Raw genomic sequence first — 55,833 nt, forward strand, 5'->3', positions numbered from 1 at the left:
CTGCTGTTTCGCAACGACACTTCGGCGTTCGACGGCAAGCGCATCGAGCAGCTCGACCGCAAAGGCATGGTGAACAACAAGTTCAACGCCTTCATCATGCAGAAACTCGAAGCAGCCGGCGTGCCGACCCAATTCGACAAACTGCTGGGCGACAATGAATGCCTGGTGAAGAAGCTCGACATGATCCCGGTCGAGTGCGTCGTGCGTAACTACGCCGCCGGCAGCCTGGTCAAGCGCCTGGGCGTTGAAGAGGGCATGAAGCTCAACCCTTACACCTTCGAACTGTTCCTGAAGGACGACGCCAAGGGTGACCCGTTCATCAACGAATCCCACGTCGTGGCTTTCGGTTGGGGCACCGCCGAGCAACTGGTTCGCATGAAAGAACTGTCGCTCAAGGTCAACGAAGTCCTGAGCAAACTGTTCGACGACGCCGGCCTGCTGCTGGTCGACTTCAAACTGGAGTTCGGCGTGTTCTCCGACGGCTCCATCGTCCTGGGCGACGAATTCAGTCCGGACGGCTGCCGTCTGTGGGACAAGGCCACCGGCAAGAAAATGGACAAAGACCGCTTCCGTCAGGGCCTCGGTGACGTCATCGAAGCCTACGAAGAAGTCGCCAATCGTCTGGGCGTACCGCTTTAATCGACGCAAGCATCTGATAGCACGGAAAAATTTCGCTTAGGGGGTTCGCTTCCGGCAAAAGTGTTGTTATGATGCGCGCCGTTGGAGAGATGCCAGAGTGGCCGAATGGGACGGATTCGAAATCCGTTGTACCTTCACCGGTACCTAGGGTTCGAATCCCTATCTCTCCGCCATTATTGAATAAGACTAAGCCCCTGAAATTGTTAAAGATTTCAGGGGCTTTTTCGTTTCTGGCGTTTCGTTTCAGGGCAAATTGGCCGCCTGTTTTCCCGGCGAACGGTACGACTTTCTCGCGAAACACAGGCGGTAGCGCTCTTTGCTATCGAACCTGAGCTCTCGCCCGGATCACCCGCAATCCCAGCAAAGTCAGAACAGCAAAACCCCCACCCATCAAGAAAGTGCCTTGGAAGCCTACCGTGTCCCACAACGCCCCAGCGATGACGCTGGCCAGCAGCAAGGTCAACCCAGTCAACAGATTGAACATGCCAAATGCCGTCCCGCGCAGTTCAGCCGGCGCGTAATCGGCGATCAGGGCGGCGAATATCCCTTGGGTAAACCCCATGTGCAGCCCCCATAGAACGACGCCGACGACCAGGCCATCGATACCCGGCGCGAACGCCAGAGTCAGGTCGGCAGCAATCAGCAATATCAGACCTGCGCCGAGTACCGCCACGCGGCTGACACGATCAGACAAGGCCCCGGCGGGATAGGCTGACAGTGAGTACGCCACCCCCATCAGGACAAGCACCGCTGGCGCCCACATCGGCGCCAACCCGACGGCCTGACCGCGCAGAATCAGAAAGGCTTCGCTGAAACGCGCCAGGGAGAACACCGCAGCGACACCCACCACCCACCAGTAGCCAGCGCCCAGTCGAGCCAATTCCCGTCGGCTCAAAGGCGCACGCACCCGGCGCGTCCCTTCCACTTGTTTGGGCTCATGAACGAACACCAGCAGCACCGCGACGGCAAGGAAGGCCGGGATGACGGCCACCCAGAACACCGTCTGGAAGTGGTTCGCGGTCAGCCACATCAATCCGATCGCCAGCAACGGTCCCAGGAATGCACCAACGGTATCCAGAGTTTGCCGCAGGCCGAAAGCTGCCCCCCGTATCGCGGGCGGCGTGATGTCGGCCACCAACGCATCGCGCGGGGCGCCGCGAATCCCTTTGCCAATGCGGTCGATAAAGCGAGCCCCGGTCAGCCAGTCCAGCGAGCCCGCCAAAGGAAAGATCGGTTTGGACAGCGCCCCCAGCCCGTAGCCCAGCGCTGCGAGCAGTTTGCGTTTGCCCAATCGATCACTGAGTGCCCCGGAGAATACCTTGGTGATCGAGGCCGTAGCCTCGGCTATGCCTTCGATGAGACCCACGGCCAGAACGGAGGTACCCAGTACGGTGACCATATAGAGCGGCAACAATGCATGGATCATCTCTGAGGAGATGTCCATCAGCATGGAGACGAAGCCCAGCGCCCAGATGCCGCCAGGCATGCTGCGCCAGGCGTTGCCGGTTGACGTCTTCTTGATTGGCGCAGTAATCGAAGTGTCACCTGACTTGTCAGTGGTTTTCATCATGAGCCTCGAAAGCCTGTTTGGCATAGGCAGCTAATAGCGCCTCGCACCCCTGCAGCCGCGTTGCCGCTACCGCCGCCAAGATACGCTGTATCGATGAGTGATTTCGATCAAACAGATTGCGCAATCTGCTGAAAAGAGTCGCCTTCTGCCAGCGATCCCACATCAGCTTTTTCTGGCTTCCGGTGTAACCCTGGTCATTAGCTATCATGCAATACAGAGCAAATCACCGGATGACGGGGGAATGCATGAACAGATGGCGACGAATTTGGGTGTTTGTGAAGCTGATGGCAGCATTTGCGGCATGCCTGACCGTTGCTGTTCAGGCGTTTAGCTACATGTTGGAAAGCCCCGATGCAGTGCAAATTCACCCTTTGAGCATTTTGGTTGCTGGACTGATCTTCGGCTTCATCACCTATGGAATCCTTTCACTGATTGAAAGGGTTGTGCGGGGTTTACTGCCCCATCCTGACCCGGCTCAACCTCAAACAGAACTTGAGGAAGATGCCGTGTTGATGGAAGAACAGCCTTTGGCCCTGTTAGCTGACGATTCAACTCAGCAGAAAAAACAGTGAACAGTCTGTAAGGCGGCTCGAATCAGAGTTTTTGCGTCGGACCAGACAGCATCGCAGCGTAAGAAAAATATGCCTCTTCTAGGGAAAAGTTACTCAGCGCAGTCACCCAATTTACCGCCCCCCGAATCTGTTGGTCGTCCCGCCAATCAAGGCTGTATCTACGAAACATCCCCTGACACTGAAAGACCCTGCTGCAAAAAATCCTCATCTACTCTCGTTTCGCAGGTCACTGATCTGCCGTCATCAGCAATCGCAAGGAGCGAGCAATGTATTTTGAGATTTACAGGCAAACCCGTGGCATCGCACAGACCGGCAAAGGTCAATGGCGGTGGCGTTTGAGGGCGGGTAACCATGAAACGATTGCCAGCGGGGAGGCTTACGTCAACAAGTCTGATTGTGTGCATGCCATCAGTTTGATCAAAGGGACCCACGATCAGACGCCGGTCAAGGAAATCTAGTCTTCAGACGGTGAAGCTGCTCAGTCAGAGCAGCTTCGTTTTAATCGGGTGGCTTTCCTTATGGTTGTGAATGGCCCAGTTTCCGTTTGATCAGGTCGTAGACATCCTTGTGGGTGGAGTTGTGCAGGGATTTATCCTTGCAGGCCGACCTGAGGAACGTTTTAACCTCTTCTTTGGCGTGAGGGTAAAGGCCGGCGACGTAGTCGGCTTCATGGTCCTGGGTGCAGTTGAAGTGTTTGTCGTCTTTCGCTTTATCTCTAGCCATTGGTCGGCTCCTTTGAGTTCAAATGATTTTCGATGGCCAGGGCCGTTTTGCCCCAAACGTTGCTGAGCTTAGAGGCGCAAGCGTGTCCCGCCATACGAGCAACGAAATCAGGAACGGGATGTAGGATTGGTCAGGTGTCTGCATTTGCGTTAAACGTAATGTGCTTGAGTCGCCTAGACGCCGATTGCGACACCTACCTAGACGGTCATCAGTTTTGGGAGCGGGGTCAGTGGATGAATCGTAACGAACTACGCAAGGCCGACATCAACCTGATGGTGGTGTTTGAAACGTTGATGCTCGAACGCAACGTCACCCGGGTGGCGGAGAAATTGTTTCTCGGCCAGCCGACCATCAGTTCGGCGCTCAATCGCTTGCGCACGATGTTCAACGACCCGCTGTTCATACGTGTCGGGCATCGTATGGAGCCAACGGCGCGGGCCGAGGAGATCATTCTGCACCTGTCGCCGGCGCTGGATTCGTTGTCGGTGGCGTTGAGCCTGACCCATGATTTCGACCCCGCCAGCAGCACCATGACCTTTCGTATCGGGCTGTCGGACGATGTCGAGTTTGGCCTGCTGCCGCCGTTGCTGCGAGCCTTGCGCCAGGAAGCCCCGAAGGTGGTGTTCGTGGTGCAGCATGTCGATTACTGGCGGATTCCGGATTTGCTGGCGTCCGGCGATATCACCGTTGGTATCAGCCAGACTCGCGGGCTGCCGGCCAACGCCAAGCGCAAGTTATTGCGACACATCCTGGCCAACATTTTGCGCGCCGACGCATCGGACACACCGCTGACGCTCGATGAGTATTGCGCGCGACCGCACGTGCTGGTTTCCCACACCGCCAACGTCAGCGGTTACGCCGATGAGTGGCTGGCGGAGATTGGTCGTACGCGCCACGTCGTCCTTTCCGTGCCGCAATACAGCTCGTTGCCGGCCTTGCTCGCCGGGACTGATCTGATCGCCAGTCTGCCGGATTACGCCGCCGAAGCGATGGCCGCGTCCGGCCAGCTGTTCAAGGAGCCGTTCCCGTTCAAGACGCCGACCCTGGATCTGTCCATGGTCTGGCTTAGTCATGTCGATACCGACCCCGCCGAGCGCTGGTTGAGGTCAAGGCTGGAGGCGTTCATGAGTGAACGCGCGGAGTTACCGCTGCCCGAGTGAGTAGGGCAGGTGCTGTGTTATATGTACGACCTTTCTGCCCACCTTCAGGAGCTCAGTCATGCCTCACCTGCACATGGAATACACCGCCAACCTGCCCGAGCTCAATGCCGACGTGGCGTTGATCCGGCTCAACAATGCGTTGGTGGCTTCCGGTCAGTTTGCTGCCGAATACGACATCAAGAGCCGAGCGGTGAAGGTTGAGACGTTCAAGGTTGGCACGGCGTTAGGTGAACGGGCCTTCGTGCATGTGAAACTGGCACTGTTGAGCGGTCGCTCACCGCAGATCAAGAAGCAGCTATCCGAAAGTTTGCTGGCCGTGGTGCAGGAGCTTTGTGAATGGCCGACGGACATTGAAGTCCAGCTGGCCGTGGAAATCCTCGACATCGATCGAGAGTCCTACACCAAGGTCGCCATCAGCCACTGAGTTTCAGGCCATTTCCTGCTCGGTGCAGGCCTTGACCACTTGCTCACGCAACCAGGTGTTGGCGCTGTCCTGATCGACATTCTGGCTCCACTGCATGTCGAGGCTGAAACCCGGCAAGCCGTTGGGCGCTTCGCAATGATTGAAGATCGCCTCGTTGGCCAGCAATTGCTGGATACGCCGAGGCAGAGTCAGGATGAAGTCGGTGCCGGTGATCATCTTCAGTGCCGCGCTGTAGCTGTTGGAACGCGCGACGATCTGCCGTTTTTGCGCCTGCTGCGCCAGCCAGCCGTCGACCATGTTGGTGGTGGATGTCCAGGGTGTCGGGAACACGTGCCGGCGTTCAACAAAGGCTTGCAGGCTTAAACGCGGCTCCGGCGGTGTGGCACGTTTATCGAAGACACAGACCAGGTCGTCCTCCAGCAGCATCCGGGATTTGAAATCGACGTGACTGCGATGAAAGTTCGGGCCGAAGCAAATCACCAGGTCGAGGCTGCCGTCGCGCAGTTCTTCGGCCGGAATGTCGGTTTCGAACTTGTGCATGTTGACCATCACCGGCAGGTCAGCGAAATCGAAGCTTTTCAATAGACGTGGCAGGATCAACTGCTCGAAGTATTCCGGTGCACAGATATTGAAGGTGACTGGTTGCAGGGTGGGGTCGAATGCTGGCGCACCGGCGTGACACAGGTTGATGCTTTCCAGGATCTTCAGCACGTGGGCGTACATGGTGCTGGCTTTGTAGGTAGGGCGCATGCCCGCGCGGGTATTGATGAACAGTTCGTCTTCAAAACTGGTGCGCAGCTTTTTCAGGCAGTAACTCACGGTGGACTGGCTGACGCAGAGCGCCTCGGATACACCGCTGACGCTGCTTTGCTCATACACGGCGATAAATACCATGAGGTCCTGCATATCGAGCTTTCTAAGCAAGTTACTGTTCAACATCCGTTTCGTCTCGCTGTGCTCCTTGCGCTGACTGTGCGCAAACTTGTGCGAGCGATCCTAACGGAACGATGGTGCCAGGAGAATGCCTTGTAGGAGTTTTCATGGAAAGTTGTGGGGCAGTTCCAGAGGACTTCAGCCCTGAACGGCTGCAGGTACCCCGCGGCGGCTGGACATCAGCAGTGCCCACATACCGACTCCCACCAGCAGCGCGCCGATGATTTCCAGCGGCAGTGGCGACTGACGTAACCAGAACCAGTGAAACAATGTGAGGAACAGCGTGCTCAGGTAAATGTAGGAAATGACCGAGGAAGGGGCGATAACGCCGATGGCCCGATGCAGCAGCCAGAAGGTCGCCAGCGTGGCGAACACCGCCAGGTAAATCAGCCACCAGAAATCGCTCACGGTCAGCAATGACGCCGATCGCCAGCCGCCGCTGAACCCACAGAATGCCAGCAGAAACAGCGCGCCGAACAGCATGTTCCAGAAAGTCATGCCCACCGGGCCGCGCCCCTTTAGGCTGCTGGCCTTGAGCCGTTGACTCAGGGGCGAGTAGAGCGCCATCGCCAGGCAACCGATGCCATACACCGACACTGCATACAGCGAAGGCAGCTCACCAGGGCCTGCGCCTTTCAAAACCAGCAACACGGCCCCGGCAGCGGCAATCAGCATCGGCAGCACCCGCTGTTTCAGGTTGCTGTCGGGCATCAAAACGGCTTCGAACAGCAATGTCAGCAGTGGCACCAAGGTGAACATAGTTCCGGTATTGACGGCCGAGGTGTAGCGCAGTGCTTCGAACAGCGAGCCGAAATACACCGCCAGCAGCAAGCCGAGCACGGCATGGCCGAACAGTCCGCGGGCGGTCATGGCGGTATCGCCCTTGATCAGCAGCAGCGGCAAAAACACCAGGGCGCAGAACAGCAGGCGCAAACCGGTCAGCAGGATCGGGTCGATGGCCTGGCTGACCTGTGCTGCCGCAGAAAACGATGCAGCGATCAACAGTGCCCAGAGCAGCATGCCGACGTGAGCGGCGGCGAAACCGGTGTGTTTCATGATGTGGGTTCCTGGGTCAGTGAATGTGTTGGGCGTAATGCCGCGGATCGAAGCGCAAGACCATCAGGATCATCAGTGCCATAACGCCGGTCAGTGACCACCAGGCCCATTCGAAGCTGCCGAGCTGATCGCGGATCATCCCGGCAATCAGCGGCGAGAGACCGGCGATCAGGTAGCCGATGCCTTGCACGAACGCGGTCAGGCCGCCGGCACGCTGGGGAGTGTCCAGATGATCCAGGGACACGATGAGACTCATCGGGAACAGTCCGCCGATGCCGAGCCCCAATAGACAGGGCCACAACAGACTCAGGTACTCCGGGCTGAGAATAAGCCCGCAGAAACCGGCCATGGTCAGCGCCAGCAACACCACCAGCACCACGCGCCGGTCACGGCTGCGGTTGGCGATGGCCGGTGTCAGCAGGCCGGACAACACTTCCATGGCGGTCAGGAAACCCAGCAGCAACCCGGCGTTTTGTTCGCTCCAACCCTTTTCCACGTAGTACGGCGCCAGCCAGGCCAGCACACAGGTGTAGGACGCCGTGCCCAGGCCGAAGAAGATTGCGAGCAGCCAGGCGCGGGAATTGCCGAAGAAGGAGCCATTGCGCTGCGCCTGGGTAGGCTGCGCCGAGATCCTTTCACGTTGCACGCACCAAAACAGCAACGCTACCAGCGCCAGCGCCGCCCAGATCGCCAGGCCTACGCGCCAGCTGCCAGTGCGGATCATCACCAGCGGCGCAAACGACGCCGCAATCGCTGCGCCGCCCATGATTGAGGTGACGTAGAGCCCCATGCACACGGAAACGTTATCGCTGAAGCGGGATTTGATCAGCGCCGGCATCAACGCCTGGATCAGCGCGATACCGATACCCGCCAGCACGGCGCTGAGGATCAGTTCGGCCGCCGAATCGAGGAATAACCGCGACACCGTGGCCACGCCGATGATCAGCAGCGAGAGCACCACGGTGCGTTGTTCGCCGATTCGTTGGCTGACGCCCAGTCCAAAGAACATCGCCAGCCCCATTGCCATCACTGGCAGCATGGTCAACAGCGAGGCCAGGCTGAAACTCAGTGCAATGTCGCCGCGAATCGCCGACAGCAAAGGACCAACGGCGGCCATGGAAGGCCGCAGGTTCAGGGCGACAAGAATGATGCTGAACATTAGCCAGAGGGCGGGGCGGGAGGTTGCGCGAACGTTTTCCATCTATCGGACCTTGAATGACAAGGAGCCGATTAGGCGCGTGAGGCCTGCGGGCCGCAAATCAGAAAGTCTGGAGCAGTATTTAGAAATTAAATAGTTCTGCTGCGACGCGAGACCCAATGTGAATGTTTAGCCAACCCGCAACCAAGGTTCTTCAAATCCTGATTTAACGACTTATCTACCCGTGTGACGCTGCGGCTCATCTGTTTCCTGTGGTTTTTTCTATGGACGGTTGTCCCGTCGCACTTCCCTCCGAATTAGCCTTTTGGGCGCTGTGGCACTGCCGTCACGCGCGCCCACCGGATTCCCGCATTTCCCGTTGATTGTTCTTACAGGTCCCGCGCTATGCGTCGGGATCAAAACGGCGGCGCCTGTGCGTTTGCCTGACGCGGAAATAAGAGAATTCCCATGAGTGTTGCCACGACATCTTTCGCCTCCAAGCAAGAAGCCCTGACCTTTCTGGAACAGAACCCGGATATCGAGATGTTCGAGTTGTTCATCCTCGACAACAACGGTGTACCGCGGGGCAAGTTGCTACATCGCGATGAACTGCTGGCGGTGTACGAAAGCGGGCGGCCATTGCCGAGCACCATTCTTGGCCTGACCATCAACGGCGATGACGTGGAAAACTCCGGCCTGGTCTGGGACGTTGGCGATATCGACTGCCGGGCGTACCCGATCAGCGGCAGTTTGACGCGCATGCCATGGCGGCTGATGCCTACGGCGGCGGTGCAGGTCAGCATGCACCCGAAGGAGGGTATGCCCGCGACGATTGCCGATCCACGGCATCTGCTGGCGAAAGTCATCGAAGGCTTGCAGGCCGACGGTTATTACCCGGTGATGGCGGCGGAGCTGGAGTTCTACCTGCTGGATCAGCAGCGCGACAGCAACGGTCGACCGCAACCGGCGCGGGATGTCGATGGCGGGCGGCCGCGGGGCACTCAGGTCTACGGCTTGCGTGAACTGGAACAGATCGAACCGTTTCTGGCCGATCTCTATAGCGCCTGCAAACTCCAGGGCATTCCGGCGCGCACGGCGATTTCCGAATACGCGCCGGGGCAAGTGGAAATCACCCTCGAACACCGCACCGATGCCTTGCAGGCAATGGACGAAGCGGTGCGCTACAAACGACTGGTCAAGGGCGTGGCGCACAAGCACGGGATGACGGCGTGCTTCATGGCCAAACCGTTCGATGACCTGGCGGGCACTGGCATGCACATGCACGTCAGCCTGGCGGACAAGGAGGGCAACAACCTGTTCGCCAGCGAAGCCCCGGAAGGTATGCCGTTGCTCAAACAGGCGGTCGGCGGGATGCTCAGTACGTTGCTCGATTCATTGCTGCTGTTTTGTCCGAACGCCAACTCTTACCGTCGCTTTCAGACCAACAGCTATGCGCCGCTGGCACCCACGTGGGGCGTGGACAATCGCACCGTGAGTTTGCGCGTGCCCGGCGGGCCGGCGTTTTCCCGGCATATCGAACACCGCATCTGTGGTGCCGACGCCAACCCATATCTGGCGGCCGCGGCGATTCTGGCCGGGATCCATCGCGGTATACGTGAACAACTCGATCCTGGCGCGCCGGTGGAGGGCAATGGGTACGCCCAGGCCACGGAACTGTTGCCGACTGACTGGCTGACCACGTTGCGAGCGCTGGAAGGTTCGAGCTGGGCACGGGAAGCGTTCGGCGGTGAGTTCCTCGGCGTGTACCTGGCGGTTAAACGTGCCGAGTATCGACAGTTCATGGGCGAAGTGGGCGAGCAGGACTGGCGTTGGTATTTGAATCAAGCCTGAACAGAACCTGAACCATTCTCAAATAAGTTAAAAGTTTTGGCCTAGTGCCATGAGCCAACTAATCGTTGGCTTCTTTTTCACAAAAAATTGATGGTTGGCTGCCTAAAGTTAGTGCTGTCGCGGTAAATGAAATTTTCACATTTACCGAAGGCACTTCTTTTCAGGAACAGCCGATCATCATGTTGAAGATTAAAGCCGTGCGCCCCGAGTGGGTGACACTGATTGCCAGCGCCTTTCTCTTAACGGGCTTCAATCTTGTTCTCTGGCAACACCTGTTTGAAATCACGGCATCTGACGGTAAGGGCATCGTCATGCGCGTGGCATTCGGGATGATGATCCTGGCCGCCTTCAATATTGTGCTGACCCTGCTGGCGTTCCGGCCTGTGCTCAAACCGGTCTTGACCCTGATCTTCATGGTCAGTGCCGGCGTGGCGTACTTCATGAGTCAATATGGCGTGCTGATTGACACCGGCATGTTGCGTAACTTTGCGCAAACGAATGCGACGGAAGTGCGTGACTTGCTGTCGTTGAAGTTGCTTGTTTATATACTTCTGCTGGGTGTCTTGCCGTCGTTGTTGTTGTGGAGGATTCCGGTTATTTACCGTCGCTGGCACCGTGAGCTATTAAGTAAAGTTCTCGTGAGTGTCGCGTCGGTTGCCGTGATCGGAGGCGTTGCACTGGTTAACTATCAAGGCTTGTCTTCATTGTTTCGCAATCACCATGAATTGCGCCTGATGGTGGTGCCGAGCAACTACATTGGCGCCTCGGCCGGCTATCTGCGTGAGCAGGTCGCGTCTGCGCGGCAACCCTTTGTCACACTCGGTGAAGATGCCCAGCGAAATCCCGCATGGCAAACCCATGGCCGCAAATCCCTGACCGTGCTGGTGGTGGGCGAAAGTGCTCGCGCCGAGAACTTCGGCATCCTGGGGTATAACCGTGACACCACACCCAAACTGGATAAAGAGGCTGGCCTGATCGCGTTCACCGACGTGCATTCCTGCGGGACGGAAACAGCGGTGTCGGTGCCGTGCATGTTCTCCGACATGGGCCGCAAGAACTACAACGCCAGCAAGGCAAAAAACCAGGAAGGCCTGCTGGACGTGCTCAAACGCGCGGGGCTCGACGTGATCTGGCGCGATAACCAATCGGGCTGCAAAGGCACTTGCGATCGGGTCACCCTCGACGACGTCAGTAACCTGAAAGACCCGGTACTGTGCGCCAATAGCGAATGCCGCGATGAAATCCTGCTGCAGGGTTTGCAGCACTTCATCGATACCCTGGATAAAGACACGGTACTGGTGTTGCACCAGATGGGCAGTCACGGTCCGGAATACTTCAAGCGCTACCCGAAAGAATACGAGCGCTTCACCCCGGTTTGTGAAAGTAACGCCCTGAACAATTGCAGTCGCGAAAGTATCGTCAATGGCTACGACAACACCCTGGTGTATACCGACCACGTGCTGTCCACCCTGATTGACCTGCTGCGTAACAATCAGGACAAAGTCGACACCGCGATGCTCTATCTGTCGGACCACGGCGAATCCCTGGGCGAGTACAACTTGTTCCTGCATGGCACGCCTTACATGTTGGCACCGGAACAACAAAAACACGTCGCGATGCTGGCCTGGTTTTCCGACAGCTATCAAAAGTCGTTCTCGGTGGACACCCATTGCCTGCAACTGAGTCGCGAAAAGCCTTTGAGCCAGGACAACCTGTTCCATTCGATGCTCGGTTTGCTGGAGGTCAAGAGCAAGGTCTACAACCAGGACCTGGATATGTTTGCCGGGTGTCGCGCAGCGGTGATCGACGGCGTGTTGGCCAAAGAGTGAGCGCTTCAACCTTTTTTTCACGCACCGGCCGCTAACCTGCGGCCGGTTAGAGTTTCCCCCCGAGAACCATTGCACATGTCCGCTCAACCCCCATCCGCCATCGAGCTTGAGATCGCCCGGCGCTACGATCAGGAGCACGCCCGCGTCTGTCTTCAGCCGCGATCGCGTGGCCTGGCCGGGCGGTTGACGTTCTGGCGTGACGAGCAACTGGTGCGCAACGCGCTCAAGGCCGCTGGCGAGCCGGGCCTGGTTCTCGATTTGGCCTGCGGTGTCGGGCGCTTCTGGCCGGTACTGGCCGAGCATGCAAACCGGGTGATTCTCGCAGCCGACCCGTCGCAGGACATACTCGATCATGCCCGCACCCACCATCCGCAGAACCTGCTGAAACGGGTCAAGACCTTTCAGAGTTCAGCGTTCACCATCGGCTTGTCGGCGAATGCGGTTGACTGCATTTTTTGCATGTGGCTGTTTCAACACATCGCCTGCCCCGAGCATCGTTTGGCCATGCTTAAGGAGTTCCATCGGGTCAGTCGCGATACGGTGATTGTGGCGGTACGGGTCGATGCTCATTTCAAAGGCCGGCGCACGGATGCACAGGGCGCACCGGCCCGACCGTTGGCCAGCAAGGCCGACGTGGAAGCCGAGTTCAAGCGCGCAGGTTTGCGCTTGCTCAGTCATCAGGACTTCCTGCCCGGCTGTGCGCGGATGCGCGTCTACGTACTGCGTAAGGCCGGCTAGTCTCCGCTTGTCAGACATTTCTTGCTGTTTGGCAGGCATTTTCGCTAAAGCTCTTGTTCAGTGGATGCGCGGAAATCGCCGGGGGCGATATATACTGCGCGCCATTCTTCAAGGGAGAGCCGTGTGGCCATCGATATTCACTGGATTCGCGACAACGATAGCCTCGGTCAGTTTTGCGCCGAGTGGCAGCAGCTGCCATTCGTTGCCCTCGACACCGAATTCATGCGGGTCGACACCTTTTATCCGATCGCAGGCCTGCTGCAGATCGGCGATGGCGTACGCGCTTACCTGATTGACCCGCTGAGCATCGACAACTGGCAGCCTCTGGCCGCGTTGCTGGAAAACCCGGCCGTGGTCAAAGTCGTCCATGCGTGCAGCGAAGACCTCGAAGTCCTGCTGCGCCTGACCGGCAGCCTGCCGGCGCCGCTGTTCGACACCCAGTTGGCCGCCGCTTACCTGAACCTCGGTTTTTCTATGGGGTATTCGCGGCTGGTGCAGGAAGTGCTCGGCATTGACCTGCCCAAGGGCGAGACCCGTTCCGACTGGCTGCAACGTCCACTTTCCGACACCCAAATCAGCTACGCCGCCGAAGATGCCTTGCACTTGGCGGAAGTTTTCGTACAGCTTCGTCCGAAGCTTTCTGACGACAAATACGCCTGGGTCCTGGAAGACGGCGCCGAGCTGGTGGCCAACCTGCGCCGCGAAGTTGATCCGTATGAGGTCTATCGCGAAGCCAAGCTGGCCTGGAAGCTCTCCCGTGCCCAACTCGTCGTATTACGTGAACTGTGCGCCTGGCGCGAGCGCGAAGCCCGCGCCCGTGATCTGCCGCGTAACCGCATCGTGCGTGAGCATTCCCTGTGGCCGCTGGCGCGGACTCAGCCGGACAACCTCGGCGCGTTGGCGAAAATCGAAGACATGCACCCGCGTACCGTGCGTCAGGACGGCGAATTTCTGCTTGATCTGATCAAACGCTCTGGCAGTGTGTCGCCTGATCAATGGCCGCCAGCAGTGCCGGAGCCTTTGCCGGTGGACGCCGCCACGCTGGTCAAACAGCTGCGTGCGATCGGCCAGGCCGAAGCCGAGCGCCTGAACATCGCGCCGGAGCTGATGCTGCGCAAGAAAACTCTGGAAGCGCTGCTCAAGAGCGGCTATCCCAATGGTCCTTACCAATTGCCTGATTCGCTGCGTGGCTGGCGCCGCGAATTGATGGGCCAAGCGCTGCTCGACAGCCTGGCCACCGCCGGAGAACAGCCTTGAAACGTATTTGTTCCATCTATCGAAGCTTGAAGAAAAACGAGATGTACCTCTATGTGCTCAAAAGCGATGCACTGGAGCGCGTCCCGGAAAGTCTGATGGCCGCCTTCGGCAAACCGCATCACGCCTTCGACCTGGTGCTGACCCCCGAGCGCAAACTGTCGCGCGAGGACATCACCGTGGTACTGGAAAACCTTGAGAAGCAGGGTTACCACTTGCAAATGCCGCCGGCCGAAGACGAATACATCGAACACTTGCCGGAAGAATTGCTGCGCCGCAACGACCCGATGTGATCGGCAGACAGGCTCTGTTCAGAGCCTTTATGAAACACTGGAATGATTTTGGCGATGGCCGGGGCGATGGAGCGATACTCCGTCGGCGGCCGTCTGCTCTGTTTTTGAAAGGTTTGAACCATGCGCGTTCTGATTGCTGAACACGACCACCCGGTGTACGCCCAGCTGTTGCGTCAAGCAGCGCCCGACCTGGAAGTGCTGACCAGCGGCGACTCTGCCGAACTGGCCAGCCAGGCGGCTGATTGTCCGATCTGGCTCGGTCAGCCGGACTTGCTGGCGACCTTGCTGCGTCAGGGCCACGAGCCACAATGGCTGCAATCGACCTGGGCGGGCATTACGCCGCTGCTGGCCGACGGCTTGCCTCGGCACTATCGCCTGACTCGGGCGGTAGGGATTTTCGGGCAGGTCATGGCCGAATACGTGCTGACCTACATGCTCGGCCACGAGCGCGAAGTGCTGCCGCGGCTGGTCAGCCAGGTCGAGCGTAAATGGGACAGTCGCCAGGGCCAAAGTCTGGCTGGGCGCAAAGTATTGATCGTCGGCACCGGTGACATCGGCCAGACCGTGGCGCAGTTCCTGGTGCCGTTTGGCGTCGAGTTGTACGGCATCGCCAGCGAAGCCCGCGAGCAGGCGCCGTTTGTCGAAGTCGGGGCGCTGGCTGATTTGCCGCGTCTGGTGGGTGAAGTGGATTACGTGATCAATCTGCTGCCCAATACGCCAAACACCCATGACTTGTACGACGCGGCGCTGTTCAAGCAGTTCAAGCCGACCGGGTTGTTCATCAACGTCGGGCGCGGCGTGGCAGTGGTCGATGCGGACCTGGTGGAAGCCTTGAAAGAAGGGCATCTGGCCGGCGCGGTGATCGACGTCTGCCGTCAGGAGCCGCTGCCGCAACGTCATCCGTTCTGGACCGCCTGGGGCTTGCTGTTGACTGGCCACAGCTCGGCACCGACTTCGCCATCGATGATGGTGAATCTGTTTGTCGAGAACCTGCGGGCGTATCAGGCGGGTGAGGCATTGCGCGGGGAAGTGGATTTCAATCGCGGCTACTGAAACCACCGCTTAATTGAAATTTGTGCAAAACCTGTGGGAGCGAGCTTGCTCGCGATGGCGGCGTGACAGTCAACATTGATGTTGAATGTGACAGCCTAATCGCGAGCAAGCTCGCTCCCACGTTGGTATCTGCAGTGTGGCTTACAGGGTGAAATTGCCTTCGGCGGCCAACTCGCTCAGCGGACGACGTGGGCTTGGCTCTTCACGGGCTTGGAGGTATTCCGCCAGCGTCGCTTTATCGCCCAGCTTGCCAACAGCCACCGCCGCGTGGAGGGCGTAGCCTTCAGGAATGTTCAGCTCCTTGCGGGTCAGCTCCTGATCGAAACCGGCCATGCCGTGGGTGTGCCAGCCGCTGATGCTCGCTTGCAGCGCCAGATGACCCCAAGCCGAGCCCGTGTCGAAGGTGTGCCACAACGCCGGGGTTTCTTCGGTGGCGCCAGGCACCGCGAAGGTGGTTTTCGAGATCACGATCACCAATGCCGAGGCGTGTTGCGCCCAGCTGCGGTTGAATTCGTTCAGCAGCCCCAGATAGCGCTCCCAGTTTGGCGTGTCGCGACGCGCATACAGAAACCGCCAAGGCTGCGAGTTGTAGGCCGATGGCGCCCAGCGTGCAGCTTCGAAGAAGCTCAGCAGGGTTTCTTCGGAGATCGCTTCGCCGGTGAAGGCGCGGGGCGACCAGCGGTCGGTGAACTGAGGGTGGATGGCATAGTCGGCAACGCGTGGATTGGCACTCATCAGGAGATTCCTTGCTACGTTTGAAGGTGAGGGGCGACGCAAAACCCTACTGGGCGGCGCAATAACTGACAAGCTCGTTCTTACCGGCAGTCGCCAACGCTTGGCCCACAAGGGCCTTGGCACTAGACTGGCGGCCTTTTCACCACCTGATGTTGATGCTTGAGCCATGGCCGCCAAAGTCGAACCGTTCTGGATACGCAAAACCCTCGATCAACTCGATCAAGAGGAATGGGAATCGCTGTGCGACGGCTGCGGCCTGTGCTGCCTGCAAAAGCTCGAAGATGAAGACGACAACAGCGTCTATTACACGCGCATCGCCTGCAAATTGCTGGACCTGAAAACCTGTCAGTGCACCGATTACCCGAACCGCCGCGATTTCGTCCCCGACTGCATCCAGCTCACACCGGGCAAGGCTGACGAATTCAAATGGTTGCCACCGACCTGCGGCTATCGACTGGTCAGCGAAGGCAAGGACCTGCCGCTCTGGCACCATCTGGTGTGCGGTGATCGCGATGCGGTGCACCACGAGCGAATTTCCCAGTCCGGGCGCATGCTCGCCGAAGGCAGCGTGGCCGAAGACGATTGGGAAGACCATCTGATTTTCCGGGCGGGTTAAACGCCAAGCGTATTAACGTTTCACGAAGGAGTGTGTATGGCTGTGGGATTGCGGCTGGCGTTGACCCTTGGACTATTAGTCCTGGGGTCGCCCGCGTGGGCGGCGAAGAAGGTTGATCTGGATTACCACGTGCGCCTGTTGCCGCAAAGCGATCAGGCCGAAGTGCGGATGACTCTGGCTCAGGGTTCGGCGGTGCGCAGTCTGGATTTCGACCTGGGCGATGGCAGCCACTACAGCGATTTCAACGCCGATGGCCAATGGCAGCTCACGCCGGGCAAGCAGGCCCGTGGTGTCTGGCGTCCGGCCGCCGACAAGGCCAGCCTGACCTACCGCGTACGCATCAGCCACGGGCGCAAGAGCGGCAGCTTCGATACGCGCATGACGCCAACTTGGGCGCTGATGCGCGGCGACGATCTGGTACCGGCGGCCAAACTCGATCAGCAGGACGGCATTGAGCTGGTTTCACGCCTTGAATTCGAATTGCCCACCGGCTGGAAAAGCGTTGAAACCGCCTGGCCGCGAATCGGCAAGAACAAATTCCGGGTCGATAACGTTTCTCGCTTGTTCGACCGGCCCACGGGCTGGATGCTCGCCGGCCACCTCGGTAGCCGTCGCACGCGGCTTGGGGAAACCGAGGTCACCGTCGCCTCACCGCAGGGCCAGGGCATGCGCCGGATGGATGTGCTGACGCTGCTGACCTTTGTCTGGCCGCAAGTGCAGGCGGTGTATCCTCGTCATCCCGTCAAACTGCTGATTGTCGGCGCCAACGACCCGATGTGGCGTGGCAGTCTGGGCGCGCGCGAATCGATCTATCTGAACACGCGTCTACCGCTGGTCAGCGAAAGCGGCAGCAGTCCGCTGGTGCGGGAATTGGCGCAGGTGTTCGGGCGGATCAACGATCAGCAGCGCAGTGACTGGATCAGCGAAGGATTTGCCGAGTATTACGCCATCGAACTGGTGCGCCGCGCTGGCGGCATGAGTGATGAGCGGTATGAGAGTTTGCAGAAGAAGTTGGCTAAGAACAGTCAGAAAGTCACGACCTTGCGCGCTGAGCAGGTCAGCCCGGCGCAGGTCTCGAAAGCGGTCGTGTTATTGCAGGAACTGGATCGCGAGATTCGCCTGAAGACCCGCAACAAGCGTTCGCTGGATGATGTGTTGCGCGGGGCGATGCATTTGGAGAGCGTGGATACCAAGGAATTTGTTCAGCTCGCGGACAGCATTATTGGTGAATCTTCCAAGGTCCTCGATACCGAGCTACTTCAGTAACACCGCCATCGCGAGCAAGCTCGCTCCCACATTGGAATGCGGTCACCTGTGGGAGCGAGCTTGCTCGCGAAGGGGCCCTAAGCCTCAATGAAAATCTCGGGTTAAACCCCGGTTTTCGGCGACGTCAAAGAATCATTGCCCGTCACGGTAGCGGTACTGGTCGCTGCTTCGGCATTCGCCTTCAACCGGTTCAGCTCTTCACCCGCCCGCTGAATCTTCGCCCGCACGTTGTTCATGTCCTGACGGCTTTTCTCCAGCAGGCTTTTCGCCGAACTGTGCCCGGTAATACCACGCGCCAGGGCCACACCGCCGATCACCACTTGAATCAACCCGAACACACCACCGCGACGCAGGCCCTTGCTGACCATCACCACGCCGCCGGCCAGGGAACCGATACGTTCCCAACCCTGCACGTTCTGCTCAGTGTGAGTCTGGAACGGGGTGGATTCGATGCGTTCTACGCGACTGAGTTCGCTCATGATCTGTCTCCTGGCTGGAATGACTGCTTCAAGAATAGATAATTAAGCTGACTGCCGAAGCGGGCGGCTTGTTCCATCGGATGTGCGGTGAATCAGCGAAATTTCGCCCCGGAGCGGGTATTGAGTCCCTTGGACAGGCGGTCATAGAGCACGACGTTGACGGTGGCCGCCAGGTTCATGCAGCCGGTGGTCGGGATGTAGACCACGTCTTCGCACCAGTCGCGAATCTCTTTATCCAGCGAGCCGTCTTCCGGGCCGAAGATGTATAGCGCGCGGTCCGGGTGCGTGTATTCCGGCAGCGAACGGGCGCCGTCCACCAGTTCCACTGCGACCGGAACGCAGCCCAGCGGCAGGATTTTTTTCAGGTCGTCGATGCCGATCAGCGGAATGTCGTAGTGGACGCGCTTGGTGTCGGTGACGAAGTCGGCGGCGCGTTCATAGCGTTTGCCGGTGTAGAACACGGACGCCACGCCATAACAGCCAGCGGCGCGCATCACCGAACCGACGTTCTCCGGTGATTTGGGGTTATACAAACCTATGCAGCTGTACCGTTTGTCTGCCACGAGCGGGTGCCTTCGGGGAAAAAACGGCGATTATACGGGGATTGGGGGAGGGGTGTTTGGTTTGGAGATTGGTGGTGCATGGGTGACCGCTATCGCGAGCAAGCTCGCTCCCACAGGGATTGTCGGTGCATGCAATATTCGTGATCGCCGCAAATCAACTGTGGGAGCGAGCTTGCTCGCGATGAGGCCAGGTCAGGCGCTGAAGATATTACTCGTCTTTCTTCATCAGGCCGGCCAACGCCGCAAACGGGTTGTGGGTCGCCTTGGCGATTTTCGGCGAGCTCAGCGAGCCTTCACCGAAATACTGTTGATCGGTGTACCGCGAGTGTTCGTTGTCGTGGCAATACAGGCACAACAATTCCCAGTTCGAGCCGTCCTGAGGGTTGTTGTCGTGGTTGTGGTCGCGGTGGTGCACGGTCAGTTCGCTCAGGCGCTTGCCGGAAAACTCACGGGCGCAGCGACCGCACACGTGCGGGTACATTTTCAGGGCCTTGTCGCGGTAACCCATTTCCTTGTCGCGCTGGTTGTCGGCAAGGATGCGGTCCAGTTTCGACGTGTTGGTCGGAGGTGTTGACGAACTCATGGGTTCACCTTTGTAAAAAGACTAATGACGGTATTAATCGCAGTTTAGCTCAGCCCTTGAGCTTCTCGGCAATCCAGATGGTGTGGCGGGTGCCTTTGTTGCCGTGGGCGAAGACCTGGACTTCCTCGGCCTTGAAGCCGGCCTTCTTCAGTTTGTCGGAAAACTGTCGGTCAGCGCTCGCGGACCATACGGCCAGCACCCCTTTGGGCCGCAGCGCCTTGGCGCAGGCGCTCAGGCCGCCAGCGGAGTAGAGCCAGCTGTTGGCCTTCTGGGTCAGGCCTTCGGGGCCGTTATCGACGTCGAGCATGATCGCGTCGAAACCTTGCGGCTCGGCCTGCAGGACGTTGGCTACGTCTTCCATGCGAATGACCGTGCGCGGGTCAAGCAGCGGGTTCCCGGCTTTCTCGCCCAGCGGTCCACGGTTCCACTCCACCACACCCGGCACCAGTTCGGCGACCACCACTTCAGCGTTTTTGCCCAGGTTCTTCAGGGCCGAGGCGAGGGTGAAGCCCATGCCCAGGCCGCCGATCAGCACGCGAGAATTCGGCCGGCCAGCCACTTTACGGCACGGGATCTCCGCAAGAGCGTCTTCCGAGCCGTGCATGCGGGTGTTCATCAGTTGCCCGCCGTCGCCGCCCTGGATCTTGATGACAAAATCCTCGCCGTATTCGAACAGGCACAAGGCACCGCCATTTTCAGGAATTGGAGTGGTGTCGAGCAGAACGAAACGTTTCATGGGACTCACTTGAGGAGAAATTGGCATAAGAGGGGGAAGGCAAACACGCGCAGTTGGGAGTAGCCTGCAAAAAGACAACAAGGCCAACGGAGCCATTGATGAAGCGCACCATTCTAACGGTCATTGCCTTGGCCGCGCTCTCGATTACTGCAGTGCAGGCCCAGCAGTTGCAAACCATTCCGGCCAGCCCTGCGCCGCTGCCCGGTTCGCCCGGCACCGCGACCCCTACACCGTACCCGCAAATCACCCCGACCAGCGCACCCAAGGTCGGCCCCGGCAGTGGCGGTCCGCCGTTGGTGCCCATTGAAATGCCTAGCCCGCCCACCAAGGACCTGCCACTGCCGGGGCTGGAGCAAAACCCGTCGAAAGCCAAGTCACCCGGCGGTTAAACCTGCTGCGAGAGCAGTTGCCCATCGGCCATGCGCAATCGTTTGGAGAGGGAGACGGCGAGGGCGCGAATGATTTTGGCGGCGATTTTCGGCGCATCGTTGAGCATCTTTTCCAACGAGTCCTTGCCCAGATTGAGCAACTGGCAATTGCTTGCGGCCACACAACTGGCCGAGCGGCGTTCGCCGTCGAGTACGGCCATTTCGCCGAACGCCCGACCGCTGCGCAACGTTGCCATGGTCACCAAGTGCCCTTCGCTGTTGGTTTTCTGCACCGCCACCTGGCCGGTGTGGATGATGCACATGAAGCTGCCGGCATCACCCTCATGGAAAATCTCTTCGCCCTGAGCAATGGTGCTGATGCTGAAATAACCCGAGGCCGTGGCGAAGTCCGCCGGCAGCAGTTGATCGAACAGGCCACAGTCCATCAGCCAGTCGCGAATTTCGTTGTTCAGTAAGGTCGGTTCTGACATGTCGTCACGGTCTTTTTCTTGTGTCTGTTGCTGTTCCGGTCTGGCGAGAATGTCGCGATTCTCTGTAGCAGCTGCCGAAGGCTGCGTTCGGCTGCGAAGCAGTCGTTAATCCGGCGTTCTCGGTTTATCTGACGAACCGCGTTGGCCGATTTTGCGACTGCTTCGCAGCCGAACGCAGGCTTCGCCAGCTGCTACAGGGAGCCGCGTCAGCCCGGTGTTCGGTGTTAAGACCGACACGCCGGGCCAAGTTCCTCAGGCGATGCCCAAAACCTTGAAAACAAATGCGTATTCGAGTGCTACGTCACGCAATCCCTGATAACGACCGCTCATCCCGCCATGCCCGGCACCCAATTCGGTCTTGAGCAGCAGAGGATTGGTGTCAGTTTTGGTCGCGCGTAATTTCGCCACCCACTTGGCTGCTTCCCAGTACTGCACGCGACTGTCGTTGTAGCCGGCGATCACCAGGGTCGCCGGATAGGCTTGCGCGGTGACATTTTCGTACGGGGCGTAGGCCTTGATCCGATCATAGACGTCCGGTTCTTCGGGATTGCCCCACTCGTCGTATTCGGTGACGGTCAACGGCAGATCCGGGTCGAGCATGGTGTTCAGCACGTCGACGAACGGCACTTCGGCAATCGCCGCACCGAACAGCTCCGGCCGCTGATTGAGCACCGCGCCGATCAGCAGACCGCCGGCGCTGCCACCGCTGATCGCCAATTGCTGTGATGTGGTGAAGCCATTGGCGATCAGGTGTTCGGTGCAGGCGATAAAGTCGCTGAAGGTGTTGTGTTTGTGTTCCTGCTTGCCGGCGCGATACCAGGCTTCGCCCAGTTCACCGCCGCCACGCACGTGAGCGATGGCGAACGCCACGCCACGATCCAGCAGACTCAAGCGGGCGTGGGAGAACCACGGGTCGAGGCTTTCGCCGTAAGCGCCATAGCCGTACATATAAAGCGGCGTCGGCTTGCCGAGGGCTTCGCGTTTGACGACGAGGCTGATCGGCACTTTCGTACCGTCAGGTGCGGTCGCCCACAGACGCTGACTAACGTAGGCATCGGCGTCGAACGGGCCCAGCACCGGGGTTTCCTTGAGGACTTTCTGCTCGCCGCTGCCCAGCACAAGCTGGCGGATTTGCGCCGGACGGTTCAGCGCTTCATAACGCAGGCGGATCCTGTCGCTGACGAATTCCAGACTGTTCTGCACATGAAGGCTGTAGGCCGCATCCGGTAATTGCACGCGGTAGCTCGGCAGGTCCTGCGGATGAACTTCGATGATCGGCAAGCCACCCTCACGCAAGCTCAGGGTCATGGCCCCGGCATTCAGGCTCATGCCTTCGATCATCACCGTGTCGCTGTGGGGGATCAGGTTCTGCCAGTCGGCCTCGGTCGGCGCCACGCCGGTGTCTACGGCGTGGTACAGGGCAAAGTTGATGCCGTCGCGATTGGTGCGAATGAACCAGGTCCATTGACCGTCGAGCGCGCCGTGGTCGACGTCGTACTCATGGTCTTCAACCCTCGGTGCGATGCAGGTAAAAGCCTGCTGCGGCTGGAACGCGTCAAGCACCCAGACTTCGCTGGTGGTTTTGCTGCCCAGGGACAGCAGCAATTGCTGCTCGGAACTGGAGCGGTAGCAATGCATGAAGAATCGACCGTCCGGCTCATGGAACACTTCTTCGGCCGCCGTACCGTCCAGCCGATAGCGGAACAGTTTGTGTGGGCGATGGGTCTCGTCCAGCTCACCGAAGAACAGCGTCAGGCTGTCATTGGCCCAAGTCATGCTGCCGTCGCAGTCCTGGAATTCCAGTTCGCTGACACGGCCGTTGGACAATTCCTTCACGAACAGCGTGTAAATCTCATCGCCCGTGGCGTCGATGCTGTAGGCCAGACGCTGGTGGTCCGGGCTGATACTGAAGGCGCCCAGGGAAAAGAAGCCGCCTTTAGCCAGTGCATTCGGGTCCAGCAGCAGCTGTTCCTGGCTTTCATCGAGCTGCAGGCTGTCATCGGCCGGGCGTGGGCAGCGGTAGTGACGGGCGTATTCATCACCCGCCGTGGTGCGCGTGTAATACAGGTACGGACCCCAGGGGGAGGGCAAGGACAGGTCGGTTTCGAGAATCCGGGCCTTGATCTCTTCGAACAGGGTTTCACGCAACCCGGCCTGATCGGCGGTTTGCGCCTCTTGGTAGCGGTTTTCCGCTTTCAGGTAGTCGAGCACCGCGTCGGTGTCGCGCTCCTGCAGCCAGGCATACGGGTCGTCGCCTTCGGCCTTGTGGGCAATGGGAGCGTCGGAAACGTTGACGGATAGGGGCATGAAGGACTCTCGAGCATTTTACGAAATGGGGTTCGCAGACGGCGGGCAAGCCTGACGTGCGAAAAGTCGTTACTATAAGCGCCTCTTTGCCTGCCTTGCCATGGACACCATGACCGAGAACGACTATCTGATCGCTTGGGGCCTCTACGCCTTCGCCGCTTTGGGCTGCCTGTTGGTGTGGATGCGTATCACCCGCTGGATGTGGCGCTGGCTGCGTGAGCCGCTGCGGCTATTGGTTGCCGTGTTGCTGTTCAGCCCGACCATCATCGACCCGGTAAAGGAAAAGGTCGCTCCGGCCATCGCCATCACTGCCCTTGATCTATTGTTCAAGGTCGGCAACAACGCCTGGCGGGCGGTTTCCGACCTGTTCATGTACGGCATGATCGCCTTCGGCATTTACCTGGTATTCGTGGCGATCCGGTTCCCTATCGAACGTGCGTCCAACGCTCGCAAGGAACAGGCTGCCGCTGCCAAGGCTGCGGCCCGGGCCGATGACCCTGAAGAGGATCAGCCTTTCGGCGGTGCGGGCGATGATCGTTACGGTCGTCCACCGGTACCGAGCAACCCTCAGCGTTTGCGGGTCGAACCACGTCTGTAACCTTGCCCCTGCCTTTCAGCGAGAACCCGAGCATGTGTGAGTTATTGGGCATGAGCGCCAATGTGCCGACCGATATCGTGTTCAGCTTCACCGGGCTGATGCAGCGCGGCGGCCGCACGGGCCCGCACCGTGACGGCTGGGGCATCGCCTTTTACGAGGGCCGTGGCCTGCGCCTGTTTCAGGACCCGGCGGCGAGCAGTGAGTCCGAGGTCGCGAACCTGGTGCAACGCTATCCGATCAAGAGCGAAGTGGTGATCGGGCACATCCGTCAGGCCAACGTCGGCAAGGTCTGCCTGTCCAACACCCATCCGTTCGTGCGTGAGCTGTGGGGCCGCAACTGGTGTTTCGCCCACAACGGCCAGCTCGCGGAGTTTCAACCGATCAAGAGTTTTTACCGCCCTGTCGGCGATACCGACAGCGAAGCGGCGTTCTGCGATTTGCTCAACCGCGTGCGCGCAGCGTTCCCGGAACCGGTAGAGGTCGAAGAGCTGCTGCCAGACCTGGTGGCCGCCTGCGCCGAGTACCGTAGCAAAGGCGTGTTCAACTGCCTGCTCAGCGATGGCGACTGGTTGTTCTGCTATTGCTCGACCAAACTGGCGCAAATCACCCGTCGCGCACCATTCGGTCCGGCACGTTTGAAGGACGTCGATGTGATCGTCGATTTCCAGGCCGAAACCACGCCCAACGACGTGGTCACGGTGATCGCCACCGAACCCTTGACCGAAAACGAAACCTGGACCCGCTACGAACCGGGCCAATGGAGCCTCTGGCGACGCGGCGAATGCGTCAGCCAGGGCAAGACCGAATAAGGACTCCCTTCATGTTGCTCAGTTATCTACGGCTGGTGTTGTTCGCGGCGGGCCTATTGATCGGTGTCCAGGTGCCAGGGTTCATCAGCGATTATGCCAAACGGGTCGAAGCGCATCTGATTGAGGCGCAGACCGGTCTGAGCGGTTTTCAGGGCACGGCGAATCAGTTCTTCAAGGGTGACATGCAGGCGTTGGTGGCCCATTACCGCGCCAGCGAAGATCCGATTTTTCGCAGCGATGCCGACAGCCTGAGCACCTTGCTGACCCGTCAACTGGCCCTCGATAAACAGTTCCAGGCCATGCAGGGCCCGTGGTACATCCGCTTCCTGCAGGTTGCGCTGGCGGCTGATCCGGATATTCGCAAGGAAACCTGGAATGGCTACAGCTACCAGATCCTGCTGACGCCGGAAGCGATGATCTGGGGCATGAGCGGGGCGTTGCTGTTGTCGTTTGGCATTGAATGCCTGTTCCGTCTGGTCGACTGGGTGGTGCTGGGCGGCAAACGCCTGCGCCAGAGCCGGCCGATCGAAGATCGGGATGTGCGCGGTCTTTAATGAGCGCCACCGACCTGTAGCAGCTGGCGAAGCCTGCGTTCGGCTGCGAAGCAGTCGCGAAATCAGGCACCGCGGTGTTTCAGGTAAACCGAGCTGGCTGAATTGACGACTGCTTCGCAGCCGAACGCAGGCTTCGCCAGCTGCTACAAAGTTAGCGCGCGAGGACGATGTAGTGCTCGCCCACCTTCTTCGCATACCCGTCCAGCACCTGCTGACACAACGAAACAATCTCCTCGACCCACTCCACGCCAACCCGCCACGACACCACCACCTGCAAATTCGGTGGCCTTTGATCGATGGCCAGCAAGGTCAATTCCCCCCGCGCCAGTTCCTCGGCTACCAGCACCGGCGGCAGCGCGCCAATACCGAAACCGTCCCGCAGCAACCGGGTGATCGCCGATACCGAGTTCACGCAGTTCAACCGTGGCGTCATGATGCCGTTGGCCTGCATCAGGGCGAGAATCTCCTGATGCGGATGAGAGTTTTTCGAATAGGTAATGATCCGTTCCCGCGCCAGGTCGGCAATGCCTGAATACTCGCGGTTGTAGATCGAGTTAGTAGCCACAATCCAGCCCATCGGGTGACTGGCCAGCTCAAGGCTGCGCACACTTTCCTGACGCAACAGGTCGGTTTGCAGGATCAGATCGAGAAAGCCTTTTTGCAGCTGATCGCAGAGGTTGAGCGCGGTATCGGCCACTAACTCGATTTCCACCAGAGGATAGTGATCCATCATTTGCGCCACCAACGGGCTCAACCAGGTATGGATGACCGTGTCCATCACGCCGATGCGGACCCGTCCGACCTTGCTCGAACGGGTTTCGATCGACTGCTTGAGGGCTTGCATGGTGTCCATCATTTGCTCGGCGTACTCGAGCACTTTCAAGCCTTCGGGCGTCAGGCTCACGCCACGTGAATCGCGCAGGAACAGCTTCACCCCGAGCTCGCCTTCGAGCACGGCAATGCGGCTGGAAATTGACGCCTGGGTGGTGAAGAGCTTGTCTGCCGTCAGGCGAAAACTCTTGAGTCGGGCGACCCAGACAAAGGTCTCGAGAAACTTCAGGTTCATAAGGACAAGTTTTTCTTATGTCTAGGGCGGGTTTTTATTAGTTGGACGCAGCAGGGCCGGCAGCCCAAAAATCAGGCCATCCGGTTCCCACGATAGGCGTCGTCGGGGCTCAGAACAATACCAATAAAAATTAGCGCGGAGATTTGCCATGAGTGCGCCCGACACGCTCGACATCCCCAAAGCCACGGTTCGCCCAGGACCTTTCGACTGGTACCGCAACATCAATCAGCAGGAACGCCGCACCTTCTGGAGCTGCAAGATCGGCTATGGCCTGGACGGCATGGACACGCAGATGCTCAGCTTCGTGGTGCCGACCCTGATTGCGATGTGGGGCATCACCACCGGCGAGGCCGGGCTGATTCACACCAGCACCTTGATCGCCTCGGCTATCGGCGGTTGGGTGGCGGGGATTCTCTCCGACCGCATCGGTCGCGTACGTACCTTGCAACTGACGGTGCTGTGGTTCGCCTTTTTCACCTTCCTCTGCGGTTTCGCCCAGAACTACGAGCAACTGCTGATCAGTCGCACCCTGATGGGCTTCGGTTTCGGTGGCGAATGGACCGCCGGCGCGGTGCTGATGGGTGAAGTGATTCGTGCCAAGGACCGCGGCAAGGCCGTGGGCATGGTGCAATCCGGCTGGGCGCTGGGTTGGGGACTGACGGCGATCTTGTATGCGCTGCTGTTCTCGGTGCTGCCGCCGGAAGACGCCTGGCGCGCATTGTTCATCCTTGGTATCGTGCCGGCGATTTTTGTGATCTTCGTCCGTCGGCTGGTCAAGGACCCGGAAATCTATCGCGAAGCCAAGGCTAAGCAAGAACCCAGCAATCCGGCAAAGTTCTACGAGATCTTCGCCCCCGGCATCCTCTTCACTACAATTCGTGCTTCGGTGCTGACCACCGGTGCTCTGGGCGGTTACTACGCGATCACCTCCTGGTTGCCGACCTTTCTGAAGAACGAACGCGGTTTGAGCGTACTCGGTACGGGCGGTTATCTGGCGATGGTGATCGTCGGTTCCTACGTCGGCTACGTCATCAGCGCGTATTTGACTGACATTCTCGGGCGTAAAAAGAACTTCATTCTGTTCGCGGTCGGCTCGTTCACCATTGTTCTGCTCTACACCCAATTGCCGGTCAGCAATGGCGTGATGCTCTGGCTGGGCTTTCCTCTGGGCTTCTTCGCCTCGGGGATCTTCAGCGGCATGGGCGCGTTTTTGACCGAGCTGTTTCCAACGCGGATTCGCGGTTCGGGTCAGGGCTTTTGCTACAACATCGGCCGGGCGTTGGCGGCGTTGTTCCCGCTGTTGATCGGCTTGATGAGCCAGAAGGTGCCATTGAGCGTGGGAATCGGTGCTTTTGCGGCGGTGTCCTACGGGGTAGTGATCCTTGCGGCCCTGAGCTTGCCGGAAACCCGTGGCAAACAACTCGAAGCCCAATAACTTAATGCCCAGCAACTGATAATCTGCGGGCAAATGCCTACAGCTAAAAGAATAAAGCCTACAGGAGTGTTCACCGTGAACCGCCTGCTATTGAACTGCGACATCGGCGAGAGTTTCGGCAACTGGACCATGGGTCTGGACGCCGAGGTCATGCCCTTCATCGATTGCGCCAACATCGCCTGCGGCTTCCATGCCGGCGACCCGAGCATCATGCGCAAGACGGTCAGCCTGGCCCTGAGCAACGGCGTGAAGATCGGCGCACATCCGGCGTATCAGGATCTGGTCGGCTTCGGCCGCCGTTCCATGGCCTATACCGCCCAGGAACTTCAGGACATTGTGCATTACCAGATCGGCGCCCTCGACGGCATTTGCCGGGCTCAGGGCGGGCGGGTGAGTTACGTCAAACCCCACGGCGCGATGTACAACGACATGATGGCCAACCCGGCGCAATTGCGCGCAGTGCTTCAGGCTGTGGCGTCCTATGACCGCCAGTTGCCGCTGATGTTGATGGCCACTCGCGACAACAGCGCCGCCCAGCAGTTGGGCGATGAATACGGCGTGACCCTGTGGTTCGAAGCCTTCGCCGATCGCGCTTACGACAGTGCGGGAATGCTGGTCTCGCGGCAACTGCCGGGCGCAGTGCATCACGATCCCGAAACAATCATCGAGCAGGCGCTGACCATTGCCCGCGGCGGCAACCTCACGGCCAGCGATGGCAGTGCCTTGCACTTGCAGGCCAACACCCTTTGCGTACACGGCGACAATGCCAGTTCGGTAGCCGCCGTGCGGCGTATTCGCGAAGCACTTGATCAGCAGAGCGCGCCATGAACCTGCGGGTAGAAGTGGTGGCGCTGGATTGCTTGATGGTCCGTTTGTTTGATGAGATCAGCGAGGCCAACATGCCGTGGATGCTTGCAGCCAGTGGAAGTCTGCGTGCTGCATTCGCCGGGCATCTGATCGATCTGGTGCCGTCCTATACGACGTTGATGGTGCATTACGATCTGACCGCGTTGAGTCCGGCTCAAGCGCGGGAGCTGATCGCTGAGGCCTTGATCGATCTGTCGCCCAACGCCTGCACCCGCGGCAAATGTCATGTGTTGCCGGTCTGGTATGACTTGAGCGTTGGCCCGGAGTTGAGCCTGTTGTCCCAGCGCAGCGGATTGGCCGTGGATGAAGTGATCCGCCGCCACAGCGAGCGCGAGTATCAGGTGTTCGCCTTGGGTTTCGCGCCGGGTTTCGCCTTCATGGGGTTGGTGGACGAAGCGCTGGCGGCGCCGCGTCTGAACACTCCGCGTAAAAAAGTGGCTGCTGGAAGTGTCGGCATCGCTGAACGCCAAACGGCCGCTTACCCGGTGGTGTCCCCCGGTGGCTGGAATCTGATCGGCCGCACCCCGGCCAAATTGTTCGACCGCGAACGCGACGGCTACAGCCTGATGCAACCAGGCGACACGGTGCGTTTCGAAGCCGTCAGCCATGCCGAATTCATCAATCTGGGCGGTGATGACACGCCGTTGGAGGCGCAGGCATGAGCCGTCTATCAATAGAAGCGAGTACACCGCTGTGCCTGTTGCAGGACGCTGGTCGTTTCGGCGTGCGGCATCTGGGCGTGACCCAGGGCGGGGCGGCGGATTGGCAATCGATGTCGTGGGCTAATTGGTTGCTGGGCAATGGCCTGGATGCACCGGTGATTGAAATCACCCTGGGCGGGTTCACCGTCGTTGCCGAAGAGGATTGCGTGCTGGCGTTGGCCGGGGCGGATCTGGGGGCGCAGGTGGATGGCGAGGCGTTGGCACCGTGGCGCAGTTTCAGGCTGAACAAAGGTCAGCAATTGCAATTCACTCAACCGCTGCTTGGGGCCCGGGCTTATTTGGCGGCCCCGGGCGGATTTGATGCGCCAAAGGTGTTGGGCAGCAGCGCAACGGTGGTCCGTGAGGAACTCGGCGGGCTGGATGGCATGGGCCGGGCGTTGGCCAAAGATGCGCAGTTGAGCTACTCGGGCAGCTCGCTGCTCCTGCTGCGGGAATTGGCGCGCGAACAGGTGCCGGATTTCAAACTCAACGCGCCACTGGACCTGGTGCTCGGTGCCCAGATCGGCGAGTTCAGTGGACAGAGTTCGTTTGACGCGTTCAACAGCATCTGGACCCTCGACAGCCGTGCCGACCGGATGGGGATCCGCTTGCTGGGAACGGCGTTGCAGTATCAGGGTAAGCCGATGATTTCCGAAGGCATCCCGCTGGGTGCGGTTCAGGTACCGCCGGACGGGCAGCCGATTGTGTTGCTCAATGATCGGCAGACCATTGGTGGTTATCCGCGATTGGGGGCGTTGACGCCGTTGGCGCTGGCGCGACTGGCGCAGTGTCTGCCGGGGGCAACGGTGCGGTTGCGGCCGGTGGTGCAGGATGTGGCACATCGGGAGCAGGTCGAATATCTTCAACGATTCGTCAACCGCTAAAAGCATCGCGAGCAAGCTCGCTCCCACAGTTTGATCTCTGGCGAACACATTCCTTGTGTACGACCAAATCCATTGTGGGAGCGAGCTTGCTCGCGATAGCGTCAGACCAGACACCGAAGATTATTTGGAAAGAAACCGCATCCCTTCTTCCAAACCCCGCAACGTCAGCGGATACATCTGGTCGTTAATCAAGTCCCGCACGATGTTGGTCGAAGACGTATAGCCCCACGTATCTTTCGGATACGGGTTGATCCAGATGACCTTCTTGTACTTCTCCATGAACCGCTGCATCCACACATAACCCGCTTCTTCGTTCCAGTGCTCGACGCTGCCGCCGGCCTGGGTGATTTCGTACGGCGCCATGGCGGCGTCACCGATGAAGATCACTTTGTAGTCGGCGCCGTATTTGTGCAGCAGATCCTGGGTCGACGTGCGCTCGGACGTTCGGCGCATGTTGTTCTTCCACACCGATTCATAAACGAAGTTGTGGAAGTAGAAATACTCCAGGTGTTTGAACTCGGTCTTGCAGGCCGAGAACAGCTCTTCGCAGATCTTCACGTGGGCGTCCATCGAGCCGCCGATGTCGAACAGAAGCAACAGCTTGACGGTGTTGCGCCGCTCCGGACGCATCTGGATGTTCAGCAGCCCGGCATCGCGCGCGGTGTGGTCGATGGTGCCATCGATGTCCAGTTCTTCCGCCGCGCCCTGGCGCGCGAATTTGCGCAACCGGCGCAGGGCGACCTTGATGTTGCGCGTGCCCAGCTCCACCGAATCGTCGAGGTTCTTGTACTCGCGCTGATCCCAGACCTTGACCGCTTTGCCCTGGCGTTTGCCGGCATCGCCGACGCGAATGCCTTCCGGGTTGAAGCCGCCGGAGCCGAACGGGCTGGTGCCGCCGGTGCCGATCCACTTGTTACCGCCGGCATGGCGTTCTTTCTGTTCTTCGAGGCGTTTCTTGAACTCTTCGATCAGCTTGTCCAGGCCGCCGAGGGACTGGATCGCCGCCCGCTCTTCGTCGGTCAGCGAACGCTCGAATTCCTTGCGCAACCAGTCTTCCGGGATCAAGGCCTGAAGGTGATCGTCGAGTTTTTCCAGGCCATTGAAGTAAGCACCAAACGCCCGGTCGAACTTGTCGAAATGCTTTTCGTCCTTCACCAGAATCGCCCGGGACAGGTAATAAAACTCGTCCATGTCGGCGAAGGTCACGCGCTGTTTAAGCGCGTTGATCAGGTCCAGCAGTTCGCGCACCGAGACCGGTACTTTGGCTGCGCGCATTTCATTGAACAGGTTGAGCAGCATGGCGTTTGTCCTTATCGAGTGCCGCGACGGCTCATGAACGCCAGACGCTCAAGCAACTGCACGTCCTGTTCGTTCTTCACCAAAGCGCCTGCCAGCGGCGGAATCGCTTTGGTCGGATCGCGTTCGCGCAGTACTGCTTCACCGATGTTGTCGGCCATCAGCAGTTTCAGCCAGTCCACCAGTTCGGAGGTCGATGGCTTCTTCTTCAGACCCGGTACCTTGCGCACGTCGAAGAACACGTCCAGCGCTTCGCTGACCAGGTCTTTCTTGATGTTCGGGTAATGCACGTCGACGATTTTTTGCAGCGTGACGCGGTCGGGGAAGGCGATGTAGTGGAAGAAGCAGCGGCGCAGGAAGGCGTCCGGCAGTTCTTTCTCGTTGTTGGAGGTAATGATGATGATCGGGCGTTTCTTGGCCTTGATGGTCTCGTCGATCTCGTAAACGTAGAACTCCATCTTGTCGAGTTCTTGCAGCAAGTCGTTCGGGAATTCGATGTCGGCCTTGTCGATTTCGTCGATCAGCAGGATCACCCGCTCTTCGGATTCGAAGGCTTCCCAGAGCTTGCCCTTTTTCAGGTAGTTGCGAACGTCATGGACTTTCTCTGTGCCCAGTTGCGAGTCGCGCAGGCGGCTGACTGCGTCGTACTCGTACAGGCCCTGATGCGCCTTGGTCGTGGACTTGATGTGCCAGGTGATCAGTTTGGCGCCAAAGGACTCGGCCAGTTGCTCGGCGAGCATGGTTTTACCGGTGCCCGGCTCGCCCTTGACCAGCAGCGGGCGCTCCAGAGTGATGGCGGCGTTGACCGCCAGCTTCAGGTCATCGGTGGCGACGTAGGCCGGGGTGCCTTCGAACTTCATCTGCTAATCCTCGAACGGTAATGCCGACCTGAACGAGGCAGGGCGGGGCGCAATAATTGTAGTACCCGACTATAACGCGGTGCCCGGTCGACTGTGAACGCAGACGGCTTATTCAGTCTCTGAATGGGGCGTCACTTGGTGACTCAGTCCGCATCCGGCTTGGGCCGTTCGTATTGGGCATTGAACGCCTGGATGAAGCCGTTGCGTAAAATCTGCAAAAAAGCCTCGAATGCGCTGATATCTCGGCGATGCACATTGCCGCTCAGTTTCACGCGAGTCGCAAACTGGTTCTTGCCCTGGTTTTTCAGCACCGTTTCGGAGCCGCCGACGATGGCCTCCCAAATGGAGCGGAAAATCCCTTTGTCCTTGTTCTCTACGTCCTGCTGCCAATTGAACACGTCGACGTCTTTCAGCAGTGGTTTGATGTAACCCGTTAATTGCGCTTTTTTAGCCTGCGCTTCAATGACCACATCACCGTGACCTGAATTGAAGTCGAACTTGCCATAGGCCGACGCGAAGTCGTTCATGCGTTTGAGTTCGATGTCTTTGACCCGCAGGCGGAACTCGAAATCTTCAAAGTTGCTCAACGGGTCGAAGGTGGCGGTGGTTTCCAGTGGGGCGTGCCCGAGCAGCAGCGCCTTGCCTTCGAAACGAGCGTCACGTTTACCTTTCGTGTCGACGACGTTGGTCAGGTTGTAGATGTTGGCGTTGACCTGAGTGGCGTTCATGTTCACAGGGGGCTTGGAGTTGAAGTTGCGGAAACTGATCTTGCCATCGTAGATCCGCACTTCGTTCAAGGTGATCGGCGCCAGTTTGCTCAATTGGGCACGCCAGTCGGTGCCCTCACCTGTTTGGGAATTTTTCTTGTTGGCGCCACCGTCGATGAAGTTCACCTCAGGTTTGAAGAACTGCACCTCGGCCACGACCGCGTGGTCGTACCAGAGCGAGTGCCAACTGACCGAGAGGTCTATCAGCGGCGCGTTGACGAAAGGCACCGGGACCTTGCCGTCGACCTTGACGATTTGCAGCCCGTTGATTTTGTACGCACCGCGCCACAGGGCCAGGTCCACATCAGTGATCTGGCCACGGTAGTCCCCCATGTCCGCCAGCTTGTCATTCAGGTAGTCGCGCACCAAGTAGGGCAGGGCGATGTGCAGGGCAATCAGCAGCACAACGAGGCCGGCGAGGGTCCACAGGGGCCAACTGTATCTGCGTTTCATGATGGCAAATCTCTGGCGATGTAAAACCATTGACTGCGCCGGTTGCAGGACGTTCGACTGACTGGACGACCACGGGCAACAGGCATACCTTGAATGGCTTATCCAACGCTGTACAAGGACCCAGCCATGAGCCGTATTTTCGCTGACAACGCCCATTCCATCGGCAATACACCGCTGGTGCAGATCAACCGTATCGCCCCGCGCGGCGTGACCATCCTGGCCAAGATCGAAGGGCGTAACCCCGGTTACTCGGTCAAGTGCCGGATCGGTGCAAGCATGATCTGGGACGCCGAAAGCACCGGCAAACTCAAGTCTGGCATGACCATTGTCGAACCGACCTCAGGCAATACCGGTATCGGCCTGGCGTTCGTTGCTGCGGCTCGCGGTTACAAGCTGATGCTGACCATGCCAGCGTCCATGAGTATCGAACGACGCAAAGTGCTCAAGGCACTGGGGGCCGAACTGGTACTGACCGAACCGGCCAAGGGCATGAAAGGAGCAATCGAGAAGGCTGCTGAAATTGTCGCCAGCGACCCGACTGCCTACTTCATGCCGTCACAGTTTGAAAACCCGGCCAACCCGGCCATCCACGAAAAAACGACCGGTCCGGAAATCTGGAACGACACCGACGGGGCAGTCGACGTACTGGTGGCAGGCGTCGGAACGGGTGGAACCATTACCGGGGTTTCGCGGTATATCAAGATTACCCAGGGTAAACCGATTATTTCGGTGGCGGTGGAGCCAGTGGTGTCGCCGGTCATCACCCAGGCAATGGCCGGTGAAGAAATCAAGCCGAGCCCTCACAAGATCCAGGGTATTGGTGCCGGTTTTGTGCCGAAGAATCTTGATCTGTCGATGGTCGATCGGGTTGAGTTGGTCAGCGATGAAGAATCCAAGGCCATGGCCCTGCGCCTGATGCAGGAAGAAGGGATTTTGAGCGGCATTTCCTGCGGCGCCGCCATGGCGGTGGCCGTCCGTCTGGCGGAAACCCCGGAAATGCAGGGCAAGACCATCGTGGTGATCCTGCCGGACTCCGGTGAACGCTACCTGTCGAGCATGCTGTTCAGTGATCTGTTTACCGAGCAGGAGAATCAGCAATAGGCGTTGCGATTTTTGATCCAGTGGGAGGGGTTGATTCAGGTCAGCCCCCTTTCAGGAACCTTATGTTAAGAAGTGCTTGATTGCGCAATCCTTAACGCTGAATGTTGAGACACACGGGTTCTTCCCGAGGCCGGTAATGTTTATCATGGCCGGCTGCCACGTCGGGTAAATGGCGTTGTGCAAAGTTGTCTACTAACAAGGAGTTGTTAATGACCGTTTCCCTTGCCGCAAAGGCGTCGCTTTTGTTGCTGTTCTTCGGCAGCACTCTCTATGTGCATTTGCGCGGCAAGGCGCGTTTGCCGGTCTTGCGTCAGTTCGTCAACCACTCGGCTTTGTTCGCGCCCTATAACGCCTTGATGTACCTGTTCTCCAGCGTGCCATCCAAACCCTATCTTGACCGCAGCAAGTTCCCGGAACTGGATGTGCTCAAGGACAACTGGGAAGTCATCCGCGACGAAGCGATGCATTTGTTCGACGAGGGTTACATCCGCGCCGCCGAAAGGAACAACGACGCTGGCTTCGGTTCGTTCTTCAAGAAAGGCTGGAAGCGCTTTTACCTCAAGTGGTACGACAAACCACTGCCATCGGCCGAAGCCCTGTGCCCGAAAACCGTGGCACTGCTCAGCAGCATTCCCAACATCAAAGGCGCGATGTTCGCGTTGCTGCCAGGCGGCAGCCACCTCAACCCGCACCGTGATCCGTTCGGCGGTTCCCTGCGTTATCACCTGGGGCTGTCGACGCCGAACTCCGACGATTGCCGGATCTTCGTCGATGGTCAGGTCTACGCCTGGCGTGATGGCGAGGACGTGATGTTCGACGAAACCTACGTGCATTGGGTCAAGAACGAAACCGACAAGACTCGGGTCATCCTTTTTTGCGACATCGAACGACCGCTGAGCAACCGCCTAATGATTCGCATCAACCGCTGGGTCAGTGGCTTTTTGGGTCGCGCCACTGCACCGCAGAATCTTGATGATGAACGTGTTGGCGGGATTAACCATGTTTACGCATGGAGCAAGAACTCCAGCGACAAGTTCAGTGGTTTGATCAAACAGTGGAAGCGTCGCAATCCCAAGGCCTACCGTGTGCTGCGACCGGTGTTGGCGGTGGTGGTATTGACCTTGTTGGGGTATTGGTTGTTTGGGTGATTCCGAACACAGAAAAATATCAAGCGAAACACCCTCTTTTGTAGCAGCTGGCGAAGCCTGCGTTCGGCTCGGGCCGCGATCGAACGCAGGCTTCGCCAGCTGCTACAGATCGTTGCCCTTTGTCCAGGTCATTGCAATCCATGTGACCCGCTGGTTATAGTCGGCGCTCGGTGTTTTACAACCCGCCTTTTTACCCTTCAAAAAAGATCAGCCCATGCCTGTTTCCCTCATCAACGCGGTAGTCGATTCAGCGGTCAACGCTGGCGTCGTGCCGTGCGGGAATCAGCAGCCTGCGCAGATCAGTCATTACCCCCCACCTGTCAGTAGCTCGCCGGTGTGCGCAGTCGTATCACCGCCAGGCGTTAGCTTCTCGGGCTGATCAGCTTTTTTCTGCTGTTTCCATGCCCGACTAAAAAGTGCCCGCCTGAAAAAACTACTGAATTTCAGCTTCGGCTGAGTTGGCTTTTTGCCTGACTACAGGTGGTATTCATGTTTGTCCTTTCGAAAAACACCGCGCTCGCGGCGGCGTCCACGAGCCTGTTCGTTCTGCTGTGGAGCAGCGGGGCGATCTTCTCCAAATGGGGCTTGGCCCACGCGTCACCCTTTGCTTTTCTGTTGATTCGCTTCGCTATCGCAATCTGCGGATTGGTGCTGCTGGTGCCGTTGCTCAAGCTGAAGCTGCCCAAGGGCGGCAAGCCGATGGTGTATGCGATGGCCACGGGCGTGGTGTTGCTGGGGGCTTATCAGATTTTCTATCTGCTGGCCCTGGACCTGAAAGTCACACCCGGCGTCATGGCCACGATCATGGGCGTGCAGCCCATTCTCACGGTGGTGATCATGGAGCGTCAGCGATCAACCAGCAGAATGTTTGGTCTGGCACTGGGTTTGGCCGGGTTGATCATGGTGGTTTACCAGGGCATCGGTCTGGCCGGTATGTCATTGGCCGGTATGCTCTTCGGTTTGCTGGCGCTGGCGAGCATGACGTTCGGTTCGATCATGCAGAAGCGCATCACCGACAATCCACTCGGTACGCTGCCAGTGCAGTACCTGGCGGGGCTGTTGCTCTGCGGAGTCTTCGTGCCGTTCCAGCCCTTTCATTTCGACCACAGCACCGGTTTCATCGTGCCGGTGTTGTGGATGGGATTGGTGGTGTCGGTGCTGGCAACCTTGCTGCTGTATCGCTTGATCGCCCGGGGCAACCTGGTCAATGTCACCAGTCTGTTTTACCTGGTGCCGGCGGTGACGGCGGTGATGGACTACCTGATTTTTGGTAATCGACTGGCTGCATTGAGCATGCTCGGCATGCTGCTGATCATCGTCGGTCTGGTGTTCGTTTTCCGTAAATCAGCCTGAACCTGAATAAGGCCTGGAGCATTGAGGCGATGTCAGTGGTTAGCTCTGTAGTTGTCTGAACCGACGCCATCGCGGGCTTGCTCGCGATGGCGTAATCAGCAACACCACAAAACTACCGGGCAGCAGCCTCAACCGGCTTCACCACCGCCGTCTTCAATACCAACCACAACGCCGCCGCAATCAACACCCCGCCATAGATGTGCGCCATCGACAACGGCTCATCCAGCAACATCGCCCCCCACAACACCCCGAACGGCGGGATCATGAAGGTCACGGTCATCGACTTCACCGGGCCAACCGAGCTGAGCAAGCGGAAGTAAATGATGTACGCAAACGCGGTGCACCCCAGACCCAACCCGAGCAATGACAACCAGACACTCCAGCCGCCCCAGCTTTCCGGTGGCTGGCTGATCACGCTGTAACCGAACAGCGGCAACAGAAACAACGTCGCGCCCAGCATGCTGCCCAGCGCCGAAAGGCGGCTGTCGAGACCACCGGCCTGATCAAGCCAGCGGCGCGCGAGGAATCCGGCGAAACCGTAGCAGGTCGTGGCGAGCAGGCAGGCGAGGGCGCCCATCAGCAGTTCCCTGTCGAACGCCACCGGACCGGCACGGGTCAGGATGCCCACGCCAAATAGCCCGAGGAACACGCCGCCAAGCTTGGCGGCGGTGAGCTTTTCATGGAAGAACAGACCGCCGATCAGCACGCCCATTAATGGGGTGGTGGCGTTGAAAATCGCCGAATAACCGGCCGGCAACACTTGCGCAGCCACCGAATAGAGCGTCGCCGGAATCCCGGAGTTGATCACTCCGAGCAGCATCACGGTTTTGAGTTTGCCTTTGAAATCCCAGCTGATGCGCATCAGCCCGAGAATCACCAACAGGCCGACCGCGGCAATCGATACGCGGAAAAAAGCAGTGGGGATTGTGCCAATCACCGGGGCAATGATGCGCATGAACAGAAAGCTCGCGCCCCAAATGGCGGCAAGCGATAACAAACGCAGAGTATCGACGGGGTTCACAGCACGTTCCTTCCTTGATTGGCACGCAAGTGTCGCGCCAGTCAGGACGCAAGGCAATGGTTGCGTTGCGTAACAAAGGGCCACTAAGCTCAGGCCCCACGATAAGCATCAGCCGCCGAGGTTTTACCTATGCCGCAGCAATGGCCAGCCGCCGACATCGCCCGAATGATCCTCGATGGCTTTGACGATTACCGCGAGCATTTCCGCCAGATCACCGACGGCGCCCGGGCCCGCTTCGAGCAGGCCAAGTGGCAGGAGACGCAATCGGCGTCGGCCGCGCGGATCAATCTCTACGAAGAAAAAGTCAGCGAAACGGTGGAACGGCTGCGCATCGCTTTCGACGCCGACACGCTGGATGTCAGCTGCTGGCCGCTGGTCAAAAGCGCTTACATCACGCTGATCGACCTGCGCTTCGACGATGAACTGTCCGAAACCTGGTACAACTCGATCTTCTGCGGGCTGTTCAGCCACGACCTGATCAGTGACGGCTGCATGTTCATCCACACCACCCGGCCGAGCCTGCGCCGGGCCCGTGCGGCACAAACCCGTACGTACAAGCCCCAGGGCCAGTTGTCCGGGATGCTGGCGAGCATTTTTGCCGACTACCGCTTCAGCGAGGATTACGCCAACCTGGCGGGCGACCTGAGTCGTCTCGAAGGGCAATTGCGCGAGAACCTGCCGGACTGGGTCTGCAAGGACCCGGAATTGAGCGTCGAACTGTTTTCCTCGGTGCTTTACCGCAACAAAGGCGCGTACCTGGTCGGGCGCATCTACACCCAGGACGAACAATGGCCGCTGGTGATTCCGCTGCTGCACCGTGAAGGTCGAGGGATTCAGATCGATGCGCTGATCACCGATGAAGCGGACGTGTCGATCATCTTCTCGTTCACCCGTTCGTATTTCATGGTCGACGTGCCGGTACCGGCGGAGTTCATCGGTTTCCTCAAGCGCATTTTGCCGGGCAAGCACATCGCCGAGCTGTACACCTCGATCGGCTTTTACAAACACGGAAAATCCGAGTTCTATCGGGCGCTGATCAATCACCTGGCCAACACCGACGACCAGTTCATCATGGCCCCGGGCGTGCGTGGCATGGTGATGAGCGTGTTTACCCTGCCGGGCTTCAACACCGTATTCAAAATCATCAAGGACCGCTTCTCGCCGTCAAAGAACGTCGACCGCGCCACGGTGATCGAGAAGTACCGTCTGGTGAAGAGCGTCGACCGGGTCGGGCGCCTGGCCGACACCCAGGAATTTGCCGACTTTCGTTTCCCGTTGAGCAAGTTCGACCCGGCGTGCCTGGAAGAGCTGCTTGAAGTGGCCGCGTCCACCGTGTCGGTAGAGGGCGACACCGTGCTGATCCGCCACTGCTGGACCGAACGGCGGATGACGCCGTTGAACCTGTATCTGGAGAACGCCAACGACGCTCAGGTCCGCGAGGCGCTGGAAGATTACGGGTTGGCGATCAAGCAACTGGCGGCGGCGAACATCTTTCCCGGCGACATGCTGCTGAAGAACTTCGGCGTCACTCGTCACGGGCGGGTGGTGTTCTATGACTATGACGAGATCTGCTTCCTGACTGAAGCCAACTTCCGGCATATCCCGCTACCGCGTACGCCGGAAGACGAGATGGCGTCGGAGCCTTGGTATTCGATCGGACCGCTGGATGTGTTTCCTGAAGAGTTTCCGCCGTTTTTGTTTGCTGATTCGGGGCAGCGCAAGTTGTTCGATCAGTTGCATGGTGAGTTGTACAACGCCGATTACTGGAAAAGCCTTCAGGAAGCCATTCGCGCCGGGAAGGTGATTGATGTGTTTCCTTATCGGCGCAAAGGCCTCGACAACGAGTAGCACCTCCCCCCTGTAGGAGCTGTGTAGGAGCTGTCGAGTGAAACGAGGCTGCGATCTTTTGATCTTGGTTCCTAAATGCAAGATCAAAAGATCGCAGCCTCGTTTCACTCGTCAGCTCCTACAAGGGATCTCGTTCGTCCTTTAAATCTGCGACAATCCGCCCCCTGCGCCACTAGACGACTTATTGCGTACCTGATGACTGACGAATCGCCCTCCATCGACAAACTGCTGAAAAACCTCGATCACGCCATGCTCGCCGACCGCCACCGGCTGCGGCGGCAGTTGCTTGAGCTGCGCAAGAAACCTGACGAGGCCAAGCTGGCCCAGTGGATGACGCGCACGCAGGCGTCCTGTGATCAGGTGCTGGCGCGGCGAGCCAGTCTGCCGGTGATTCGTTACGACGACAGCCTGCCGATCGCCGCCAAGCGCGACGAAATCAAAGCAGCGCTGCTCAAGCATCAGGTGCTGATCATTGCCGGTGAAACCGGTTCGGGTAAAACCACCCAGTTGCCGAAGATCTGCCTGGAAATCGGTCGCGGCCAGCATGGCCTGATCGGCCACACCCAGCCCCGTCGAATCGCCGCCCGCAGCGTGGCGAGCCGGGTCGCCGAAGAACTGGCGACGCCGTTGGGCGCACTGGTCGGCTATCAGGTGCGGTTCGAGGATCAGAGCGATTCCAACACCCTGATCAAACTGATGACCGACGGCATCCTGCTGGCGGAAACCCAGAACGACCGCTACCTCGAACGCTACGACACGATCATCGTCGACGAAGCCCACGAACGCAGCCTCAACATCGACTTTCTGCTCGGTTACCTGAAAACCCTGCTGCCGCGTCGCCCGGACCTGAAAGTCATCATCACTTCGGCGACCATCGACCTGGAGCGCTTCTCCAAACACTTCGATGACGCGCCGATTGTCGAAGTCTCCGGCCGCACCTTCCCCGTGGAAACCTGGTATCGCCCGCTGACCCTGGAGCAAGACGAAGAGGGCAACCGCGTCGAGGACGACTTGACCGTGGATCAGGCGATCCTCGCCACCCTCGACGAAATCGCCGCGTTCGAACGCAGCGAGCGCAAGAGCCCCGGCGATGTGCTGGTGTTCCTGCCCGGCGAGCGCGAAATTCGCGACGCGGCGGACATGCTGCGCAAGGCCCAGCTCAAGCACACCGAGATTCTGCCGCTCTACGCACGACTGTCGCCGGCCGAACAGCAGCGGATTTTCCAGTCGCACCCAGGCCGTCGCGTGGTGTTGGCGACCAACGTTGCGGAAACCTCGCTGACCGTGCCAGGCATTCGTTACGTGATCGACAGCGGCACCGCGCGCATCAGCCGTTACAGCTACCGCGCCAAGGTCCAGCGCCTGCCCATCGAAGCCATTTCCCAGGCCAGCGCCAACCAGCGTAAAGGTCGCTGCGGACGGGTTGAGCCGGGCATTTGCATACGCCTCTACGGCGAAGAAGATTTCATCGGTCGCCCGGAATTTACCGACCCGGAAATCCTGCGCACCAACCTCGCCGCGGTGATTTTGCAGATGCTGCATCTGCGCCTCGGCGAGATCACCGATTTCCCGTTTATCGAGCCGCCGGATGGCAAGGCCATCAGCGACGGTTTCAACCTGCTGCAAGAACTCTCGGCGGTTGACCGCAACAGCCAGCTGACGCCGCTCGGTCGCCAATTGGCGCGGTTGCCGGTGGACCCGCGCATGGGCCGCATGCTGCTGGAAGCGGCGAAACTCGGCAGCTTGCAGGAAGTGCTGATCGTCGCCAGCGCCATGTCGATTCAGGACCCGCGCGAGCGTCCGCCGGAACGTCAGCAAGCGGCGGATCAGGCGCATGCTCAGTGGAAGGATGTGGACTCGGACTTCGCCGGGCTGGTCAATCTGTGGCGCGGTTTCGAAGAACAGCGCCAGGCGTTGACCGCCAGCCCGCTGCGCAATTGGTGCCGCAAGAACTTCCTGAATTACCTGCGTCTGCGCGAATGGCGCGACTCCCATCGGCAGTTGAGCCTGATCTGCCGCGACATGCAGTTGAGCCTCAATAAAGAGCCGGCGGATTACCCGAAATTGCACAAAGCCGTGCTCTCGGGGCTGCTCAGCCAGATTGGTCAGAAAACCGAAGACGGCGACTACCTCGGCGCCCGTCAGCGGCGCTTCTGGATTCACCCGTCATCGGGCCTCGGTAAAAAGCGTCCGCAATGGCTGATGGCCGCCGAACTGGTGGAAACCACCAAGCTCTACGCGCGCATGGTCGCCAAGATCGATGCCGACTGGATCGAACCCTTGGCCGGGCACCTGATCAAGAAAAACCACTTCGAACCCCATTGGGAGAAGAAGCGCGGTCAAGTCGTGGCGTTCGAACAGATCACTTTGTTCGGGCTGATCGTGGTCGGTCGCCGGCCGGTGCATTACGGGCCGATCGACCCGGTGGTGTCTCGTGAGTTCTTCATTCGTGAAGGTCTGGTACGCGGCGAGATTCAGTCCAAGGCCAAGTGCCTGACGGCCAATGCGCAACTGCTGGAACAGCTCGACGAACTGGAAGCCAAGGCTCGCCGTCGCGACATTCTGGCCGACGAAGAAACCCTGTTCGCCTTCTACGAAGCGCGACTGCCGGCGGAGATCCACCAGACCGCGACCTTCGACAGCTGGTATCGGGTCAACAGCCAGAAAGACCCGCAGCTGCTGATCATGCGCGAAGAAGACGTGCTGGCCCGCGAGGCGAGTGAAGTCACCGCTTTGCATTACCCGGACACCCTGCACATCGGTGATCTGGAATTGGCGCTCAGTTACCACTTCGAACCGAACCATCCACGCGACGGCGTAACCCTGCGAGTGCCTGCGCCGTTGTTGCCGATGCTGCCGCCGGAGCGCCTGGAATGGCTGGTGCCGGGCGTGATCGAGGCCAAGTGCATCGCGCTGGTGCGCAACCTGCCTAAAGCCCTGCGCAAGAATTTCGTACCGGTGCCGGACTTCGTCAAAGCCGCATTGCAGCGCATGACTTTCGCCGAGGGCTCGTTGCCTCAAGCGCTGGGCCGTGAACTGTTGCGCATGACCGGTGCGCGGGTCAGCGATGAAGCCTGGGCCGAAGCATCGCAGCAGGTCGACAGTCATTTGCGGATGAACCTGGAAATCGTCGACGGCCAAGGCAAGTTCCTGGGCGAAGGGCGTGATCTGGCGGAACTGACCGCACGCTTTGCCGAAGCCAGTCAGGCTGCGTTGGCCGTGCCGCAAACCGCGAAAAACCAGCAACCGGTGGAGCCGAAAGTGTTTGCCGCCGTCGCCGAGAAAACCCAGCAGAAGATCGCCGGGCTATCGATGACGGTGTATCCGGCGCTGGTGGAAGAGAGTGGCACGGTCAAGGAAGGACGTTTCTCGACGCCGGCCGAAGCCGAGTTTCAACATCGCCGCGCCTTGCAGCGTTTGCTGATGCAGCAACTGGCCGAACCGGCGAAGTTCCTGCGCAGCAAGTTGCCGGGGCTGACCGAATTGGGCTTGATGTACCGCGACATGGGTCGCATCGACAGTCTGGTCGAAGACATTCTGCTGGCCAGCCTCGACAGCTGCATTCTCGATGGCGAAGATCCGTTGCCTCGCGATGGCGCCGGGTTGGCCTCACTGGCCGAACGCAAGCGCGATGGCTGGACCGAGCACGCGGAGCGCTTGGCCAAGCTAACGCTGGAAATCCTCAAGCTCTGGCACGGCCTGCAAAAACGCTTCAAGGGCAAGATTGATCTGGCACAAGCCGTGGCCCTGAACGACATCAAGCAGCAGCTCAGTCATCTGGTGTATCCGGGCTTCGTCCGGGAAACCCCGATGCAGTGGCTCAAGGAGTTGCCGCGTTATCTGAAAGCGGTCGAGCAGCGCTTCGAGAAAATCGGCGCTCAGGTGCAGAGGGACCGGGTCTGGAGCGGCGAATTGTCCGGCCTGTGGACGCAATATCAAACCCGCGCCAACAAACATGCTCAGGAAGGCAAACGCGATCCGCAACTGGAGCTTTATCGCTGGTGGCTGGAGGAGTACCGGGTTTCCCTGTTCGCCCAACAATTGGGGACCAAGGTGCCGATCTCCGACAAGCGCCTGAACAAGCAATGGACCCAGGTCGAACCGTAACGCCGATACTCTGTGACCACCGCGATCCCCTGTAGGAGCTGCCGAAGGCTGCGATCTTTTGATCTTTCTTTATCGCTGCACCAGAAGATCAAAAGATCGCAGCCTTCGGCAGCTCCTACAAGTAGCCGTGTTACCGCGTTTGATCCAGCAAAAGGCGCCAAAACCCAATGTTTATGGCAAACTTCGCGCCTATAAACGCCGGCCCCGCGGTTTTGAGCCTTCACAGGTCTGGGCGGATCGGAATAAAGCGATGCCAGGTTTGCGTCCCCTGACGGGAGCAGATCCTTTGTGTGTTGGTACGTCGGTGCCAACACTTTCTGCCTGAACAGATTAGAGAAACGACCATGCATAACGTCGTCATCAGCGGCACCGGCCTGTACACCCCGGCCAACAGCATCTCCAACGAAGAGCTGGTGCAGTCTTTCAATGCTTACGTCGCGCAATTCAACGCCGACAATGCCGACGCCATCGCACGCGGCGAAATCGAAGGGTTGACGGAGTCCAGCGCGGCGTTTATCGAAAAGGCGTCTGGCATCAAAAGCCGCTTTGTCATGGACAAGGAAGGCATCCTCGACCCGCAACGCATGGCGCCACGCCTGCCGGAACGCTCGAATGACGAGTGGTCGGTGCTTTGCCAAATGGCCATCGGCGCCGCCGAGCAAGCCTTGCAGCGTGCCGGCAAAACCGCCGCGGACATCGACGGCGTGATCGTCGCCTGCTCCAACCTGCAACGGGCCTATCCGGCCATCGCCATCGAAGTCCAGGAAGCCTTGGGCATCCAGGGTTTCGGTTTCGACATGAACGTCGCCTGCTCCTCGGCGACCTTCGGCATTCAGGCTGCGGCCAACAGCGTGCAACTGGGCCAGGCCCGGGCGATCCTGATGGTCAACCCGGAAGTCTGCACCGGTCACCTGAACTTCCGCGACCGTGACAGCCACTTCATCTTCGGCGATGCCGCGACTGCGGTGATCATCGAACGTGCTGACCTGGCAACGTCCAAGTACCAGTTCGACATCGTCAGCACCAAGCTGCTGACCAAGTTCTCCAACAACATCCGCAACAACTTCGGCTTCCTCAACCGCGCGGCGGAAGAGGGCATCGGTGCCAAGGACAAACTGTTCGTGCAGGAAGGCCGCAAGGTGTTCCGCGATGTCTGCCCGATGGTCGCCGAGCTGATCGCTACGCACCTGGAAGAGAACACGCTCAACATCAGCGACGTGAAACGCTTCTGGCTGCATCAGGCCAACCTCAGCATGAACCACCTGATCGTCAAGAAGCTGCTGGGCCGCGAAGCCACCGAAGAAGAAGCCCCGGTGATTCTCGACACCTACGCCAACACCAGTTCCGCCGGTTCCGTGATCGCGTTTCACAAGAACCAGGACGATCTGGCCGCCGGTTCGCTGGCTGTGCTCAGCTCGTTTGGCGCGGGTTACTCGATTGGTAGCGTGATTCTGCGCAAGCGCTGAGTTGGCCTTAAAAGATCGCAGCCTGCGGCAGCTCCTACAGGGTTAAGTAATCCCATGTAGGAGCTGCCGAAGGCTGCGATTTTTTTTTGCACAAACAAAAAGACTCGCACTGGCGTATCGGACGGATGATGGGGACCGATACACCAGCGCGAGTCTGTAAAAGCGGCTCGGGCTTCCTTGCCCGAGTCGTGTAGCGGGGAATCAGAACTTGGCTTCAGCATCCAGTTGCAGGGTGTTGATTTTCGAATCCCGCAGGGTGGCGTTGGTGTAGTCGGAGTCAGCCATGAAGTACGTCGCGCCGAGGGCGAAGTTCTTGTCGATCTCGTAGCTCACTTTCAGCTTGCTGCCGCGCGAACCGGTGAAACCGTTGGCGAAGTCGGAGTCGGTGAAGGCGCCAACCACCGAGTTACGCTGTACGTCGCGGTAGTTGTAGTCCACTCCGAAGCCGTAGAACTTGGTCTTGACGCCGGCCAACCAGCCCATGTCCTGATCGTTGCTCGCACTGTCGTTGTTGACAACTTGACCGTATAACGAGAGTGGCATTGGCAGGCCGCCAATATCGATCTGACCAAAGCCTTCGTACACTTTGAACTCTTCGCCCGCGCTGTTGCCGTTGATGGCCAGTGTGGCGGTGTCCTCGTCGTTGTCGTAAGCGTAGACACTGCCACCCAGCGTCATTTTCAGGTTATCAGTGATCGCGAAGCGCGCGCCCAACTGGCCAGCGTACAGACGCAGGTCGTGACGGAACTGCTTGCCTTCGCCGTCGACGTTGTCCTGGAGGGTGTAGTGGCCGGCGCTACCGAACAGCTCGGCCGTGCTGCCTAGCGGGTATTTGTAAGTCAGGGCCAGACCTTCCGGGCTGATGTCGTTATCCCAGATGATGTCACCCATGCTCACCCATGGTTGCGGCATCTTGCCGCCGATCAAGTGCAGATTCTTGATGGCAGTCGGGTGGTAGTCGACGTAGCCCTGGTCCAGCCAGATATCTTTTTTGGAGAAGTTGCCTTCCAAGCTCTGGTTGGTGGAGCGAGCATCGTTGTTGTTGCCAGTGGCGATACGAATGCCGGTGTCCACTTGCGGATTGATTTCGGTGTAGGCACCCAGGCGGACACGAATACGTTGACGATCCTGGTCGCCGGTGTTCGGTACACCATCGTTCTTGACTGTTTCCTGACGGAATCGAACATCGCCCTTGAACTGGGTCTTGGCAGCCCACGCCAGTTTCTGGTCGAAGGTACTCAGTTCATTGGTTTTCTTTGCAGTCGCCGCGATCTGCTCGTTGGTCTCTTGCTGAGCCTGACGGGCGATTTGCTGGTCTTTCTGATCCCTGGCCAGCTCGGCTTGCAGTTCGGTGTACTGCGCAGGCGAAATCGAGCCGTTTGCCTTGAGCATGTCGAGCAGTTTGGCGTCGACTGCGGCGCTGGCCGGAACACTCATGGCCAGCAGCAACCCACCACACAAGGCCGCCGCAGTTTTCGTGGAAGCAAGACGCATATCAATCTCCGAAGATGAGAGAGGATGACTGAGCCATCCAGGACACAACCGACCGTTGACGGGCGGAAAACAGTGGTCGGGCTAGAACCCGACGCTCTAAAAACAGGCGCCAGTATCGCGATGGTTTATGACAGAGCAGTGGCAATGTGATGGCATCTCGATGACGATACAAATATGGCGTACACCCTTATCCAGAGCCCTGTCGGCGGATTGCTCGTGTGGATTTTTTGGCGATGGGCGATACTCGCCGGGCTTTCACGCAAAGAAATAGGGAAGAACTGATGCCGCTGCAACGTCTGGAAAGTCTGTCCGAAATCGCGTCGCAGACGTGGGATGCCCTGGTGCCCGAGAATCAGCCCTTTCTGCGCCACGCCTTTCTCAGCTCGCTGGAAGACAGCGGCAGCGTCGGCCCTCATTCCGGCTGGCAACCCGAGCATTTATTGCACATCGAAGGCGATCGCCTGATTGCCGCGCTGCCCAGTTATCGCAAATGGCATTCCTACGGCGAGTACGTGTTCGACCACGCCTGGGCCGATGCCTGTGAGCGTGCCGGTATCGATTACTACCCCAAGCTGCTGACGGCTGTGCCGTTCAGTCCGGTCAGCGGCCCGCGTTTGCTGGCGGCCACGCTCGAGGACGGTTTCGAACTGTTGAAAAGCCTGCCGGGCTACCTTGAAATCGAACAACTCTCCAGTGCCCACATCAACTTCACCGACCCGTTCACTGACGCAGCCTTGGCCGAGCAGCCAGGCTGGTTGCAGCGAATCGGTTGTCAGTACCACTGGCAGAATCGTGGCTATCGGGATTTTCAGGACTTTCTCGACGTCCTCAGTTCGCGCAAGCGCAAGCAGATGCGCAAGGAGCGCGAACAAGTGGCGGGGCAGGGCATTGATTTCGAATGGCTTGAAGGTAGGCAACTCGATCAGGCGCAGTGGGATTTTGTCTATGCCTGCTACGCCAATACCTACGCAGTGCGTCGGCAAGCGCCGTATCTGACGCGGGAGTTTTTCAGTTTGCTGGCCGAGCGCATGCCAGAGTCGATTCGTGTGGTGTTGGCCAAGCAAGGCTCACGGCCGGTGGCCATGGCCTTCAGTCTGGTGGGTGGCGACAGTTTTTACGGTCGTTACTGGGGCTGTCTGGCGGAGTTCGACCGCCTGCACTTCGAGACCTGTTTCTACCAGGGCATGGACTACGCGATTGCCAATGGCTTCCAGCGTTTCGATGCCGGTGCCCAGGGCGAGCACAAGTTGATTCGCGGGTTCGAACCCGTGATCACTCATTCATGGCACTACTTGCGTCATCCCGGCCTGAAAGCCGCCGTCAAAGACTTCCTGCAGCAAGAGCGCGTTGGTGTGCTGGCGTATGCCGAGGAAGCGAGGACGGCCTTGCCGTACCGACAAGATTGATTTTTTGGATGTGGAAAGTCCAATGTGGGAGCGAGCTTGCTCCGGGCGGCGTTCCGACGATAGCGGTGTGTCAGGCGACTTAAACGGTGAATATTACGCCGCCATCGCGAGCAAGCTCGCTCCCACAGGTTTGGTGTCGCTCTCAAGGGTCAATCGATGCCGACAAATCCACCTGTCTGGTGCTGCCACAACCGCGCATACAACCCGCCATGGGCCAGCAGTTCGGCGTGGCTGCCGGTTTCGGCGATCTTGCCTTTTTCCAGCACAACCAGCCGGTCCATGCGGGCGATGGTCGAGAGCCGGTGAGCGATGGCAATCACGGTTTTGCCCTGCATCAGGGTTTCGAGGCTTTCCTGGATCGCCGCTTCTACTTCCGAGTCGAGCGCCGAGGTGGCCTCGTCCATGATCAGGATCGGCGCGTCCTTGAGCAGCACGCGAGCAATCGCAATCCGCTGACGCTGACCGCCGGAGAGTTTCACCCCGCGTTCACCGACGTGGGCATCAAAACCGGTGCGACCTTCGGAGTCCGACAACAATGGGATGAACTCGTCGGCGCGGGCCTTGTGCACCGCCTCCCAGAGTTCGGCGTCGGTGGCGTCGGGTTTGCCGTACAACAAATTGTCGCGGATCGAGCGATGCAGCAGGGACGTGTCCTGGGTGATCATGCCGATGCGCTCGCGCAGGCTTTCCTGGCCGACTTCGGCGATGTTCTGGCCGTCGATGAGGATGCGTCCGCCCTCCACGTCATAGAGGCGCAGCAGCAGATTGACCAATGTTGACTTTCCTGCGCCAGACGGACCGATCAGGCCGATTTTCTCACCGGGCTTGATGGTCAGGTTGAGGTCGCCGATGATCCCGCTCTTCTTGCCGTAGTGGAAATCCACGTGCTCGAAACGCACTTCGCCACGGGTGACCGCCAGCGGTTTGGCCTGCTCTCGATCAGTGACGCTGACCGGTTGAGAAATGGTCTGCAAACCGTCCTGAACCATGCCGATATTTTCGAAAATCCCGGTGACCACCCACATGATCCAGCCGGACATGTTGACGATGCGGATCACCAGGCCGGTGGCCAGGGCAATCGCGCCTACGGTGATCATCGACTGCGTCCACAGCCACAGGGCCAGGCCGGTGGTGCCGACGATCAGCAAGCCGTTCATGCTGGTGATGACCACGTCCATGCTAGTGACCACCCGGCCGGCCAGTTGGGCTTTTTCGGTTTGTTCCTTGATCGCTTCGCGAGCGTATTGCTGCTCGAAGTTGGTGTGGGCGAACAGCTTCAGGGTGGTGATGTTGGTATAGCCATCGACAATCCGCCCCATGAGTTTGGAGCGCGCGTCGGAGGACACCACCGAACGTTCCTTGACCCGTGGCACGAAGTAACAGAGGGCGCTGATGAAGGCGACGATCCAGGTCAGCAGCGGGATCATCAGGCGCCAGTCGGCTTCGGCGAACAGCACCAGCGAACTGATCGCGTAGATCAGCACGTGCCACAGCGCGTCCACGGCTTGCACAGCCGAATCGCGCAGCGAGTTGCCGGTTTGCATGATGCGTTGGGCGATGCGCCCGGCGAAGTCGTTCTGGAAAAAATTCAGGCTCTGTTTGAGCACATAACTGTGATTCTGCCAGCGGATCAGGCTGGTCATGCTGGGGCTCAGGGTCTGGTGCACCAGCAGGTCATGCAGGCCAACAAAAATCGGCCGAAAAACCAGGGCTACCACGGCCATCCAGGCCAGCTCGATGCCGTGTTCCTTGAAGAAATTTACGTTAGGGGTGCCTTGGGTCAGGTCGATGATACGACTCAGGTAACTGAACAGCGCCACTTCGATCAGCGCACCGATCAGACCGACGAACAGCAGGACGGCGAAACTCGGCCAGACCTGCTTCAGGTAATAGGTATAAAAAGGGAGGACCCGATCCGGCGGAGCGGCCGTCGGGGCATCGCGGAAAATGTCGATCAGTTTCTCGAAACGGCGATAAAGCATCAGTTCTCCGCCCGCGCACGGGCTCTCCTTTGAACAGTGTGAGCGGCGCACTCCGGCAACCGCTCAAGACTTCCTGTGTAGCTTAGTCGATGACTTTGGCTGACTTGATGAACACAGGGTCGGCTGGCACATCTTTCATGCCGCTTTTGGTAGTGGTCTGGGAGTTGACGATGACATCTACCACGTCCATCCCTTTGACGACTTTACCGAACACGGCATAGCCATCACCGCTGTCGAGGAAGTCATTGTCTTTGACGTTCACGAAGAACTGGCTAGTGGCCGAATCAGGATTAGAGGTGCGGGCCATGGACAGCGTGCCACGGACGTTATGCAGACCGTTTTTGGACTCGTTCTTGATCGGTGCCTTGGTTTCTTTCTGCTGCATTTGTTGAGTGAAGCCGCCGCCCTGGACCATGAAGCCCGGAATCACACGGTGGAAAATCGTGTTGTTGTAGAAGCCGCTGTTGACGTAATCAAGGAAGTTCTTGGTACTGATCGGCGCCTTGACCGGGTCCAGTTCGATCTCGATCTGGCCGTTAGTGGTTTCCAGCAGCACGTGCGGCGCCTTGGCGGGCGTTGCGGCCATCAGGTTGGCGGCAAACAGAACGGAGCCAGCGACGAGGGCGATTTTTTTCAGCATGGGTCAGTGATCCTGAGTGAGGTAGTGTCGACTGCGGTGAGAAACTCGAGCAGCGTTTGGTTGAACATTTCGGGTTGATCCAGCGGGGTGGCGTGGCGCGAATCGGCGATCACCACCAGCCGCGCATCGGGCAGCAGTTTTACATAGGTTTCTTTCAGCGAGACCGGTGTGTAGTCACGGTCGGCGCTGACGATGAGGGTTGGACAGGAGACCCTCGAAAGTCGTTCCTGAACCCCCCAGCCAACGATTGCATCGAAGCTGGCGAGATAAGCATGTTTGTCGTTTTTTGCCCAGCGCTCGGCCATTTTTTGGCGCAGGTCAGCCTGTTCGGGTTTGGGGAACAGCTTGCCGCCCAGGGCCGTGCCGATGGCGCCCAGACTGAGGACGCGCATCAGGCTCCAGCGCTTGAACCACTGCCAGTAATCGTCGCGGCTGCGCAGTTTGACCTCGGGCGCGCTGTTGACGATGCACAGGCTTTTGAGCAATTGCGGCTGATCCACGGCCAGTTGAAAACCGATCATGCCACCCATGGACAGGCCCACGTAATGAGTGGGGCCGAGGTTCAGGTGTTCAATGAGGGCGATCAGGTCGGCGCTGAACCCGGCGATGCTGTAGCGCTCACGGGGCTTGTCGGAGCGGCCGTGGCCGCGTACATCCGGGACGATCACCCGGTAGCGGGCCGACAGCGCCGGGATCTGCTGTTCCCAGTCCAGGGTGCTGGAACCCAGCCCGTGGACCAGCAGCAACGGCGTGCCGTGGCCATATTCCTCATAGTGCAGGTTGCAACCTTCGTGTTCGAAATAGGCCATGCGTACACTCCGTGTCAGGCTTGTTCTGGGGCGGCGAAAGGTGCATCCAGCGGCGCAGTGTCGAAAGTGCGCAGCAGTTCGATGAGAATCTGCGTGGCCGGACCCAAGGGTTTGTCCTTGTTCGAGTACAGGTAGAAGCTCGGGTTGCGGCTGCCACCCTGGTCCAACGGTAGCAGCTTAAGCAGACCTTCCTTGAGTTCCCGTTCGATCATGTGCCGAGGTAACCAGGCGAAACCCAGGCCGCTGCTGACAAAAGTTGCCGCGGTGGCCAGGCTGCCGACGGTCCAGCGCTGTTCCGCGCCGAGCCAGCCAACGTCCCGTGGCTGCTGGCGGCCGGAGTCGCGGATGACCACTTGCATCTGGGATTCCAGATCCTGGAAGTTCAGTTCGCGGTTCAGACGATGCAGCGGGTGTTCGGGGTGAGCGACAGCCACAAACTCTACGTCGCTCAATTCCGCGCCCAGATACCCGGGAATGCTGAAGCCAGTAATGGCCAGATCGGCCACGCCTTCGAGCAAGACTTCTTCTACCCCCGATAGCACTTCTTCGCGCAGACGCACCCGGCAGCCACGGCTTTGCGGCATGAACGCGGTCAAGGCGCGGACAAGACGGGCGCTCGGATACGCAGCGTCGACCACCAGCCGTACTTCCGCTTCCCAGCCTTGTTCCATGTGATGGGCCAGGTCTTCCAGCTGACTGGCCTGTTTCACCAGTTGCCGCGAACGGCGCAGCAGCACGCCCCCGGCTTCGGTCAGCACCGCTTTGCGGCCGTCGATGCGCAACAGCGGCACGCCGAGTTGGTCCTGCATGCGGGCCACGGTGTAGCTCACCGATGATTGCGAGCGGTGCAGCGCTTCGGCGGCCTGGGCGAAACCGCCGTGGTCGACCACGGCCTGTAACGTTCGCCATTGATCAAGGGTCACGCGGGGCGCTTTCATGAATAGCTCCTCTTGTCCTAAGCTGGCAGTCCTTATTGGAGACTGCTGAATGAAAAAGCTTTGTTGTGTGGTATCGGGTTGTGTGCTGCTGGCGATCCTGCCGCTGACGGCGTTTGCCTATCCGATCGACGTTGAAAAACAGCTGAACGGCTTGAGCATCGACTACAACGCGTATGACACGGATAGCGACATCGCCTCCATTCAGGTGAACAACTACGGCACCACCGATGCGGCCTGTAAGGTAGTTTTCAACAATGGCCCGGAAGCGCCACGCACCCGCAATATCGAAGTGGCCGCTGGTAAACACAAAAATGCCACCGCCAAGTTCAACCGAAGCATCATCAAGATGCGTATCAAACTGACCTGCACCCCCAAATGACATCAAGCGGTTGTGGGAGAGAGCCTGCTCGCGAAAGCGGTGTATCAGGCAACAGTGATAGCGCCTGACACGACGCCTTCGCGAGCAGGCTCGCTCCCACAGGGCATGCTCTGCTTATAAACGAATTTATTGATGGTTTATAGCAGTTATTTGTGCTTTTTCATCGATTAAACTCTGTTTAACCTTCACTCCATCGCCTTACAGCATTCTCAGATGGAGCCTACAAGCCATGTCACGTGTTCTGATCATCGAAAGCAGCGCCCGCCAGCAAGATTCGGTTTCCCGTCAACTGACCCAGACCTTCATCAGCCAGTGGCAAACCGCGCACCCGAACGACCCAATCACCGTTCGTGACCTGGCCGTCAACCCGGTGCCGCATCTGGATATCAACCTGCTGGGCGGCTGGATGAAACCTGCCGAGCAGCGCAACGACATCGAACAGGTTTCCCTGGAACGCTCCAACCAGTTGACCGACGAACTACTGGCCGCTGATGTACTGGTCATGGCCGCGCCGATGTACAACTTCGCCATCCCGAGCACCCTTAAAGCCTGGCTCGACCATGTGCTGCGTGCCGGCGTGACTTTCAAGTACACCGACACCGGCCCGCAAGGTTTGCTCAGCGGCAAGCGTGCCTACGTGCTGACTGCCCGCGGCGGAATCTACGCCGGCAGCCCGGCGGATCACCAGGAACCCTACCTGCGCCAGGTCATGGCGTTCATCGGGATCCACGACGTAACGTTTATCCACGCCGAAGGCATGAACCTGGGCGGTGACTTCCAGGAGAAAGGCCTGAACCAGGCCAACGCCAAGCTTTCCCTCGTCGCCTGAGGCTTTAATCGCCAGATAATCCCTTGATGTTCAAGTGACCTGGCGCAACCCCTTCAAGGCTTTACGCGCATCGAACCTCCCTTTGCACTTGTTGCTCCTGAGTGCTGTAGCCCGATTGAACGCTTTAGCGAGATCGGGCTTTTTTTTGCCCGGGATTTGTTGAATTGGCACATAAACCCTGTAGGAGCTGAGCTTGCTCGCTCCCACAGGGTTTTGTATTGCCTGACGGTTCGCGATAACGGGCAAAACCCGCTATCGTCGCCGCCATTCGAAACGAGGCGAGCATGGGCTATCTACTTTTTGTCACGCTGATTCAGGCGTTTTCCTTCAGTTTGATCGGCGAGTACCTGGCGGGTCATGTCGACAGTTACTTCGCGGTGCTGGTGCGAGTGGTACTGGCGGGGCTGGTGTTCATTCCGTTGACCCGCTGGCGTTCGGTCGAACCGGCATTCATGCGCGGCATGCTGCTGATCGGCGCGTTGCAGTTCGGCGTGACCTACGTCTGCCTGTACCTGAGCTTTCGGGTGCTGACGGTGCCGGAAGTGCTGCTGTTCACCATTCTCACACCGCTGCACGTGACCCTGATCGAAGATGCGTTGAACCGGCGCTTCAACCCGTGGGCGTTGGTGGCGGCACTGGTGGCGGTGCTCGGCGCGGCGGTGATTCGTTACGACCGGATCAACCCGGACTTCTTCATGGGTTTCCTGCTGCTGCAACTGGCCAACTTCACCTACGCCGCCGGGCAAGTGCTCTATAAGCATCTGGTGGCCCGCCATCCGAGCGATTTGCCGCATTTCCGGCGCTTTGGTTACTTCTACCTGGGGGCGTTGGCAGTGGCATTGCCGGCGTTTCTGTTGTTCGGCAAACAGAACTTCCTGCCCGAAGCACCGCTGCAATGGGGTGTGCTGGTGTTCCTCGGCCTGGTCTCGACTGCGCTCGGGTTGTACTGGTGGAACAAGGGTGCGTGTCTGGTGAACGGCGGGACGCTCGCGGTGATGAACAACCTGCATGTGCCGGTGGGGTTGCTGATCAATCTGCTGATCTGGAATCAGCATGAAGAGCTGGGGCGGTTGTTCCTGGGTGGGTCGGTGATTTTGATGGCGGTGTGGATCAGTCGGTTGGGCGTCAGGCGAGAAGTGCTGCCATTGCGGGAACGGCCATGACGGACCTGATCGCCGCCATCGAGCAGATCTACAAGCCCGCAGGCATGACATTAACGGATGAAGCTCGGCGCGAGGAGGCGAGTACCGAATACGGCGCCTGCCGCTTTGGCCTCGATGGCCAGGCGATGGTCTTCCGCGTAGCGAAAACCACGCCGACCAAGATTGGCCAGTTCGTCACGTTATGGAAGCGGCCAACGCCTGCCAGCGAGATTGCACCGCTCGACACCGGCGATGGCGTCGCTTTTGTGGTGGTGAGCGTTGCTGATGAAACCCATCGCGGGCAGTTTGTGTTTGACCAGAAGATACTCGCCACCAAGGGTGTCATGTCGATTGATGGCGAAGGTGGCAAGCGGGCGATTCGTGTCTATCCGCCATGGTCCAGACCCGTCGCCAAACAAGCGGTGAAGACGCAGCAATGGCAGCTCAAATACTTCCTTGCGCTTGACCAAAGCGGTGATGCCGACCCCGTTCAGGTACGCCGA

Annotated in this window: 53 protein-coding genes, 1 tRNA gene and 2 pseudogenes (1 of these 56 only partly in view); 33 read left to right on the forward strand and 23 right to left on the reverse strand. The window is 59.0% G+C overall.

The genetic code is table 11. The annotated features are described in order from the left end of the window. Both purC and ACIQU2_RS09520 read left to right on the forward strand, forming a co-directional pair. Positions 1 to 639: phosphoribosylaminoimidazolesuccinocarboxamide synthase (gene purC, locus ACIQU2_RS09515; protein WP_403140173.1), on the forward strand; the 639-nt coding region annotated here is incomplete at its 5' end. 83 nt (positions 640 to 722) lie between these two features. Then, positions 723 to 812, forward strand: a tRNA-Ser gene (locus ACIQU2_RS09520). A 146-nt stretch (positions 813 to 958) separates the two neighbouring features. Here ACIQU2_RS09520 and ACIQU2_RS09525 read toward each other — a convergent pair. Next, positions 959 to 2,125 carry an MFS transporter gene (locus ACIQU2_RS09525; protein ID WP_403140392.1) on the reverse strand — a complete coding sequence of 389 codons (1,167 nt, stop codon included), beginning with the start codon at positions 2,123 to 2,125 and terminating at the stop codon, positions 959 to 961. Positions 2,126 to 2,454: 329 nt separating this feature from the next. On the opposite strand from ACIQU2_RS09525, the gene ACIQU2_RS09530 reads away from it, so the two are divergent. Together ACIQU2_RS09530 and ACIQU2_RS09535 are read left to right on the forward strand one after the other, a co-directional pair. After that, complete coding sequence (locus tag ACIQU2_RS09530) at positions 2,455 to 2,781, forward strand: hypothetical protein (protein ID WP_347803636.1); 327 nt, start codon at positions 2,455 to 2,457, stop codon at positions 2,779 to 2,781. Between the two features lie 266 nt (positions 2,782 to 3,047). Then, positions 3,048 to 3,239 (forward strand): DUF1508 domain-containing protein, encoded by a 192-nt coding sequence (locus ACIQU2_RS09535; RefSeq protein WP_008074435.1) that lies wholly within the window; start codon positions 3,048 to 3,050, stop codon positions 3,237 to 3,239. A 58-nt stretch (positions 3,240 to 3,297) separates the two neighbouring features. Here ACIQU2_RS09535 and ACIQU2_RS09540 read toward each other — a convergent pair whose 3' ends face one another. Then, positions 3,298 to 3,504 (reverse strand): hypothetical protein, encoded by a 207-nt coding sequence (locus ACIQU2_RS09540; RefSeq protein ID WP_347803635.1) that lies wholly within the window; start codon positions 3,502 to 3,504, stop codon positions 3,298 to 3,300. Positions 3,505 to 3,737: 233 nt separating this feature from the next. On the opposite strand from ACIQU2_RS09540, the gene ACIQU2_RS09545 reads away from it, so the two are divergent. Both ACIQU2_RS09545 and ACIQU2_RS09550 read left to right on the forward strand, forming a co-directional pair. Continuing rightward, a complete protein-coding gene (locus ACIQU2_RS09545) occupies positions 3,738 to 4,664 on the forward strand; it encodes a LysR substrate-binding domain-containing protein (protein ID WP_403140176.1) in 927 nt (308 codons plus the stop codon). Positions 4,665 to 4,722: 58 nt separating this feature from the next. Then, positions 4,723 to 5,088 (forward strand): 5-carboxymethyl-2-hydroxymuconate Delta-isomerase, encoded by a 366-nt coding sequence (locus ACIQU2_RS09550; RefSeq protein ID WP_403140177.1) that lies wholly within the window; start codon positions 4,723 to 4,725, stop codon positions 5,086 to 5,088. 3 nt (positions 5,089 to 5,091) lie between these two features. Here the strand turns inward: ACIQU2_RS09550 and ACIQU2_RS09555 are convergent, their stop codons facing one another. From ACIQU2_RS09555 to ACIQU2_RS09565, 3 genes are all read right to left on the reverse strand, one after another. Then, on the reverse strand, positions 5,092 to 6,027 hold the full coding sequence (locus ACIQU2_RS09555) for a LysR substrate-binding domain-containing protein (RefSeq protein ID WP_403140179.1): 936 nt from the start codon (positions 6,025 to 6,027) through the stop codon (positions 5,092 to 5,094). A 132-nt stretch (positions 6,028 to 6,159) separates the two neighbouring features. Beyond that, positions 6,160 to 7,077 carry a DMT family transporter gene (locus tag ACIQU2_RS09560; protein WP_347803631.1) on the reverse strand — a complete coding sequence of 306 codons (918 nt, stop codon included), beginning with the start codon at positions 7,075 to 7,077 and terminating at the stop codon, positions 6,160 to 6,162. A 16-nt stretch (positions 7,078 to 7,093) separates the two neighbouring features. Continuing rightward, on the reverse strand, positions 7,094 to 8,278 hold the full coding sequence (locus ACIQU2_RS09565; protein ID WP_403140181.1) for a cyanate transporter: 1,185 nt from the start codon (positions 8,276 to 8,278) through the stop codon (positions 7,094 to 7,096). Positions 8,279 to 8,683: 405 nt separating this feature from the next. Here ACIQU2_RS09565 and ACIQU2_RS09570 point away from each other — a divergent pair, with 405 nt between their 5' ends. From ACIQU2_RS09570 to ACIQU2_RS09595, 6 genes are all read left to right on the forward strand, one after another. Beyond that, entirely contained in the window at positions 8,684 to 10,066 is a 1,383-nt protein-coding gene (locus ACIQU2_RS09570; protein ID WP_403140183.1) for a glutamine synthetase family protein, read from the forward strand. Between the two features lie 179 nt (positions 10,067 to 10,245). After that, the gene (locus ACIQU2_RS09575; RefSeq protein ID WP_403140185.1) at positions 10,246 to 11,895 is read left to right on the forward strand and encodes a phosphoethanolamine transferase; all 1,650 of its coding nucleotides are present in this window, start codon (positions 10,246 to 10,248) and stop codon (positions 11,893 to 11,895) included. Positions 11,896 to 11,970: 75 nt separating this feature from the next. Next, positions 11,971 to 12,633, forward strand: coding sequence for a class I SAM-dependent methyltransferase (locus tag ACIQU2_RS09580; RefSeq protein ID WP_347802971.1), 663 nt, complete (start codon positions 11,971 to 11,973; stop codon positions 12,631 to 12,633). 123 nt (positions 12,634 to 12,756) lie between these two features. Next, entirely contained in the window at positions 12,757 to 13,890 is a 1,134-nt protein-coding gene (gene rnd, locus ACIQU2_RS09585; RefSeq protein ID WP_129441972.1) for a ribonuclease D, read from the forward strand. Further along, a complete protein-coding gene (locus ACIQU2_RS09590; RefSeq protein ID WP_007898694.1) occupies positions 13,887 to 14,180 on the forward strand; it encodes a YcgL domain-containing protein in 294 nt (97 codons plus the stop codon). Before rnd ends, ACIQU2_RS09590 begins: the two co-directional genes overlap by 4 nt. Positions 14,181 to 14,300: 120 nt before the next feature. Next, entirely contained in the window at positions 14,301 to 15,233 is a 933-nt protein-coding gene (locus ACIQU2_RS09595; RefSeq protein WP_123366771.1) for a D-2-hydroxyacid dehydrogenase, read from the forward strand. 141 nt (positions 15,234 to 15,374) lie between these two features. On the opposite strand, the gene ACIQU2_RS09600 is transcribed toward ACIQU2_RS09595, so the two are convergent. Further along, the gene (locus ACIQU2_RS09600) at positions 15,375 to 15,968 is read right to left on the reverse strand and encodes a nitroreductase family protein (RefSeq protein ID WP_347802970.1); all 594 of its coding nucleotides are present in this window, start codon (positions 15,966 to 15,968) and stop codon (positions 15,375 to 15,377) included. A 166-nt stretch (positions 15,969 to 16,134) separates the two neighbouring features. Here ACIQU2_RS09600 and ACIQU2_RS09605 point away from each other — a divergent pair, with 166 nt between their 5' ends. Together ACIQU2_RS09605 and ACIQU2_RS09610 are read left to right on the forward strand one after the other, a co-directional pair. After that, complete coding sequence (locus tag ACIQU2_RS09605; protein ID WP_007898698.1) at positions 16,135 to 16,584, forward strand: YcgN family cysteine cluster protein; 450 nt, start codon at positions 16,135 to 16,137, stop codon at positions 16,582 to 16,584. Between the two features lie 36 nt (positions 16,585 to 16,620). Beyond that, positions 16,621 to 17,850, forward strand: coding sequence for a hypothetical protein (locus ACIQU2_RS09610; protein WP_403140189.1), 1,230 nt, complete (start codon positions 16,621 to 16,623; stop codon positions 17,848 to 17,850). 101 nt (positions 17,851 to 17,951) lie between these two features. Here the strand turns inward: ACIQU2_RS09610 and ACIQU2_RS09615 are convergent, their stop codons facing one another. The 4 genes from ACIQU2_RS09615 to ACIQU2_RS09630 form a co-directional block, all read right to left on the reverse strand. Beyond that, the gene (locus tag ACIQU2_RS09615; protein WP_403140191.1) at positions 17,952 to 18,329 is read right to left on the reverse strand and encodes a DUF2892 domain-containing protein; all 378 of its coding nucleotides are present in this window, start codon (positions 18,327 to 18,329) and stop codon (positions 17,952 to 17,954) included. A 92-nt stretch (positions 18,330 to 18,421) separates the two neighbouring features. After that, complete coding sequence (locus ACIQU2_RS09620; protein WP_129441984.1) at positions 18,422 to 18,892, reverse strand: RNA methyltransferase; 471 nt, start codon at positions 18,890 to 18,892, stop codon at positions 18,422 to 18,424. 208 nt (positions 18,893 to 19,100) lie between these two features. Continuing rightward, positions 19,101 to 19,475, reverse strand: coding sequence for a YajD family HNH nuclease (locus ACIQU2_RS09625; RefSeq protein WP_056742523.1), 375 nt, complete (start codon positions 19,473 to 19,475; stop codon positions 19,101 to 19,103). A 49-nt stretch (positions 19,476 to 19,524) separates the two neighbouring features. Next, the gene (locus ACIQU2_RS09630; protein WP_403140194.1) at positions 19,525 to 20,211 is read right to left on the reverse strand and encodes a spermidine synthase; all 687 of its coding nucleotides are present in this window, start codon (positions 20,209 to 20,211) and stop codon (positions 19,525 to 19,527) included. 98 nt (positions 20,212 to 20,309) lie between these two features. Here ACIQU2_RS09630 and ACIQU2_RS09635 point away from each other — a divergent pair, with 98 nt between their 5' ends. Continuing rightward, on the forward strand, positions 20,310 to 20,600 hold the full coding sequence (locus ACIQU2_RS09635; protein WP_403140196.1) for a hypothetical protein: 291 nt from the start codon (positions 20,310 to 20,312) through the stop codon (positions 20,598 to 20,600). Here ACIQU2_RS09635 and ACIQU2_RS09640 read toward each other — a convergent pair. Then, complete coding sequence (locus ACIQU2_RS09640; RefSeq protein ID WP_123366765.1) at positions 20,597 to 21,070, reverse strand: cyclic nucleotide-binding domain-containing protein; 474 nt, start codon at positions 21,068 to 21,070, stop codon at positions 20,597 to 20,599. The genes ACIQU2_RS09635 and ACIQU2_RS09640 overlap by 4 nt on opposite strands. A gap of 252 nt (positions 21,071 to 21,322) precedes the next feature. After that, entirely contained in the window at positions 21,323 to 23,377 is a 2,055-nt protein-coding gene (locus ACIQU2_RS09645) for a S9 family peptidase (RefSeq protein ID WP_403140197.1), read from the reverse strand. Positions 23,378 to 23,477: 100 nt separating this feature from the next. Between ACIQU2_RS09645 and ACIQU2_RS09650 the strand changes: the two genes are divergently transcribed. The 3 genes from ACIQU2_RS09650 to ACIQU2_RS09660 are packed head-to-tail and all read left to right on the forward strand — an operon-like array spanning position 23,478 to position 25,338. Beyond that, positions 23,478 to 23,975 carry an MFS transporter gene (locus ACIQU2_RS09650; protein WP_403140199.1) on the forward strand — a complete coding sequence of 166 codons (498 nt, stop codon included), beginning with the start codon at positions 23,478 to 23,480 and terminating at the stop codon, positions 23,973 to 23,975. Between the two features lie 32 nt (positions 23,976 to 24,007). Next, entirely contained in the window at positions 24,008 to 24,784 is a 777-nt protein-coding gene (locus ACIQU2_RS09655; protein WP_347802963.1) for a class II glutamine amidotransferase, read from the forward strand. Between the two features lie 11 nt (positions 24,785 to 24,795). Further along, on the forward strand, positions 24,796 to 25,338 hold the full coding sequence (locus ACIQU2_RS09660) for a DUF2937 family protein (protein WP_403140201.1): 543 nt from the start codon (positions 24,796 to 24,798) through the stop codon (positions 25,336 to 25,338). Between the two features lie 151 nt (positions 25,339 to 25,489). On the opposite strand, the gene ACIQU2_RS09665 is transcribed toward ACIQU2_RS09660, so the two are convergent. Next, positions 25,490 to 26,404, reverse strand: a complete 915-nt coding sequence (locus ACIQU2_RS09665; RefSeq protein ID WP_347802961.1) for a LysR family transcriptional regulator — start codon at positions 26,402 to 26,404, stop codon at positions 25,490 to 25,492. 148 nt (positions 26,405 to 26,552) lie between these two features. On the opposite strand from ACIQU2_RS09665, the gene ACIQU2_RS09670 reads away from it, so the two are divergent. From ACIQU2_RS09670 to ACIQU2_RS09685, 4 genes are all read left to right on the forward strand, one after another. Beyond that, on the forward strand, positions 26,553 to 27,839 hold the full coding sequence (locus ACIQU2_RS09670) for an MFS transporter (protein WP_403140203.1): 1,287 nt from the start codon (positions 26,553 to 26,555) through the stop codon (positions 27,837 to 27,839). Between the two features lie 75 nt (positions 27,840 to 27,914). After that, positions 27,915 to 28,667 carry a 5-oxoprolinase subunit PxpA gene (locus ACIQU2_RS09675; protein ID WP_403140205.1) on the forward strand — a complete coding sequence of 251 codons (753 nt, stop codon included), beginning with the start codon at positions 27,915 to 27,917 and terminating at the stop codon, positions 28,665 to 28,667. Beyond that, positions 28,664 to 29,368, forward strand: a complete 705-nt coding sequence (locus tag ACIQU2_RS09680) for an allophanate hydrolase subunit 1 (RefSeq protein WP_347802959.1) — start codon at positions 28,664 to 28,666, stop codon at positions 29,366 to 29,368. The genes ACIQU2_RS09675 and ACIQU2_RS09680 overlap by 4 nt, the downstream gene beginning before the upstream one ends. Then, positions 29,365 to 30,291: a biotin-dependent carboxyltransferase family protein gene (locus tag ACIQU2_RS09685; RefSeq protein WP_347802958.1), complete on the forward strand. Its 927-nt coding sequence runs from the start codon at positions 29,365 to 29,367 to the stop codon at positions 30,289 to 30,291. Before ACIQU2_RS09680 ends, ACIQU2_RS09685 begins: the two co-directional genes overlap by 4 nt. Before the next feature lie 120 nt (positions 30,292 to 30,411). On the opposite strand, the gene ACIQU2_RS09690 is transcribed toward ACIQU2_RS09685, so the two are convergent. From ACIQU2_RS09690 to ACIQU2_RS09700, 3 genes are all read right to left on the reverse strand, one after another. Next, a complete protein-coding gene (locus ACIQU2_RS09690; RefSeq protein WP_008153157.1) occupies positions 30,412 to 31,590 on the reverse strand; it encodes a VWA domain-containing protein in 1,179 nt (392 codons plus the stop codon). 11 nt (positions 31,591 to 31,601) lie between these two features. Then, complete coding sequence (locus ACIQU2_RS09695) at positions 31,602 to 32,447, reverse strand: MoxR family ATPase (protein WP_140677330.1); 846 nt, start codon at positions 32,445 to 32,447, stop codon at positions 31,602 to 31,604. Between the two features lie 143 nt (positions 32,448 to 32,590). Further along, entirely contained in the window at positions 32,591 to 33,667 is a 1,077-nt protein-coding gene (locus tag ACIQU2_RS09700; RefSeq protein WP_403140208.1) for a DUF748 domain-containing protein, read from the reverse strand. Positions 33,668 to 33,793: 126 nt separating this feature from the next. Between ACIQU2_RS09700 and cysK the strand changes: the two genes are divergently transcribed. The 3 genes from cysK (at position 33,794) to ACIQU2_RS09715 (ending at position 37,269) form a co-directional block, all read left to right on the forward strand. Beyond that, a complete protein-coding gene (gene cysK, locus ACIQU2_RS09705; RefSeq protein WP_347802956.1) occupies positions 33,794 to 34,768 on the forward strand; it encodes a cysteine synthase A in 975 nt (324 codons plus the stop codon). 209 nt (positions 34,769 to 34,977) lie between these two features. After that, a complete protein-coding gene (locus tag ACIQU2_RS09710) occupies positions 34,978 to 35,916 on the forward strand; it encodes an aspartyl/asparaginyl beta-hydroxylase domain-containing protein (RefSeq protein ID WP_403140211.1) in 939 nt (312 codons plus the stop codon). A gap of 489 nt (positions 35,917 to 36,405) precedes the next feature. Further along, on the forward strand, positions 36,406 to 37,269 hold the full coding sequence (locus ACIQU2_RS09715) for a DMT family transporter (protein WP_347802954.1): 864 nt from the start codon (positions 36,406 to 36,408) through the stop codon (positions 37,267 to 37,269). A gap of 112 nt (positions 37,270 to 37,381) precedes the next feature. On the opposite strand, the gene ACIQU2_RS09720 is transcribed toward ACIQU2_RS09715, so the two are convergent. Further along, positions 37,382 to 38,290, reverse strand: a complete 909-nt coding sequence (locus tag ACIQU2_RS09720; RefSeq protein ID WP_347802953.1) for a DMT family transporter — start codon at positions 38,288 to 38,290, stop codon at positions 37,382 to 37,384. Between the two features lie 129 nt (positions 38,291 to 38,419). On the opposite strand from ACIQU2_RS09720, the gene aceK reads away from it, so the two are divergent. From aceK to ACIQU2_RS09735, 3 genes are all read left to right on the forward strand, one after another. Continuing rightward, positions 38,420 to 40,138: a bifunctional isocitrate dehydrogenase kinase/phosphatase gene (gene aceK / locus ACIQU2_RS09725; protein WP_347802952.1), complete on the forward strand. Its 1,719-nt coding sequence runs from the start codon at positions 38,420 to 38,422 to the stop codon at positions 40,136 to 40,138. A gap of 195 nt (positions 40,139 to 40,333) precedes the next feature. After that, complete coding sequence (gene hrpA / locus ACIQU2_RS09730; protein ID WP_403140214.1) at positions 40,334 to 44,245, forward strand: ATP-dependent RNA helicase HrpA; 3,912 nt, start codon at positions 40,334 to 40,336, stop codon at positions 44,243 to 44,245. A gap of 344 nt (positions 44,246 to 44,589) precedes the next feature. Further along, positions 44,590 to 45,711: a beta-ketoacyl-ACP synthase III gene (locus ACIQU2_RS09735; protein WP_403140216.1), complete on the forward strand. Its 1,122-nt coding sequence runs from the start codon at positions 44,590 to 44,592 to the stop codon at positions 45,709 to 45,711. 201 nt (positions 45,712 to 45,912) lie between these two features. Here the strand turns inward: ACIQU2_RS09735 and ACIQU2_RS09740 are convergent, their stop codons facing one another. Further along, complete coding sequence (locus ACIQU2_RS09740; protein ID WP_347802949.1) at positions 45,913 to 47,205, reverse strand: putative porin; 1,293 nt, start codon at positions 47,203 to 47,205, stop codon at positions 45,913 to 45,915. Positions 47,206 to 47,486: 281 nt separating this feature from the next. Here ACIQU2_RS09740 and ACIQU2_RS09745 point away from each other — a divergent pair, with 281 nt between their 5' ends. Then, positions 47,487 to 48,611: a GNAT family N-acetyltransferase gene (locus ACIQU2_RS09745; RefSeq protein ID WP_403140218.1), complete on the forward strand. Its 1,125-nt coding sequence runs from the start codon at positions 47,487 to 47,489 to the stop codon at positions 48,609 to 48,611. A gap of 149 nt (positions 48,612 to 48,760) precedes the next feature. On the opposite strand, the gene ACIQU2_RS09750 is transcribed toward ACIQU2_RS09745, so the two are convergent. The 4 genes and pseudogenes from ACIQU2_RS09750 to ACIQU2_RS09765 form a co-directional block, all read right to left on the reverse strand. Continuing rightward, positions 48,761 to 50,593: an ABC transporter ATP-binding protein gene (locus tag ACIQU2_RS09750; protein WP_403140220.1), complete on the reverse strand. Its 1,833-nt coding sequence runs from the start codon at positions 50,591 to 50,593 to the stop codon at positions 48,761 to 48,763. 82 nt (positions 50,594 to 50,675) lie between these two features. Then, positions 50,676 to 51,233 (reverse strand): peptidylprolyl isomerase, encoded by a 558-nt coding sequence (locus ACIQU2_RS09755; protein ID WP_347802946.1) that lies wholly within the window; start codon positions 51,231 to 51,233, stop codon positions 50,676 to 50,678. Between the two features lie 3 nt (positions 51,234 to 51,236). Beyond that, positions 51,237 to 52,042, reverse strand: a pseudogene (locus tag ACIQU2_RS09760) (alpha/beta fold hydrolase). A 14-nt stretch (positions 52,043 to 52,056) separates the two neighbouring features. Then, the gene (locus tag ACIQU2_RS09765; protein WP_056742659.1) at positions 52,057 to 52,980 is read right to left on the reverse strand and encodes a LysR family transcriptional regulator; all 924 of its coding nucleotides are present in this window, start codon (positions 52,978 to 52,980) and stop codon (positions 52,057 to 52,059) included. A gap of 49 nt (positions 52,981 to 53,029) precedes the next feature. On the opposite strand from ACIQU2_RS09765, the gene ACIQU2_RS09770 reads away from it, so the two are divergent. After that, complete coding sequence (locus ACIQU2_RS09770) at positions 53,030 to 53,359, forward strand: 3-phosphoglycerate kinase (protein ID WP_403140223.1); 330 nt, start codon at positions 53,030 to 53,032, stop codon at positions 53,357 to 53,359. A 10-nt stretch (positions 53,360 to 53,369) separates the two neighbouring features. Here ACIQU2_RS09770 and ACIQU2_RS09775 read toward each other — a convergent pair. Further along, a pseudogene (locus ACIQU2_RS09775) lies at positions 53,370 to 53,489 on the reverse strand (DUF4381 domain-containing protein); the annotation flags it as partial. A gap of 99 nt (positions 53,490 to 53,588) precedes the next feature. Between ACIQU2_RS09775 and ACIQU2_RS09780 the strand changes: the two are divergent. The 3 genes from ACIQU2_RS09780 to ACIQU2_RS09790 form a co-directional block, all read left to right on the forward strand. Continuing rightward, on the forward strand, positions 53,589 to 54,188 hold the full coding sequence (locus tag ACIQU2_RS09780) for an FMN-dependent NADH-azoreductase (protein WP_403140225.1): 600 nt from the start codon (positions 53,589 to 53,591) through the stop codon (positions 54,186 to 54,188). 284 nt (positions 54,189 to 54,472) lie between these two features. Then, entirely contained in the window at positions 54,473 to 55,351 is an 879-nt protein-coding gene (locus tag ACIQU2_RS09785) for a carboxylate/amino acid/amine transporter (protein WP_403140227.1), read from the forward strand. Beyond that, positions 55,348 to 55,833: the 5' portion of a MepB family protein gene (locus ACIQU2_RS09790; RefSeq protein WP_403140228.1), read on the forward strand. 15 nt of this gene lie beyond the right edge of the window; 486 of the gene's 501 nt are visible here — the first part of the coding sequence; its start codon is at positions 55,348 to 55,350; the stop codon falls past the right edge of the window. The genes ACIQU2_RS09785 and ACIQU2_RS09790 overlap by 4 nt, the downstream gene beginning before the upstream one ends.

It is taken from the genome of Pseudomonas sp. NPDC098740 (assembly GCF_044760065.1).
In the GTDB taxonomy this organism is placed as follows: Bacteria; Pseudomonadota; Gammaproteobacteria; order Pseudomonadales; family Pseudomonadaceae; genus Aquipseudomonas; species Aquipseudomonas rossensis.

Bases quoted from the DNA above. Each gene is read 5' to 3' on its own strand.
- ACIQU2_RS09750 (WP_403140220.1), bottom strand. From the start codon at position 50,593: ATGCTTTATCGCCGTTTCGAGAAACTGATCGACATTTTCCGCGATGCC.
- ACIQU2_RS09525 (WP_403140392.1), bottom strand. From the start codon at position 2,125: ATGCCTGGCGGCATCTGGGCGCTGGGCTTCGTCTCCATGCTGATGGAC.
- ACIQU2_RS09540 (WP_347803635.1), bottom strand. From the start codon at position 3,504: ATGGCTAGAGATAAAGCGAAAGACGACAAACACTTCAACTGCACCCAG.
- ACIQU2_RS09615 (WP_403140191.1), bottom strand. From the start codon at position 18,329: ATGAGCGAACTCAGTCGCGTAGAACGCATCGAATCCACCCCGTTCCAG.
- ACIQU2_RS09780 (WP_403140225.1), top strand. From the start codon at position 53,589: ATGTCACGTGTTCTGATCATCGAAAGCAGCGCCCGCCAGCAAGATTCG.
- ACIQU2_RS09575 (WP_403140185.1), top strand. From the start codon at position 10,246: ATGTTGAAGATTAAAGCCGTGCGCCCCGAGTGGGTGACACTGATTGCC.
- ACIQU2_RS09695 (WP_140677330.1), bottom strand. From the start codon at position 32,447: ATGAAGTTCGAAGGCACCCCGGCCTACGTCGCCACCGATGACCTGAAG.
- ACIQU2_RS09625 (WP_056742523.1), bottom strand. From the start codon at position 19,475: ATGAGTTCGTCAACACCTCCGACCAACACGTCGAAACTGGACCGCATC.
- ACIQU2_RS09630 (WP_403140194.1), bottom strand. From the start codon at position 20,211: ATGAAACGTTTCGTTCTGCTCGACACCACTCCAATTCCTGAAAATGGC.
- ACIQU2_RS09715 (WP_347802954.1), top strand. From the start codon at position 36,406: ATGTTTGTCCTTTCGAAAAACACCGCGCTCGCGGCGGCGTCCACGAGC.
- cysK (WP_347802956.1), top strand. From the start codon at position 33,794: ATGAGCCGTATTTTCGCTGACAACGCCCATTCCATCGGCAATACACCG.
- ACIQU2_RS09685 (WP_347802958.1), top strand. From the start codon at position 29,365: ATGAGCCGTCTATCAATAGAAGCGAGTACACCGCTGTGCCTGTTGCAG.
- ACIQU2_RS09535 (WP_008074435.1), top strand. From the start codon at position 3,048: ATGTATTTTGAGATTTACAGGCAAACCCGTGGCATCGCACAGACCGGC.
- ACIQU2_RS09740 (WP_347802949.1), bottom strand. From the start codon at position 47,205: ATGCGTCTTGCTTCCACGAAAACTGCGGCGGCCTTGTGTGGTGGGTTG.
- ACIQU2_RS09600 (WP_347802970.1), bottom strand. From the start codon at position 15,968: ATGAGTGCCAATCCACGCGTTGCCGACTATGCCATCCACCCTCAGTTC.
- ACIQU2_RS09580 (WP_347802971.1), top strand. From the start codon at position 11,971: ATGTCCGCTCAACCCCCATCCGCCATCGAGCTTGAGATCGCCCGGCGC.
- ACIQU2_RS09570 (WP_403140183.1), top strand. From the start codon at position 8,684: ATGAGTGTTGCCACGACATCTTTCGCCTCCAAGCAAGAAGCCCTGACC.
- ACIQU2_RS09665 (WP_347802961.1), bottom strand. From the start codon at position 26,404: ATGAACCTGAAGTTTCTCGAGACCTTTGTCTGGGTCGCCCGACTCAAG.
- ACIQU2_RS09710 (WP_403140211.1), top strand. From the start codon at position 34,978: ATGACCGTTTCCCTTGCCGCAAAGGCGTCGCTTTTGTTGCTGTTCTTC.
- ACIQU2_RS09680 (WP_347802959.1), top strand. From the start codon at position 28,664: ATGAACCTGCGGGTAGAAGTGGTGGCGCTGGATTGCTTGATGGTCCGT.
- ACIQU2_RS09660 (WP_403140201.1), top strand. From the start codon at position 24,796: ATGTTGCTCAGTTATCTACGGCTGGTGTTGTTCGCGGCGGGCCTATTG.
- ACIQU2_RS09645 (WP_403140197.1), bottom strand. From the start codon at position 23,377: ATGCCCCTATCCGTCAACGTTTCCGACGCTCCCATTGCCCACAAGGCC.
- ACIQU2_RS09605 (WP_007898698.1), top strand. From the start codon at position 16,135: ATGGCCGCCAAAGTCGAACCGTTCTGGATACGCAAAACCCTCGATCAA.
- ACIQU2_RS09595 (WP_123366771.1), top strand. From the start codon at position 14,301: ATGCGCGTTCTGATTGCTGAACACGACCACCCGGTGTACGCCCAGCTG.
- ACIQU2_RS09670 (WP_403140203.1), top strand. From the start codon at position 26,553: ATGAGTGCGCCCGACACGCTCGACATCCCCAAAGCCACGGTTCGCCCA.
- ACIQU2_RS09555 (WP_403140179.1), bottom strand. From the start codon at position 6,027: ATGTTGAACAGTAACTTGCTTAGAAAGCTCGATATGCAGGACCTCATG.
- ACIQU2_RS09560 (WP_347803631.1), bottom strand. From the start codon at position 7,077: ATGAAACACACCGGTTTCGCCGCCGCTCACGTCGGCATGCTGCTCTGG.
- ACIQU2_RS09700 (WP_403140208.1), bottom strand. From the start codon at position 33,667: ATGAAACGCAGATACAGTTGGCCCCTGTGGACCCTCGCCGGCCTCGTT.
- aceK (WP_347802952.1), top strand. From the start codon at position 38,420: ATGCCGCAGCAATGGCCAGCCGCCGACATCGCCCGAATGATCCTCGAT.
- ACIQU2_RS09545 (WP_403140176.1), top strand. From the start codon at position 3,738: ATGAATCGTAACGAACTACGCAAGGCCGACATCAACCTGATGGTGGTG.
- ACIQU2_RS09530 (WP_347803636.1), top strand. From the start codon at position 2,455: ATGAACAGATGGCGACGAATTTGGGTGTTTGTGAAGCTGATGGCAGCA.
- ACIQU2_RS09635 (WP_403140196.1), top strand. From the start codon at position 20,310: ATGAAGCGCACCATTCTAACGGTCATTGCCTTGGCCGCGCTCTCGATT.
- ACIQU2_RS09650 (WP_403140199.1), top strand. From the start codon at position 23,478: ATGGACACCATGACCGAGAACGACTATCTGATCGCTTGGGGCCTCTAC.
- ACIQU2_RS09565 (WP_403140181.1), bottom strand. From the start codon at position 8,278: ATGGAAAACGTTCGCGCAACCTCCCGCCCCGCCCTCTGGCTAATGTTC.
- ACIQU2_RS09770 (WP_403140223.1), top strand. From the start codon at position 53,030: ATGAAAAAGCTTTGTTGTGTGGTATCGGGTTGTGTGCTGCTGGCGATC.
- ACIQU2_RS09735 (WP_403140216.1), top strand. From the start codon at position 44,590: ATGCATAACGTCGTCATCAGCGGCACCGGCCTGTACACCCCGGCCAAC.
- ACIQU2_RS09690 (WP_008153157.1), bottom strand. From the start codon at position 31,590: ATGCTGCTCAACCTGTTCAATGAAATGCGCGCAGCCAAAGTACCGGTC.
- ACIQU2_RS09745 (WP_403140218.1), top strand. From the start codon at position 47,487: ATGCCGCTGCAACGTCTGGAAAGTCTGTCCGAAATCGCGTCGCAGACG.
- ACIQU2_RS09640 (WP_123366765.1), bottom strand. From the start codon at position 21,070: ATGTCAGAACCGACCTTACTGAACAACGAAATTCGCGACTGGCTGATG.
- ACIQU2_RS09610 (WP_403140189.1), top strand. From the start codon at position 16,621: ATGGCTGTGGGATTGCGGCTGGCGTTGACCCTTGGACTATTAGTCCTG.
- hrpA (WP_403140214.1), top strand. From the start codon at position 40,334: ATGACTGACGAATCGCCCTCCATCGACAAACTGCTGAAAAACCTCGAT.
- ACIQU2_RS09550 (WP_403140177.1), top strand. From the start codon at position 4,723: ATGCCTCACCTGCACATGGAATACACCGCCAACCTGCCCGAGCTCAAT.
- ACIQU2_RS09655 (WP_347802963.1), top strand. From the start codon at position 24,008: ATGTGTGAGTTATTGGGCATGAGCGCCAATGTGCCGACCGATATCGTG.
- ACIQU2_RS09785 (WP_403140227.1), top strand. From the start codon at position 54,473: ATGGGCTATCTACTTTTTGTCACGCTGATTCAGGCGTTTTCCTTCAGT.
- ACIQU2_RS09765 (WP_056742659.1), bottom strand. From the start codon at position 52,980: ATGAAAGCGCCCCGCGTGACCCTTGATCAATGGCGAACGTTACAGGCC.
- ACIQU2_RS09755 (WP_347802946.1), bottom strand. From the start codon at position 51,233: ATGCTGAAAAAAATCGCCCTCGTCGCTGGCTCCGTTCTGTTTGCCGCC.